Annotated in this window: 57 protein-coding genes, 1 tRNA gene, 1 other RNA gene, 2 pseudogenes and 1 riboswitch (2 of these 62 only partly in view); of the genes and pseudogenes, 25 read left to right on the top strand and 36 right to left on the bottom strand. The window is 65.9% G+C overall.

Going from position 1 to position 54,582, the window contains the following annotated elements; genetic code table 11:
* Positions 1-216: pseudogene (locus ACZ9BC_RS19370) on the bottom strand (M23 family metallopeptidase); its annotated part reaches 90 nt to the left of the window's first position; the annotation flags it as partial.
* A 573-nt stretch (positions 217-789) separates the two neighbouring features.
* Between ACZ9BC_RS19370 and ACZ9BC_RS19365 the strand changes: the two are divergent.
* On the top strand, positions 790-1,713 hold the full coding sequence (locus ACZ9BC_RS19365; RefSeq protein ID WP_476247351.1) for an oxygenase MpaB family protein: 924 nt from the start codon (positions 790-792) through the stop codon (positions 1,711-1,713).
* A gap of 97 nt (positions 1,714-1,810) precedes the next feature.
* Here ACZ9BC_RS19365 and ACZ9BC_RS19360 read toward each other — a convergent pair.
* Positions 1,811-1,895, bottom strand: a tRNA-Ser gene (locus tag ACZ9BC_RS19360).
* A 324-nt stretch (positions 1,896-2,219) separates the two neighbouring features.
* Here ACZ9BC_RS19360 and ACZ9BC_RS19355 point away from each other — a divergent pair.
* The 4 genes from ACZ9BC_RS19355 to recR all read left to right on the top strand — a co-directional run bounded on the left by ACZ9BC_RS19355 (position 2,220) and on the right by recR (position 6,933).
* Positions 2,220-2,543, top strand: coding sequence for a hypothetical protein (locus tag ACZ9BC_RS19355; protein ID WP_476247350.1), 324 nt, complete (start codon positions 2,220-2,222; stop codon positions 2,541-2,543).
* Between the two features lie 45 nt (positions 2,544-2,588).
* Positions 2,589-2,685, top strand: an RNA gene (gene ffs / locus ACZ9BC_RS19350) — signal recognition particle sRNA small type.
* Between the two features lie 21 nt (positions 2,686-2,706).
* Complete coding sequence (locus tag ACZ9BC_RS19345) at positions 2,707-6,246, top strand: DNA polymerase III subunit gamma and tau (RefSeq protein WP_476247349.1); 3,540 nt, start codon at positions 2,707-2,709, stop codon at positions 6,244-6,246.
* 87 nt (positions 6,247-6,333) lie between these two features.
* A complete protein-coding gene (gene recR / locus ACZ9BC_RS19340) occupies positions 6,334-6,933 on the top strand; it encodes a recombination mediator RecR (RefSeq protein ID WP_079598146.1) in 600 nt (199 codons plus the stop codon).
* 92 nt (positions 6,934-7,025) lie between these two features.
* Here the strand turns inward: recR and ACZ9BC_RS19335 are convergent, their stop codons facing one another.
* The 3 genes from ACZ9BC_RS19335 to ACZ9BC_RS19325 all read right to left on the bottom strand — a co-directional run bounded on the left by ACZ9BC_RS19335 (position 7,026) and on the right by ACZ9BC_RS19325 (position 10,348).
* Entirely contained in the window at positions 7,026-8,144 is a 1,119-nt protein-coding gene (locus ACZ9BC_RS19335; protein ID WP_476247348.1) for a hypothetical protein, read from the bottom strand.
* 123 nt (positions 8,145-8,267) lie between these two features.
* The gene (locus ACZ9BC_RS19330) at positions 8,268-9,395 is read right to left on the bottom strand and encodes an ABC transporter permease (protein ID WP_476247347.1); all 1,128 of its coding nucleotides are present in this window, start codon (positions 9,393-9,395) and stop codon (positions 8,268-8,270) included.
* Complete coding sequence (locus ACZ9BC_RS19325) at positions 9,392-10,348, bottom strand: ABC transporter ATP-binding protein (protein WP_476247455.1); 957 nt, start codon at positions 10,346-10,348, stop codon at positions 9,392-9,394. Before ACZ9BC_RS19325 ends, ACZ9BC_RS19330 begins: the two co-directional genes overlap by 4 nt.
* A gap of 220 nt (positions 10,349-10,568) precedes the next feature.
* Between ACZ9BC_RS19325 and ACZ9BC_RS19320 the strand changes: the two genes are divergently transcribed.
* Complete coding sequence (locus tag ACZ9BC_RS19320) at positions 10,569-11,927, top strand: aspartate kinase (protein ID WP_476247346.1); 1,359 nt, start codon at positions 10,569-10,571, stop codon at positions 11,925-11,927.
* 87 nt (positions 11,928-12,014) lie between these two features.
* Here ACZ9BC_RS19320 and ACZ9BC_RS19315 read toward each other — a convergent pair whose 3' ends face one another.
* The gene (locus ACZ9BC_RS19315; RefSeq protein WP_079598148.1) at positions 12,015-12,230 is read right to left on the bottom strand and encodes a hypothetical protein; all 216 of its coding nucleotides are present in this window, start codon (positions 12,228-12,230) and stop codon (positions 12,015-12,017) included.
* Positions 12,231-12,364: 134 nt separating this feature from the next.
* Complete coding sequence (locus tag ACZ9BC_RS19310; protein ID WP_476247345.1) at positions 12,365-12,625, bottom strand: hypothetical protein; 261 nt, start codon at positions 12,623-12,625, stop codon at positions 12,365-12,367.
* Positions 12,626-12,680: 55 nt separating this feature from the next.
* Between ACZ9BC_RS19310 and ACZ9BC_RS19305 the strand changes: the two genes are divergently transcribed.
* The 4 genes from ACZ9BC_RS19305 to ACZ9BC_RS19290 all read left to right on the top strand — a co-directional run bounded on the left by ACZ9BC_RS19305 (position 12,681) and on the right by ACZ9BC_RS19290 (position 15,053).
* Positions 12,681-13,148, top strand: coding sequence for a MarR family winged helix-turn-helix transcriptional regulator (locus ACZ9BC_RS19305; RefSeq protein ID WP_476247344.1), 468 nt, complete (start codon positions 12,681-12,683; stop codon positions 13,146-13,148).
* Between the two features lie 96 nt (positions 13,149-13,244).
* A complete protein-coding gene (locus ACZ9BC_RS19300; RefSeq protein WP_476247343.1) occupies positions 13,245-13,814 on the top strand; it encodes an SSI family serine proteinase inhibitor in 570 nt (189 codons plus the stop codon).
* On the top strand, positions 13,783-14,721 hold the full coding sequence (locus ACZ9BC_RS19295) for a 3-methyladenine DNA glycosylase (RefSeq protein ID WP_476247342.1): 939 nt from the start codon (positions 13,783-13,785) through the stop codon (positions 14,719-14,721). The genes ACZ9BC_RS19300 and ACZ9BC_RS19295 overlap by 32 nt, the downstream gene beginning before the upstream one ends.
* On the top strand, positions 14,718-15,053 hold the full coding sequence (locus ACZ9BC_RS19290) for a subtilase-type protease inhibitor (protein ID WP_476247341.1): 336 nt from the start codon (positions 14,718-14,720) through the stop codon (positions 15,051-15,053). The genes ACZ9BC_RS19295 and ACZ9BC_RS19290 overlap by 4 nt, the downstream gene beginning before the upstream one ends.
* 81 nt (positions 15,054-15,134) lie before the next feature.
* Here ACZ9BC_RS19290 and ACZ9BC_RS19285 read toward each other — a convergent pair whose 3' ends face one another.
* Entirely contained in the window at positions 15,135-18,266 is a 3,132-nt protein-coding gene (locus ACZ9BC_RS19285) for a S8 family serine peptidase (RefSeq protein ID WP_476247340.1), read from the bottom strand.
* 250 nt (positions 18,267-18,516) lie between these two features.
* Positions 18,517-18,702, bottom strand: coding sequence for a hypothetical protein (locus ACZ9BC_RS19280; protein ID WP_079598154.1), 186 nt, complete (start codon positions 18,700-18,702; stop codon positions 18,517-18,519).
* Positions 18,703-18,958: 256 nt separating this feature from the next.
* Between ACZ9BC_RS19280 and purS the strand changes: the two genes are divergently transcribed.
* From purS to purL, 3 genes are read left to right on the top strand one after another with little or no spacing between them, the layout of a single operon-like run.
* A complete protein-coding gene (purS, locus tag ACZ9BC_RS19275; RefSeq protein ID WP_003798434.1) occupies positions 18,959-19,210 on the top strand; it encodes a phosphoribosylformylglycinamidine synthase subunit PurS in 252 nt (83 codons plus the stop codon).
* Between the two features lies 1 nt (position 19,211).
* Positions 19,212-19,985 carry a phosphoribosylformylglycinamidine synthase subunit PurQ gene (gene purQ / locus ACZ9BC_RS19270; RefSeq protein WP_476247339.1) on the top strand — a complete coding sequence of 258 codons (774 nt, stop codon included), beginning with the start codon at positions 19,212-19,214 and terminating at the stop codon, positions 19,983-19,985.
* Positions 19,982-22,291, top strand: a complete 2,310-nt coding sequence (gene purL / locus ACZ9BC_RS19265) for a phosphoribosylformylglycinamidine synthase subunit PurL (RefSeq protein ID WP_476247338.1) — start codon at positions 19,982-19,984, stop codon at positions 22,289-22,291. Before purQ ends, purL begins: the two co-directional genes overlap by 4 nt.
* A 70-nt stretch (positions 22,292-22,361) precedes the next feature.
* Here the strand turns inward: purL and ACZ9BC_RS19260 are convergent, their stop codons facing one another.
* The 5 genes and pseudogenes from ACZ9BC_RS19260 to ACZ9BC_RS19240 all read right to left on the bottom strand — a co-directional run bounded on the left by ACZ9BC_RS19260 (position 22,362) and on the right by ACZ9BC_RS19240 (position 24,984).
* A complete protein-coding gene (locus tag ACZ9BC_RS19260; protein ID WP_476247337.1) occupies positions 22,362-23,030 on the bottom strand; it encodes a hypothetical protein in 669 nt (222 codons plus the stop codon).
* 389 nt (positions 23,031-23,419) lie between these two features.
* Positions 23,420-23,713: a DUF503 domain-containing protein gene (locus ACZ9BC_RS19255; RefSeq protein ID WP_476247336.1), complete on the bottom strand. Its 294-nt coding sequence runs from the start codon at positions 23,711-23,713 to the stop codon at positions 23,420-23,422.
* Positions 23,713-24,030 (bottom strand): putative quinol monooxygenase, encoded by a 318-nt coding sequence (locus ACZ9BC_RS19250; RefSeq protein WP_115526148.1) that lies wholly within the window; start codon positions 24,028-24,030, stop codon positions 23,713-23,715. The genes ACZ9BC_RS19255 and ACZ9BC_RS19250 overlap by 1 nt, the downstream gene beginning before the upstream one ends.
* Entirely contained in the window at positions 24,027-24,584 is a 558-nt protein-coding gene (locus ACZ9BC_RS19245; RefSeq protein ID WP_476247335.1) for a DUF1990 family protein, read from the bottom strand. Before ACZ9BC_RS19245 ends, ACZ9BC_RS19250 begins: the two co-directional genes overlap by 4 nt.
* Positions 24,577-24,984, bottom strand: a pseudogene (locus tag ACZ9BC_RS19240) (MmcQ/YjbR family DNA-binding protein). Before ACZ9BC_RS19240 ends, ACZ9BC_RS19245 begins: the two are co-directional and overlap by 8 nt.
* Before the next feature lie 45 nt (positions 24,985-25,029).
* Between ACZ9BC_RS19240 and ACZ9BC_RS19235 the strand changes: the two are divergent.
* Positions 25,030-26,058, top strand: a complete 1,029-nt coding sequence (locus ACZ9BC_RS19235; protein ID WP_476247334.1) for an isopenicillin N synthase family dioxygenase — start codon at positions 25,030-25,032, stop codon at positions 26,056-26,058.
* Positions 26,059-26,085: 27 nt separating this feature from the next.
* Here the strand turns inward: ACZ9BC_RS19235 and ACZ9BC_RS19230 are convergent, their stop codons facing one another.
* The 7 genes from ACZ9BC_RS19230 to ACZ9BC_RS19200 form a co-directional block, all read right to left on the bottom strand.
* Positions 26,086-26,511 (bottom strand): CoA-binding protein, encoded by a 426-nt coding sequence (locus ACZ9BC_RS19230; RefSeq protein ID WP_476247333.1) that lies wholly within the window; start codon positions 26,509-26,511, stop codon positions 26,086-26,088.
* A 58-nt stretch (positions 26,512-26,569) separates the two neighbouring features.
* Positions 26,570-27,454: a hypothetical protein gene (locus ACZ9BC_RS19225; RefSeq protein WP_476247332.1), complete on the bottom strand. Its 885-nt coding sequence runs from the start codon at positions 27,452-27,454 to the stop codon at positions 26,570-26,572.
* The gene (locus ACZ9BC_RS19220) at positions 27,451-28,002 is read right to left on the bottom strand and encodes an RNA polymerase sigma factor (RefSeq protein ID WP_476247454.1); all 552 of its coding nucleotides are present in this window, start codon (positions 28,000-28,002) and stop codon (positions 27,451-27,453) included. The genes ACZ9BC_RS19225 and ACZ9BC_RS19220 overlap by 4 nt, the downstream gene beginning before the upstream one ends.
* Positions 28,003-28,296: 294 nt before the next feature.
* On the bottom strand, positions 28,297-28,563 hold the full coding sequence (locus ACZ9BC_RS19215; RefSeq protein ID WP_476247331.1) for a hypothetical protein: 267 nt from the start codon (positions 28,561-28,563) through the stop codon (positions 28,297-28,299).
* A 5-nt stretch (positions 28,564-28,568) separates the two neighbouring features.
* The gene (locus ACZ9BC_RS19210; protein WP_476247330.1) at positions 28,569-28,901 is read right to left on the bottom strand and encodes a hypothetical protein; all 333 of its coding nucleotides are present in this window, start codon (positions 28,899-28,901) and stop codon (positions 28,569-28,571) included.
* A gap of 5 nt (positions 28,902-28,906) precedes the next feature.
* The gene (locus ACZ9BC_RS19205) at positions 28,907-30,196 is read right to left on the bottom strand and encodes an adenylosuccinate synthase (protein WP_476247329.1); all 1,290 of its coding nucleotides are present in this window, start codon (positions 30,194-30,196) and stop codon (positions 28,907-28,909) included.
* A 260-nt stretch (positions 30,197-30,456) separates the two neighbouring features.
* On the bottom strand, positions 30,457-31,506 hold the full coding sequence (locus tag ACZ9BC_RS19200; RefSeq protein WP_476247328.1) for a M14 family zinc carboxypeptidase: 1,050 nt from the start codon (positions 31,504-31,506) through the stop codon (positions 30,457-30,459).
* A gap of 226 nt (positions 31,507-31,732) precedes the next feature.
* A riboswitch (SAM riboswitch) is annotated at positions 31,733-31,839 on the top strand.
* Positions 31,840-31,851: 12 nt separating this feature from the next.
* Here ACZ9BC_RS19200 and ACZ9BC_RS19195 point away from each other — a divergent pair.
* Both ACZ9BC_RS19195 and ACZ9BC_RS19190 read left to right on the top strand, forming a co-directional pair.
* A complete protein-coding gene (locus ACZ9BC_RS19195) occupies positions 31,852-33,057 on the top strand; it encodes a cobalamin-independent methionine synthase II family protein (protein WP_476247327.1) in 1,206 nt (401 codons plus the stop codon).
* A 218-nt stretch (positions 33,058-33,275) separates the two neighbouring features.
* The gene (locus ACZ9BC_RS19190) at positions 33,276-33,917 is read left to right on the top strand and encodes a uracil-DNA glycosylase family protein (protein WP_476247326.1); all 642 of its coding nucleotides are present in this window, start codon (positions 33,276-33,278) and stop codon (positions 33,915-33,917) included.
* 189 nt (positions 33,918-34,106) lie between these two features.
* Here ACZ9BC_RS19190 and ACZ9BC_RS19185 read toward each other — a convergent pair whose 3' ends face one another.
* The 5 genes from ACZ9BC_RS19185 to ACZ9BC_RS19165 form a co-directional block, all read right to left on the bottom strand.
* Positions 34,107-34,529 carry a DUF3151 domain-containing protein gene (locus ACZ9BC_RS19185; RefSeq protein WP_476247325.1) on the bottom strand — a complete coding sequence of 141 codons (423 nt, stop codon included), beginning with the start codon at positions 34,527-34,529 and terminating at the stop codon, positions 34,107-34,109.
* A gap of 2 nt (positions 34,530-34,531) precedes the next feature.
* Entirely contained in the window at positions 34,532-35,551 is a 1,020-nt protein-coding gene (fbaA, locus tag ACZ9BC_RS19180) for a class II fructose-bisphosphate aldolase (protein ID WP_050056496.1), read from the bottom strand.
* 270 nt (positions 35,552-35,821) lie between these two features.
* Positions 35,822-36,655, bottom strand: coding sequence for an endonuclease domain-containing protein (locus ACZ9BC_RS19175; RefSeq protein ID WP_476247324.1), 834 nt, complete (start codon positions 36,653-36,655; stop codon positions 35,822-35,824).
* Positions 36,656-36,899: 244 nt separating this feature from the next.
* On the bottom strand, positions 36,900-37,589 hold the full coding sequence (locus tag ACZ9BC_RS19170; protein WP_476247323.1) for a TrmH family RNA methyltransferase: 690 nt from the start codon (positions 37,587-37,589) through the stop codon (positions 36,900-36,902).
* 20 nt (positions 37,590-37,609) lie between these two features.
* Positions 37,610-38,623 (bottom strand): hypothetical protein, encoded by a 1,014-nt coding sequence (locus ACZ9BC_RS19165; protein ID WP_476247322.1) that lies wholly within the window; start codon positions 38,621-38,623, stop codon positions 37,610-37,612.
* Positions 38,624-38,899: 276 nt separating this feature from the next.
* Between ACZ9BC_RS19165 and ACZ9BC_RS19160 the strand changes: the two genes are divergently transcribed.
* A complete protein-coding gene (locus tag ACZ9BC_RS19160) occupies positions 38,900-39,730 on the top strand; it encodes an HAD-IIA family hydrolase (RefSeq protein ID WP_476247321.1) in 831 nt (276 codons plus the stop codon).
* Here the strand turns inward: ACZ9BC_RS19160 and ACZ9BC_RS19155 are convergent.
* From ACZ9BC_RS19155 to pyrE, 4 genes are all read right to left on the bottom strand, one after another.
* On the bottom strand, positions 39,727-40,767 hold the full coding sequence (locus ACZ9BC_RS19155; protein WP_476247320.1) for an alpha/beta fold hydrolase: 1,041 nt from the start codon (positions 40,765-40,767) through the stop codon (positions 39,727-39,729). The genes ACZ9BC_RS19160 and ACZ9BC_RS19155 overlap by 4 nt on opposite strands.
* A gap of 69 nt (positions 40,768-40,836) precedes the next feature.
* On the bottom strand, positions 40,837-41,460 hold the full coding sequence (locus ACZ9BC_RS19150) for a hypothetical protein (RefSeq protein WP_476247319.1): 624 nt from the start codon (positions 41,458-41,460) through the stop codon (positions 40,837-40,839).
* An 84-nt stretch (positions 41,461-41,544) separates the two neighbouring features.
* The gene (locus ACZ9BC_RS19145; RefSeq protein ID WP_476247318.1) at positions 41,545-42,312 is read right to left on the bottom strand and encodes a GAF and ANTAR domain-containing protein; all 768 of its coding nucleotides are present in this window, start codon (positions 42,310-42,312) and stop codon (positions 41,545-41,547) included.
* 135 nt (positions 42,313-42,447) lie between these two features.
* Entirely contained in the window at positions 42,448-43,032 is a 585-nt protein-coding gene (pyrE, locus tag ACZ9BC_RS19140; RefSeq protein WP_476247317.1) for an orotate phosphoribosyltransferase, read from the bottom strand.
* 74 nt (positions 43,033-43,106) lie between these two features.
* Between pyrE and nadE the strand changes: the two genes are divergently transcribed.
* A complete protein-coding gene (gene nadE, locus ACZ9BC_RS19135; protein ID WP_079598440.1) occupies positions 43,107-43,961 on the top strand; it encodes an ammonia-dependent NAD(+) synthetase in 855 nt (284 codons plus the stop codon).
* 448 nt (positions 43,962-44,409) lie between these two features.
* Here the strand turns inward: nadE and ACZ9BC_RS19130 are convergent, their stop codons facing one another.
* Positions 44,410-45,129 (bottom strand): ankyrin repeat domain-containing protein, encoded by a 720-nt coding sequence (locus ACZ9BC_RS19130; protein WP_476247316.1) that lies wholly within the window; start codon positions 45,127-45,129, stop codon positions 44,410-44,412.
* Between the two features lie 9 nt (positions 45,130-45,138).
* A complete protein-coding gene (locus tag ACZ9BC_RS19125; protein WP_476247315.1) occupies positions 45,139-45,708 on the bottom strand; it encodes a GlcG/HbpS family heme-binding protein in 570 nt (189 codons plus the stop codon).
* 198 nt (positions 45,709-45,906) lie between these two features.
* Between ACZ9BC_RS19125 and ACZ9BC_RS19120 the strand changes: the two genes are divergently transcribed.
* From ACZ9BC_RS19120 to ACZ9BC_RS19100, 5 genes are all read left to right on the top strand, one after another.
* Positions 45,907-47,139 (top strand): sensor histidine kinase, encoded by a 1,233-nt coding sequence (locus tag ACZ9BC_RS19120; RefSeq protein WP_476247314.1) that lies wholly within the window; start codon positions 45,907-45,909, stop codon positions 47,137-47,139.
* Positions 47,136-47,762 (top strand): response regulator, encoded by a 627-nt coding sequence (locus ACZ9BC_RS19115; RefSeq protein ID WP_476247313.1) that lies wholly within the window; start codon positions 47,136-47,138, stop codon positions 47,760-47,762. Before ACZ9BC_RS19120 ends, ACZ9BC_RS19115 begins: the two co-directional genes overlap by 4 nt.
* Before the next feature lie 132 nt (positions 47,763-47,894).
* Positions 47,895-48,098, top strand: a complete 204-nt coding sequence (locus tag ACZ9BC_RS19110; protein ID WP_013599688.1) for a cold-shock protein — start codon at positions 47,895-47,897, stop codon at positions 48,096-48,098.
* Between the two features lie 133 nt (positions 48,099-48,231).
* Positions 48,232-48,582 carry a hypothetical protein gene (locus ACZ9BC_RS19105; protein ID WP_476247312.1) on the top strand — a complete coding sequence of 117 codons (351 nt, stop codon included), beginning with the start codon at positions 48,232-48,234 and terminating at the stop codon, positions 48,580-48,582.
* 83 nt (positions 48,583-48,665) lie between these two features.
* Positions 48,666-49,451 (top strand): MerR family transcriptional regulator, encoded by a 786-nt coding sequence (locus ACZ9BC_RS19100; RefSeq protein WP_476247311.1) that lies wholly within the window; start codon positions 48,666-48,668, stop codon positions 49,449-49,451.
* 57 nt (positions 49,452-49,508) lie between these two features.
* Here the strand turns inward: ACZ9BC_RS19100 and ACZ9BC_RS19095 are convergent, their stop codons facing one another.
* Both ACZ9BC_RS19095 and ACZ9BC_RS19090 read right to left on the bottom strand, forming a co-directional pair.
* Positions 49,509-50,498, bottom strand: coding sequence for an SDR family oxidoreductase (locus tag ACZ9BC_RS19095; protein ID WP_476247310.1), 990 nt, complete (start codon positions 50,496-50,498; stop codon positions 49,509-49,511).
* Positions 50,499-50,650: 152 nt separating this feature from the next.
* Complete coding sequence (locus ACZ9BC_RS19090; RefSeq protein WP_476247453.1) at positions 50,651-51,784, bottom strand: acyl-CoA dehydrogenase family protein; 1,134 nt, start codon at positions 51,782-51,784, stop codon at positions 50,651-50,653.
* Between the two features lie 125 nt (positions 51,785-51,909).
* On the opposite strand from ACZ9BC_RS19090, the gene ACZ9BC_RS19085 reads away from it, so the two are divergent.
* Entirely contained in the window at positions 51,910-52,416 is a 507-nt protein-coding gene (locus ACZ9BC_RS19085; protein ID WP_476247309.1) for a MarR family winged helix-turn-helix transcriptional regulator, read from the top strand.
* Between the two features lie 40 nt (positions 52,417-52,456).
* Here the strand turns inward: ACZ9BC_RS19085 and ACZ9BC_RS19080 are convergent, their stop codons facing one another.
* Both ACZ9BC_RS19080 and ACZ9BC_RS19075 read right to left on the bottom strand, forming a co-directional pair.
* Complete coding sequence (locus tag ACZ9BC_RS19080) at positions 52,457-53,110, bottom strand: DedA family protein (RefSeq protein WP_115526252.1); 654 nt, start codon at positions 53,108-53,110, stop codon at positions 52,457-52,459.
* Positions 53,111-53,207: 97 nt separating this feature from the next.
* Positions 53,208-53,792: a helix-turn-helix domain-containing protein gene (locus ACZ9BC_RS19075; protein ID WP_476247308.1), complete on the bottom strand. Its 585-nt coding sequence runs from the start codon at positions 53,790-53,792 to the stop codon at positions 53,208-53,210.
* 113 nt (positions 53,793-53,905) lie between these two features.
* On the opposite strand from ACZ9BC_RS19075, the gene ACZ9BC_RS19070 reads away from it, so the two are divergent.
* On the top strand, positions 53,906-54,582 hold the 5' portion of the coding sequence (locus ACZ9BC_RS19070; protein WP_476247307.1) for an NAD(P)/FAD-dependent oxidoreductase. It continues 268 nt past the right edge of the window; only the first 677 of its 945 coding nucleotides appear in the window; its start codon is at positions 53,906-53,908; its stop codon lies beyond the right edge, outside the window.

Here is a 54,582-nt window from a genome sequence, read left to right as displayed (position 1 = left end):
GATCAGGCCGTTGCCATGGTCAATTTCAACGCGGTTGCCACCGCCCCAAGGGTGCCACCCCGCGGCACGGACCACGCCGGAGTCAGCAGCGTAAACCCGCGTTCCGCAGGGGGCCGCGTAGTCCTGGCCCAGGTGGAAGTCTCCCGGTTCACCCGTCAGCGGGCTCACACGGAAGCCGTAGGGCGAGCTGGCGTTCAACAGCTCGAGGGGTGCCATCAGGAAGCCGGCCGGCGGCCTGCCAATCCCGTTCAGCCCAACTGACGCTGTTAAAGCCCATTCCGGACGGGAACTGCTGACGAGCGTCCGCGGAAAGGACACAGCAATGTGGGAGTCCGTGAGTATGGCGGGAGCCAGGGCGCCGGGCTTCGGGTTAAACGAAGATGGAAGGCCAACATCATAAGAGGGCCACTGCGGTCCGGCGCCTGAGGCCACCGCGTTGCCCGAGACACCGCCTGCCTGGGTGCTGGACGGCTCGAGCACCTGGGATTCCTGGGGACCGCCGGACACATTCAGTGCGCCGATGGATACCGCCAGCGCGCCGGTTACTGCCAGCGCCCGCGCTGCGGCAACACCGCGACGCCTGGCGCGCCTGTTCTTGGCCATTCCTGAATGCTTGCCCAATTTAACCCCAAAAATTTGGCCACCCGCACTCTGTCTTGACGGGTAAGTTCCATCTGAACATATGGGCGTAACCATGGGAAAACCCTTGGGCCAAAGTTTGTGGATATTTGGGGGACGCAACTGCCTGCGCACCGGCCTATGGGACAGGGGCATGGGCGACAATGGGCTATGCGCAGTTTCCTCCGGAAATGGCAGGACGAACTCAAGAAAACCTTTACGGGCAAGGCCGATGCGCCGCCGGACTGGGCGTTGCGGCTGGAAGAAGGGGATGACCCTGGCTACCACCTGCCCGGCTCTGCGGTCTGGGCCGTGCACGGTTCAATGTCCCCCATCGTGGCGGGAATCCGGACGCTGCTGATGCAGTCGCTCCATCCAGGCGCCCTGGCCGGAGTCCACGAACACTCGAATTTCCGCGAAGACCCGTTGGGCCGGCTGGCCAACACCATCCGCTGGATCTTCACCGTCACGTACGGCTCGAAAGAGGCGGCTGAGGAGGCCTCACGCATGGTCCGCCGGCTGCACGAGCCGGTCCAAGGAAATTACAGCGACAATCAGGGTGCGGTTCGCAGCTACAGCGCCAATGACCCCGAACTTGCCAGCTGGATCCACATTGCCTTTACGGACGCTTTCCTGACAGCCCACAAAATTTGGGGCGGTGCCATTCCCGGCGGACCGGACGCGTACGTCAGGGAGTGGGCGCAGGCGGGCAGGCTGATGGGCGTGCCCCAACCGCCGCTCACCGAGGCGGAGATGCGCGGGCAGCTGGACCGCTGGTATGAAAACGGTGACTTGCGCGTGGACGGGCGCGTGGCGGAGACCGTGGAGTTCATCCGCAACGCGCCCTTGCATCCCATGCTTCGGCCCGGCTACCGGATCCTTTTCGCGGGAGCCGTGTACAGCCTGGAGCCAAGGTACCGGCAGATGCTTGGGCTGGATGTTCCACGGTTGGGCCCGTTCCCGCTGCCGGTGAAGTTGGCCACAAAAGCCGTTCTCGGCGTCGTCCGCCTTGCCCTTGGCCCACGGGGACCCAGCGAACTGGCCGCCCGCGCCCGGCTGCGGCGCCTGGGCGTTCTTGTGGGAGACGAGGGATAGCCCTGCCCCAGGAACCGTGTAGTGATTTCCAGGATCCGGCAGCGGCTGTAAATGCAAGAACCCGGCCCCAACCATGTGGGACCGGGTTCTTAACCGGCGGAGAATGGGGGATTTGAACCCCCGAGGGCGTTAACCCAACACGCGTTCCAGGCGTGCGCCATAGGCCGCTAGGCGAATTCTCCAGCTGCTTCTGAATCAAAAGCAGATACTAGAGTACCTGATGTTTCGCGCATCGCCCAATCGGCCGTTTGCGCGCCGTTTTCGACTCCACGGGGCCAGGTTTCGCCGGGGGCCTTACTGCGGCTTAACGCCGAAATGGACGCCCCCAACGCGCCCATTCCATTGGCACACCGTTGAGCTGCCGGGTCCGGCCCCGTTCAGCCAGGCCACACAGCTCACAATCTGGAGATTGCCCCAATCGGTGTACATACCCATGATCGTGCGTGGCGAAGGGATTGGCAATGGAAATCAGTGGAATCCACTGAAGCGTCGGGCACGATTGAAGCATGACGGAGCTGCACGCCCTGGTGGCCTACACCCCTGCTACCCACACGGACCTGGTCCTGAAGGCCATCGGTGACGCAGGGGCAGGCAGGATTGGCAACTACTCCCACTGTTCCTTCGTCTCACCCGGCACGGGCTCCTTCACTCCACGGGATGGCGCCGACCCGTTTGTTGGGCAGGTGGGCAGGAACGAAAAGGTAGCGGAGGACCGGATTGAGTGCGTGGTCGAGGAGCCGCTTCTGGCCGGCGTCGTTGCCGCTTTGCGCGCCGCCCATCCTTACGAGGAGCCGGCTTTCATGAGCTGGCAGGTGCAGGGCTGGCGCTAACGGACAGCCGATTCGAGTCGGACCGGATGTTCGGGTAAAGTATCTGACGGCCCCTCATGTGGCGTCATCCTGTTGAACTCCCCCAGGACCGGAAGGTAGCAAGGGTAGGCGGGCTCTGGCGGGTGCATGGGGGGTCTTTACTATTCCCCCACAGGGCGGCAGGATGTCAGCCCGGATTGGTAGGGTTTTCTCTGTGACAGTTACTACCGCCCTCTACCGCAGATACCGTCCCGACTCGTTCGCAGACGTCATCGGGCAGGAGCACGTCACCGGGCCGCTGATGACGGCTTTGCGGAAAAACCGCGTCAACCACGCCTACCTCTTTTCCGGTCCCAGGGGCTGCGGTAAAACCACGTCGGCCCGCATCCTGGCACGCTGCCTGAACTGCGCCCAGGGCCCTACAGATACCCCTTGCGGCACCTGCCCGAGCTGCGTTGAGCTTGCCCGCGGCGGCTCCGGCTCCCTGGACGTTATCGAGATCGATGCCGCCAGCCACGGTGGCGTGGACGATGCCCGGGACCTCCGCGAGCGGGCCACTTACGCGCCGGTGCGGGACCGCTACAAGATCTTCATTATTGACGAGGCCCACATGGTCACCTCGGCCGGCTTCAACGCCCTGCTGAAGATCGTGGAAGAACCACCGGAACACATCAAGTTCATTTTCGCCACCACGGAACCGGACAAGGTGATCGGGACCATCCGCTCCCGCACCCACCACTACCCGTTCCGGCTGGTGCCGCCGGAGCCCCTGATGGCCTACCTTGAGCTTCTGTGCAACCAGGAGAACGTTCCTGTTGCCCCCGGCGTCCTGTCGCTAGTGATCCGCGCCGGCGGCGGCTCCGTCCGTGACTCGCTCTCGGTCCTGGACCAGTTGATGGCGGGCGCGGGGCCGAACGGCCTGGACTACGAACTTGCCGTGGCGCTGCTCGGATACACGCACGCTTCGCTCCTCGATGACGTCGTTGAGGCGGTGGCTGCTTCTGATGCCGCCACCGTTTTCCGGGCGGTGGACCGGGTCATTCAAACAGGCCATGACCCCCGCCGCTTTGTCGAGGACCTGCTGGAGCGGTTCCGCGACCTGATCATCGTCCAGGCGATGCCGGAAAGCGCCCAGACCATCCTTCGGGGAATGCCCGCGGACCAGATCGCCAGGCTTCAAAACCAGGCCCATAACCTGGGTGCCGCCGAGTTGTCGCGGGCGGCTGATGTCACCAACACGGCGCTGACCGAGATGACCGGTGCCACGTCCCCGCGGCTGCACCTCGAGCTGCTGTGCGCCCGCATCCTGCTGCCCAGCTCGGAGCAGAACGAGCGCGGCATGGCCGCAAGGATTGACCGGGTGGAACGGCGCCTCAACTACGCGGGGAACGACGTCGGTGCTCCCGCCGGCATGGGTGCGGCCGGCGCCGGAGCTGCTGCTCCGGTTACCGCTGCCCCCGCTCCCCAGCCGGCACGCGGAACTGCAGCCTCCCCCTCAGCCGCTCCGCACGTGCCGGCACACGATGGTCAGGCCGCTCACGCCGAGCCCGCTTCTCCTGCCGGAGTGCGCCCGGTTCATCCGGAATCCGCAGGGGTGCCTGCGGCCTCGCCACGGGTGGATTCGCGCCAACCTGTGACGCCGAAACCAGCAGCCGCTGAAGCCGGCCAGGGCGTTCCCGCCCCTGGCGGCAGTGCATCGTCGGATGCCCCCGCCCGGACACCCCTGACGGCTCCCCGGGTGAGCACCAATGACTGGCCCGTGGACGAAACCTCCGCTGTCCGCCCGTCACCTGTCCGCCCATCATCTGACGGCCCGGCACCTGCACGCCCGGCCCCAGAACGTTCCGTTCCTGCGGCGGTTGCTCCCCCGGCTCCTGCCGCCGGAGTAGAACGTGCCGCCAACGGTCCCGTCGCCGCCCGCCCTGCCGCCGCTGGCGCCCCCGGAGGTCCAGCCAACGGCCCCGGCAACGCGCATACCACCAGCCCCGCCCCGGCGGCTGCCCCCGCAGCAATGGGGGACGTCGAGGTTCTGCGCCGCGCCTGGCCGGATGTCCTGCAGACCCTGTCCAAGATCAAGCGCAGCACGTGGGCCCTCGTGGAACCCAACGCGCAGGTGAGCGCCTTCGACGGCGCGGTTCTCACCCTTTCGTTCACGACGTCCGGACTGGCGGGGGCCTTCGGCCGTGCCGACCATTCGGACAACCTGCGCCAGGCGATCCACAAGACGGTGGGCATCGACTGCCAGATCAACGGGGTGGCCGGCGGCGGCGTGCAAGCGAGCTCTGAGCCAAACCCAAAAGCGCCAGCCAGCCATTCAGCCCCGGCCACGTCAGCTGACGTCGCTTGGGGCTTGGTGCCCGCGCCAGCCACATCCGTGCCGGCGCCGAAATCTTCCAGTTCCCCCGCAGGCGCGGCCACACCGGCGCCAACACCTACGGTGTCCGGGCACACTCCCAACGTCGAAAGGCGCAGCGAAGGGCCCGGCCCTGACGGCAACCGCCAAGGTAGTGCATCCGGCAGCAGCGCGGTGTCAGGCATCGGAGGCGCAGGTATTGAAGGAGCAGAACCAGCTACGAGCCCCGCGCCTGCCCACCCCGAGGGCGCCAACCCTGCCCGCCCGTCCCAGGAAACAAGTGGGCGTCCGGCCGCAGGTACACCCTCCCGGCCCCAGGCTCTGGCCGCCGCATCAACCGGAACCAATTCTTACCCCCCACTGGCGGGGGACTACTCGTACTCGGATGACGACTGGGGCGCGCCCCGCGACGAAGACGCTCCACCGCTGGATGAGGAACCCCCTTTGGATTGGGTGCCGTCTTCCAACCGAGGGGTAAGCAGCCCCACTCCAGCCATGCCCGCACCGGCTCCCCGCAGCTCCGGAAGCCAGGACACGCAGGACAGGCAGGACCCAACCGCCGCGCCCGGAGATGCAGCGGCGCACCGTCCCGCCGCTGCCGATGCTGCCCACGATCCTTGGGCCCGTGCCATCGAACAGGCGCCGGGAGTGTGGGTTGTCGGGAACGAGAGCAACGTGGGCAGGACGCCTTCCCCCGCCACTTCCGGCACGGGGGCCGGGCAGGAAGCAGCGCCCCGTTACGAACCCGCCACAGCCCAGGTGCCGCCGTCCATCCCTGTCACCACGTCCGGGCTGCCCGCGGAACCGGACTGGGGTCTTGCCTCAGCCCCTGCCTCTCCCCTTGAGGATCGGGCACAGCCGGTGGCACCCGGACAATCTTTCCCAGGGCAGGCAACCCCGGTACAGGCGTCCCTCGGTTCGGCCTCCCCAGCGCCGTCTTCCCCGGTCCCGGCCACGCCCGAACCTGAGCGGGTTCGTGCCCCGGAGTACGCCATGGCGTCGGCTGCGCCCGCTGCCATTCCCGTCACGGCCGCTCCGCCCCGACCAGCCCCTTCCGGTTCACCTGTCACCGCGCCCTCCAGGGCAAGCGCGCCTTCTTCGGTCGCAACCCCTGCGGCCGGCGGCGGGGAAACCCGGCAAAGCCTTTACCAGCGGCTGTCCAATAGCCCTGAAGCCGAGGCTGGCCGTGCCAAGGCACCTGCGCGGGCGGTCGCGGCTGCCGCCAGCTATGTCCAGGACATCCCCAGCGCTGACGACGAGACCATCGAGGAGTCCGGTGTGTTCGGGCGCGCGGCGGTGGAGCGTATTCTGGGCGGAAAGCTGATTGAGGAGCGCTCCGCCGACGGAAGCCCGCTCCCGCCCCGGTACTGACGGTTACAGGCCGGCCATTGAACCGGCCGGCCTTGCTCCGGATGCCTTTGCTTTACCCGCTGTCCACACCAAGCTAAAGAGGAAAACGTGTACGAAGGTGCTGTCCAGGAGCTGATAGACGAGCTCGGACGCCTTCCGGGCGTGGGGCCCAAATCCGCACAGCGGCTGGCGTTCCACATCCTTGAAGCAGACCCCCAGGATATGAAACGGCTGGTGGACGCGATCACCACGGTCAAGGACCGGGTCAAATTCTGCACGGTCTGCGGCAACGTCACCGAGCAGGAGCTTTGCAACATCTGCCGTGACCCCCGCCGCGACCCCGCCGTCATCTGTGTGGTGGAGGAATCCAAGGATGTCCTGGCCGTAGAGCGTACGCGCTCGTTCCGCGGCCGGTACCACGTTTTGGGTGGAGCCATCAATCCGATCGCCGGCATTGGCCCCGAGCAGCTGCGAATCCGGGAATTGTTAACACGGCTCAATGACGGTGCCATCCAGGAGGTCATCATCGCCACCGATCCCAACCTTGAGGGCGAGGCGACGGCGACGTACCTGGCACGTATGCTCAAGACCATTGGCATCGCGGTCACCCGGCTCGCGTCAGGCCTCCCGGTAGGCGGAGACCTGGAGTACGCGGACGAAGTCACCCTGGGGCGCGCCTTCGAAGGCCGGCGGAACGCACTGACCTGACCGCCCCACCCCTGCGGGCGCCGGCAGGTAACCCGGCTGCGTGCAGGGGCGTACTTGCTGCGGAGTTCTGCCAGCCACGCAGCATGCACCCACTAGGCGGACCGGCGACGGCGGTCCGCTGCCGCGTGTGCACCTACCAGCAGCGCACCTGCCACTGCTGCCTGCAGGAGAAGCCCTACCGCGCCCAGCGGCATCCGCTGGGCATCCCTGCTCCGCGGTTCACCATTGACGCACAGCACCTGGGTTCCGTCTGCCGCTTCCTGGAATGCCGCTGACAGGGACCTGATGAGTCCGGCGCCGGTGCCGGCGTCTCCGGCCAACATCACAAACAGAACGCTGGGACTGGCAGCGGGGAGCCACATAACCCGCTCCGTCCGGTACACCTCCGCTATCCCCACCGAAACGGCTGAGCACTCGTAGGCGACGGCGGATCCATCCGGCGCCCGTTCGATGTTCAGAGCAACTGTGACCGGTTCCTCTGTCCGGACGGCGGGCACCAGGAAAGCAGCCGCTGCAACACTTCCTGCCACCAGGAACAATGCCAGAGCCCACCCGGCAACACGCGTCCGGCCAGCACGCCACCCCAGCGCGGCAACAGCCACCCCCATGCCTCCGAAGAGCGCGCCTTCAACCACTGCGACACCGGCCGAAATGGCCGCCGCAGTCCCGGGTTCACCGGCGGCCGCCGCTTCCAGCAGCAGGGTGGCGAGGATGAGCACCGCGAAGACCAGCCCACGCAACGCTGCAGTCAGCACGGCAGAAAAGATCCTGCGCTCCGGATCCCCGACAGCGGGCGGCGGCCCGGAACACGTCATGCCCCAGTGCATTGCCACCAAAGCGGCCGTAGCCGGCAACAGCGACGAAGCCATCACGTACGCAGCGACCGGTGCGGGCACCCACTCCGTGGAATCTCCGGCCGTTCCCGGCAGGAGCACCAAGGCGGCAACAACGGCCCACGTGGCGCAGAGGCCAGCCACGGCAACTGCCCAGAACCGAAGTGTCCGGACGGTTCCCAGCACGTCGGCCACGGCCGCCCGCCCGGCCGCACCAAAGCCAGCCGCGACGAAACGCCGGGCACCGCGGCCCGGCCGCCCGTCGTCGCCGTCGTCGTTGTCTTTGTCGTACGGCAGCGGCGGAAAGGCGCCGGGCCCGATCGGCTCGAAATAGGGATCGGCCATCGAATCAACGGATGACTTCGGGTCGTCGGCCACGGGGAGCCCACCTTTCCCTGGTCAGGCCCCAGCCCCGGCTGAAACCGGCAGGCACCCCGGCCGCACGAACTACATCACGTCCCATCGTGGTCCCCCGCCGCGGGCCTGTCCAGAGCTGCAGGCTCAGGCGATGCGCGTACCCCGGGCAAGGCGGCGGGCAGGCGTCCGGAGGGCACGCCAGCCCAGCCACATCAAGAGCCCTGCCAGCACCAGCTGAAGGCCGAGGCCGAGGGGCCACAGCGGTGTCTTTTGCCCCAGGTAGGCTGGCTGCACGATCCCGTTCGCACACGGGACGGTACCCTCCGGCCCCGCCATGGCCTGGCGCGCTGCCTGGCTGATGCCTTCAATCGCCCCCACGGACGGGAAACCCTGCTGGTTGGTGCGGTCCCGGTACGGAATCGCGTCCGCCACCACCACGAAGGGATTCATTCCCAGCGTCCACGCCACGCGCTCGGTGTGGAGTGCCGGCTGCTGGCGGAGGGGGCCGGAACAGGTGTACGTCGGTTCAAAAGGGCCCGACTGCAGCGGCGCATATTCGCGATACTGGGCGTTGTTGGCCATTACCGTTCCCTGTGTCAGCCCCGTGCCGAGGCCGAAGGAAATCAATGTTCCGAAAACCAGGCCGGCCACCGCAAGGTAGGTCACCACGATCGAAAACAGCGGCCGGCCGGCGAGCGCCGAAATGCCGACGCCCAGGGCGCACACGACGCCCACTTCCACGGCAAGCATCAGCAGTGACACCAGCACGTGGCCCGGGGTCAGCCCGCCAAGCGCCACGCCGATGACCAGGAACGGCGTGCTGGCAACGAGGAAGCCCAACGCCGCCAGCCAGGCGGCGAAGAACTTTCCCCACAGGATCTGGCCGGGTTCCAGCAGGGTTACCTGAAGGATGGCCAGTGTCCCGCCGGCCCGGTCGCCGTTCACCGCGTTGGCTGACAAGGCGGGCGCCACCAACAGGGCGAACAACAGGACGAAGGCCAGGACCACTTCGAAAATCATGGAGCCCGGCCCGCTGGACTCCGGCGGCATGCCGAATGCCCGCTGGGCGGCCTGCGAAGCGTTCCAGCTGGCCCACGTCAGCCACGTGACCAGCCCCGTCAGCAGGAACCAGATGGCCAGCATGATGTACCAGCCGCGCGACCGCAGCCGCTGTTTCAGTTCCAAAGCCACCACATGGCCGATGCCGGCCAGGTAGGCCCCTGCTACGCCTGAGCGGGAGGTGTCCTCCCGGTTGCCTGTCAGCTGGCTCATTGCCGCTCCCCCTCGAGGTTCATGTACGTCTCTTCCAGGGCTCCGGCAGCTGGAGCGAAGGAAGTAATTCCGACGCCGGCGAGCACCAGGTCGCGCAGGAGCCTCTCCGCGTCCCTTTCGCTGGGGAGGGTGAGGCTCACGCCCGGGCGGCGCCCCTCCTCAGCGCGGAACACCAGGCCAAGCTCCGTGAGTGTGGCGGCAAGCGCGGAGGTGTCCGATGCCGTAATGGCGTACCGCCGGCCACCGGCGGCGGCCTCCTCGGTGGTCTGCTGCCGGACGGTACGCCCCTTGTTCACAAACACGGCGACGTCAGCGATTTCATCAAGTTCGCTCAGGACGTGGGAGGACACCACCACTGCTTTGCCCTCAGCCGCAAGCTGCCGCAGCATGATCCGAAGCTCCACCCGCGAGCCCGGGTCCAGCCCCGACGCCGGCTCGTCAAGGAGCAGGACGGAGGGATCATGGATCAATGCACGGGCCAGGCTGAGCCGTTGCTGCTGTCCCCGGGACAGGACACGGGCGGGCTGGTCGGCGAGGTCGGCCAGCCGGACGCGTTGCAGCATCTCTGCAACCCTCTGCCCTATGCCGGCAGCGGGAAGCCGGTAGAAGCGGGCCATCTGGGTGAGGATCTCGCGAGCGGTCAGTGACTCCCAGACGCCCAGGGTGTCAGGCATCCAGCCGAGCCTGCTGCGGACCTCGGCCCGGTTCCGGCTTGGGTCAAGCCCGCCGACGCTGATGCTTCCCTCATCCGGTGCCAGCAGCGATGCCAGCATCAGCAGGAGTGTTGTCTTGCCTGCGCCGTTCGGCCCTATCAGGGCCGTGACTTTGCCGGCCGGGGCATGGAAGTCCATATGCTCGACGGCGTGCACCGCGCCGAAGCTGCGGCTGACCGCCCTGGCCGTAATACCGCCGTCGGGCGCCGGCCCGTCCGGTTCTTCCGATGTTTCCGACATCATTGCCATGTTCCACGCACCTGTCCCCCACAGTTTTATGCATCCGATCACTTGAGCGTACGCCCGCCGCCCTTCCCCGGCCCTCCTCCTGCGGGCGGAGATTCGGTCACAATTCAACGCCGCGTTGCGGGCAGCGATAAACTGTCGGAGGAAGTCGCGCCGTCCTGGCGTCAGGCTGCCTGACCTCCAGAACTCCAATTGATCCAGTGAAGGTACGCGCATGAGTACGCCCACTACCGAAGTGCACAACACAACGCAGCCCCAGGTGCTGCCCACCGGCCGTGCGGTGACCAAACAGCTCATCGTGCAGAAGTTCGGCGGATCCTCGGTGGCGGACGCCGACGGCATTAAGCGCGTTGCCAAGCGCGTGGTGGACGCCCAGGAGGCCGGCAACGAGGTAGTGGTTGTGGTGTCCGCCATGGGTGACACCACGGACGAGCTCCTGGACCTCGCCGCGCAGGTGACCGATTCCGCCCCCGCCCGTGAAATGGACATGCTGCTGTCCGCCGGCGAGCGCATCTCCATGGCGCTGCTGGCCATGGCCATCAACAAGCTCGGCGCCTCCGCCCAGTCCTTCACCGGTTCCCAGGCCGGCATGATCACTGACGGCATCCATGGCAAGGCCCGTATTATCGACGTCGATCCGCACCGGATCCGCACCGCGCTCGATAAGGGGAACATCGCCATCGTTGCCGGGTTCCAGGGCATGAGCCGGGCCACCAACGAAATCACCACCCTGGGGCGCGGCGGTTCAGATACCACCGCCGTGGCGCTTGCCGCCGCACTGGAAGCCGACGTCTGCGAGATCTACACCGACGTGGACGGCATCTACACGGCCGACCCCCGCGTTGTCCCCTCGGCACAGAAGATCGACACCATCTCCAGCGAGGAAATGCTCGAACTCGCAGCCTCCGGCGCCAAGATCCTGCACCTCCGGTGCGTCGAGTATGCCCGCAGGTTCGGCGTGCCGCTGCACGTCCGTTCATCATTCAGCCAGCATGAAGGCACCTGGGTCATTCCCAGCGCCGAAGACAAGATCACCACTCAAGAGGGAGTTGCCTTGGAGCAGCCAATCATCTCCGGCGTTGCACACGACCGTTCCGAAGCCAAGGTCACGGTGGTGGGCGTTCCGGACATCCCCGGCAAGGCAGCCGCAATCTTCCAGGTCATCGCCGACGCCCACTCCAACATCGACATGATCGTGCAGAACGTGTCCACGCACGGCACCGGGCGGACCGACATTTCGTTCACGCTGCCCATCATCGAGGGCGCCGACGCCCTCGCCGCCCTGCACGCAGCGCAGGACCAGATCGGTTTCGAGAGCATTGAATACAACGAGCAGATCGGCAAGCTTTCCCTGATCGGCGCCGGCATGCGCTCCCACCCCGGCGTTTCGGCGACATTCTTCAAGGCCCTGTCCGGCGCCGGCATCAACATCAACATGATCTCCACCTCCGAGATCCGCATCTCCGTGGTTACCCATGCTGACCTCCTCGACGAGGCAGTCCGCGTGATCCACAAGGCGTTTGAGCTGGACAGCGACAACGTAGCAACCGTTTACGGCGGCACGGGCCGCTAAGCCTGCCCACGCAAAAGCCGGGCCGCCTTCCAGACTTTCGGAGAGCGGCCCGGCTTTTTGTGGGCTGATGGATCCGCAGCCGGTGGCTCAGGCCTCCCGGTCCAGGTCTTCGCGGCGCACGGCGTAGTGGTGTCCGGTCGAGTCGGTTTCCACCACGAAGTGCGAGAGATCCTCCTCCGAGGCCTGCTCGAATTCGTCATGCTTGTGCACTACGGGCGTATCGGTGTCCAGCCGGGTGGCAGGCCCAAAAAAGAAGCGGAGCCTGTCTGTCGCGCTCATGAACCCGCTGAGTACATGTGGCATTGTTTTCCACCCCCTTCCCGGTATGCCGGGGCAAAGAGTTTTCTGGCATTTTCGGGTGCCAGTGCCCTTATTTTACGCCGCAGCCCGGGAAAAGGCTCCGCCGGGCGGGGTGCAGGCAGGCCACAGGCACCCGGTCAGCGCAGGGACTTGTCGTCGGGGTTCCTGGGAACAACGTAGGTGCTGCCGTCCGGCCGCGTGATGGTCTCCCATTGCTGGCTCTCGGCTTCCCGCTGTGCGAGCAGCCGCCGGTTCTCCTCGGTCATGTCGTGAACCAGGGAGGATCGGTTGGCTGGACCGAAGATGGCCCGCAGCTTGCCGGTGGCCCGCATGAACCGCTGCGAGGCGTTGCCTTGATACTCCGAGTTGCCCTTGCCCATGTCCGGCCCCTTTCCCATATTTCCTACCAAGAGTGTACGCTAATAATTAGTGCACTAACAATTGGAGGACGCCTTGAAGACCGCGGCAACGGCAGACACCGGACAGGACGACGACCTGCTCCTGGAGCATCAACTGTGCTTCGCCCTCACCGTCGCGGCACGGAGCGTTGTCGGGGCATACAAGCCCGTGCTGGAGAAACTCAACCTGACGCACCCGCAGTACCTCGTGATGCTGTCCCTTTGGGAAACCAGCCCCCGGACCGTGCGGAACATCAGCGAAGCGCTGGCGCAGGAACCGGCCACCATTTCACCGCTGCTCCGCCGGCTCGAGGCGGCCGGCCTCATTACGCGCGGCCGGGCAGACGGGAACGAGCGGGCGCTCGCCGTCGAACTGACCCCAAAAGGAGCAGCCCTGCGGCAGCAGGCCCTGCAGGTTCCCGGGACCATGATGGAACGGCTCGGGCTGACGCGGCAGCAGGTCGCCGAATTGCATGCGTCCATGATGGGCCTCATCGCCGCCACGGCCGAAGGCCGTCCCTAGAGGCGCGGGGGCAGGCAGGGGCGCAGGGGCTCCGGCGCGGCCCGGAACAGGCTCAGCACAGCAGCTAGAATTGAAGGATGAAAGAGGCATCGGGCCATGCATAAAATGCGGTTGCGCCTGGCAGCCCTGGCAATTGCCGCGCTTCTGATGCCGGCTTGCACCCCTACCCCGGACGGCGGATCACCGTCCCCATCGGCGACTCCTTCCTCCCCATCGGCAACGGCCTCCGGGACTTCCGCACCTTCACCCTCACCGGACGCTGAAACCTCGGTTCCGGCGCCGGCTCCAGCCCCTTCGCTGCCGCCCGCTGCGGGCCCGGGCCAAGGCAATGCCGAACTGGCCATCACTGTCATCCCTGCCGAAGGCGAGCCCGAGGTAAGCCATACGCTGGTGTGCGAGGCGGGTGTCCCTGCCGCCGAAAGCAGCCACCCCGACGCCGCGGCGGCGTGCGCAGCCCTGAAGGAAAACGCCGCCCTGTTGAACCCGCCAACTCCCGGCACCGCCCAGGCCTGCACCGAACAGTACGGCGGGCCGCAAAAAGCCACGGTCACCGGCGTGGTGGACGGGGTGCCCGTGGACACGGAGTTCGCCCGTACCAACGGCTGCGAAATCAGCGCATGGGATGGCGCGAAGGATGTTCTTGGTACCGCCGGTGGAGCAGCTTAGGCTCCTGGCGGCGGACGAGTGGCGGGCGCGGGAAGAAGCCCACCAGCAGCGCGTCGGCCGTTACGCTGATCCCTACCTGGCGCGCAGGTCCGCCGGGCAGAAACATCCCGTCGAGGACTTCCTCTTCACCTATTACACGCAAAAACCCGGCCAGTTGCGCCGCTGGCACCCCGGGGCAGGGGCTGTCCTTCCGGGAGAGGAAGCGGCCGTCCGCAGCGGCTGGAAACACTACCGGATGCTCGACGACGGCGAGCTTGCCTCCCTGGGGCTGCCGGCGGGAAGCGCCGCGGTCACCGTTGACCGGAGCGCCTTCCTTGCCGACCGAAGGGACGCGGTGGCTTTTGCCGGCATCATCCTGCGGGGTACAGCGGCACGGCCGGCACAGTTCGGCTGCTTCGGCCTGCACGAATGGGCCATGGTCTACCACCAGGACAGGTTCGACCTGCGCCACGAGTACCTCCAGTTGCGTCTGGGACCGGCGGGCACGGACAAGGTGGTGGAGGACAACCGGATCCGCTGCACGCACTTTGACGCGTTCCGCTTCTATACCCCTGATGCCACTCCCCTGAACGAGTTTGCACCCACCCGCGAAACCCAGCGGCAACTGGAGCAGCCGGGCTGCCTGCACGCCAACATGGACCTGTACAAGTGGGCGTACAAGCTGCTGCCCGTGCTTCCCAGCGAAATGGTGATGGACTGTTTCGAGTTGTCCTGGCGGATCCGCGCCATGGACATGCAGGCCTCCCCCTATGACCTGGCCGAATGGGGATACCCCGCCATCCCGATCGAGACGCCGCAGGGCAAGGCGGCCTACGTTGAGTACCAGCGGTCCTTTGCAGCGGAGGCGGCAGTACTGCGGGAGCGGCTTGCCCTGGCGCTGGCGGCCGTATCGGCAGGCGTTCAATGATCGATCTCATCATCAGGCTGCGGGAGGACCCCGCCGCCGTCGAATACGAATTCCGGCTGAAGGCCACTGACGGGACGCCGTCTGCGGACTCAACGGTGCCGGACCCGGCCGCTGCCCTCGCGGCCGTGGAGCGGTTCGGCGAGCAAATTTTCTTCCCGACGCCGGGACCGCCCAGGCTCTGCACCCAGCAGTATGGCGGGCCGCAGGTAGCCGTGGTCAGTGGAACTTTCCATGGGCGCCGTGTCGAAGCCGTATTCAGCAGGACAGACGGCTGCGAGATTTCGCGCTGGAACACCATGGCGCCGCTGCTTGGTGGCGGCACCGCCACCTAAGCATCTAAACCGGCCACGGAAATGACAAAGGTCCCGGACGGTGTTGCCGTCCGGGACCCTATGCCTGGTGCGCTGTAATTGTCAGGCTGCCGGTACCGCCTGCGCGAGGGCCAGGGGCGGAGCCGAGGCCGGGGCGGCGGAGGCCGCTGGACCCACCTGAACGTTTACCCAGGTCCGGATGCCGTTCCCGCCCAGGCTCAGGCGCGAGAGATAGGACCCTTCGGACAGGCCCGACCAGGACACCGTGGCCGAGGTGGCCGTGCCGTTCGGAGCGACAATGGGGTTTGGCTCCACCGTGAGGTTGCCGGCATCACCGGCAAACGTCACGGCCTGGACCGCCGCGCTCGCCTCCCCGTTGTCCGGGGTGGAGTACAGGTTGGCCACGACGTAGTACGTGCCCGCCCGCGGTGCCTCAAGTTCCAGGAACTCGCTGGCAGAGGCGGTGGCCACCTGGGTTGCCGTCAGTCCACCCGAGGCGTTCGGCGCGTATACCACCATGTCCCAGTCGACGTCGTCGGATTGGGCCTGGACGCCCAGGCGGGCAAAGGACGATCCCGCCGGAACATTCACCTGCATCAGGGCATTGTGCGCATCGTTGGTGGGCGCATACGCGCCGGGGGTCTTGGTGATGGCGGTCTGGCTCAGTGGGGCAAGCCCCTCAACGCCGACTGCAATCGGGGCGTCTGAGCCGGACACGAGCTCCATGGTGCCGCTGCCGCTGCCGGTGGCGGAGCTGAAGGAGAAGGAGGGAGCAATCTGTGCATCAACAGGCCGGATGGCGATAGGCGAGGTCACCGTGCGGGGACCCTTCCAGGCCAGGGTTCCGGTGCCGAACTTGCCGACGGCGGCACTGACGTTGCGGATGGTCAGTGTTACTTCGCGGCTCTGGCCTGCCTTGGAGAAGTTCAGTGACTGGGGTTCCACCTGGACGCTGAAGCCCGGCATGGTGACTTCCGCGCGGTACATGCCCGGGACCAGCGCCGTCAGCTGCCGCTTGACCTGGACTTCCCCCACAAGGCTGCCCAGCGCGATGGACGGCAGGTTGAGGTCGCGGGCGGCGATGGTGCCTGCCTGTGGTACCCCGGTGTCCACTCCTTGCCCGTTCAGGAAGCCCAGCCAGTCCTTGATGCCAGAGTTGTAGACCAGCCCGGGGTCAAGGACCCGGGTGGAATCAATGTGGCCGGCACCGCCCTGGAAGGGATCGGTGTTGGCGGAGCCGTCCGCGTTGACCAGCGGGTAGGCCGTGGTCATCATCGCGGACTTCACCATGGCGGGGCTCCACGCAGGCTGCCTGCTGAGGACCAGGGCACCAAAACCTGCAATGTGGGGTGCGGCCATGGACGTGCCGGACATGAACCCGAACTGTTCCCCGTGGTTTCCAATGGTGGAGACGCCGGCCAAAACATTGACTCCGGGTGCTGCGATGTCGGGCTTGAGCAGGTCACCGCCGGATGCCAGGGAGGGGCCGCGGGAGGAGAATCCGGCGATCTGCGGGACGGCGGCCGGCGGTTCACCGGTCAGGTCGCCCTTGACCAGGCTGACCGTCAGGGCGGGGTTAGCCTCCAGCTTGGACTTCAGTTCCAGGCTCTTCGGGGCGTTGACGTGCACGGTGGGGAGGACATGGTTGTCCGCGTCCTCGGAGCTGCTGGTGAGGTTCACCAGGATCATGCCCACGCCGCCCTTGGCCTGGACTTCCTGGCTCTTGGCCGTCCGGTCCACCACCCCGCGGTCGCACACCACCACTTTGCCGGCTACCTTGGCCGGGTCGAGGCTGCCGGGGCCGCAGAGGTTGGGGTTCGCAGCTCCCGCCGCGGCTGCCGCTGCAGCGACCACCACCTGTTTGTCCGCAACTTCCGTTTTCATGATTGACGCACCGCGGTACAGCGAGCCGTCGGAGACCTTCACGGTACCGAGCAGCTCGCTCGGGAAAGTGGACGCGGCAACGGTGGTCAGCCAGGGCGAGGCGTGGTTGACCGTGGAGGCGGCGGGACCGGAGTTGCCGGCGGAGGCGGAGACAAACACACCGGCCGCGGCAGCGTTCAGGAAGGCCAGTGCCACGGGATCGGTGGTGCTGTTGTTATTGCCCGATATCGAGTAGTTCAGGACATCCACGCCGTCCTTGATGGCGGCTTCCACTGCCTCTACCGAAGCGGAGGAGTAGCAGCCACCGGTGTCCGGGCTGGTGTCTTCCCAGCACACCTTGTAGACCGACACCTTCGCGGCGGGAGCAACGCCCGAGCTCCTGCCGAAGCCGGCACCGTCGATCACCTGGTCGACGTTCGCGTTCCCGGCGGCCGTCGTGGCGGTGTGGGTTCCGTGGCTTCCGACGTCGACGGGTGAAATGAGTTCCTGCGGTGCGCGGTTTTCAGGGGCCACGTACTGCAGGAAGGAGTCCGCGAAGTAGCGCGCACCGATAACTTTCGAGTTGCACAGTGAACCGTCGAAGGCCGCGCCGCTCCCTTCGCCCTTCTGGCATTCCCCGGTAAACGTGGTGCCGTCGGCCTTGAGCATGGCAATCTTGCCGTCAGCCGTGCGGTAGGGAACGCCCACCTGCGCTTGGCCCTGAAGCGGCTGCACCGGTTCACCCTGGAGGAAGGGGTTGTCCGGTGCGTAGCCGGAGTCGATGACGCCCACCACCACGCCTTTACCCGCGTTTGCTTCCCCGCCGAACTGCTTTGCCCAGACGCCGTCGGGGCCCGTGAGCTTGAGGAAGTCCGTGGTGGTGTAGTCGGGGGCGTTTTCCACATCCGGCGCCACCGCCAGGACGCGGTTGTCCTTTGACAGGGCGGAAGCCTGGGCCGCGGTCAGCTCGGCGCTGAAACCGTTGAGGGCCGCCGTGTACTGCCTGGCTGGCGTGACGCCCTGGGCTGCCGCTACGTCCCGCTGCTGCTTGCGGAGGTGCGCGTCGTACGCGTTGTAGTTCGAGCTGCCGGCGTCCAGCTTCCTGCCCTTCTGGGGTTTGGTTGCGGCCAGTCCGGGCGTTTCCCCCTCGTACGCTGCTGCCGCCGCCCCGGCCAGCACCACGATGTAGCGGCCGTCGTTGAACTGCGGTGCCCCGGACTGTGTTGTTGCTGATTGCCGGTCCTGGCTGGCCGGCACCGCGGTGGCGGGACTTATGGCCATCGACGTCAGGAGAAGCGGCAGGCCGACGGCGAGCGACGCCGCCTTCCGGAATCCCCCGCCCCTGACGGGGCTCTTTCCAGTTGATCTCACGTGCAACCCTTTCACGATGTACCGGCCCAGCTATGGTTGCGGGCCCGAAACGACAGGCCTGGCATATTGGTTTACAGGTCTTGTAATCAATGAGACAAGCCAGTTCAAACAGTACAGAGTGATAGCCGAATATGACATAGGACACAGGCTGCAAAATTGCCTTCCCCCCGGGCGCCCGCAGCATGATCCGGGCACGAAAAAAGGGCACCCCGAAGGGCGCCCTGATGGCGGCGCGGAGGAACTGGCCGGGCTACTGCCGCGGCGTGCGGACCACGTCGCTGATCCACTGCCGGGTCTTCTCATCGACCGGACCGGCCACGCGGTTTTCCCGCGCTAAGCGGTCAGCCTTGACTTTCTGCAGCACCATCCTGCCGAGTCCGGCGAATACCGCCGCAGCAACCATCGGCAACAGGACGGACTTCGATTTCTCTGCCATCCCGCAATCCTAGTGAAGCCGGTTCGGCAACTCCAGAACCTGGACAGACAAGGTCAGGAGGACCCGCCGAACACCGTGCCCGCAGGCCTGGACTGGCCGAATACAAGCAGGGGCGTCAAGGCCGGTAGAATGGGATGGCAAGCTCGCGGAGCGCCCGTCCTCACTGTCAACCACAACAGTTTCCCCAACCCGGTACGGCGTGAGACGGCACCACTCCGCTGCGCCCTTACCCAAGCTCACGCACAGGAGTTACCGGATGCCCCGGATCGTTGTTGACGTCATGCCCAAACCCGAGATTCTGGACCCGCAGGGGAAGGCGATCGTCGGCGCTCTCCCCCGGCTGGGCTTCACCAGCTTCAGCTCTGTCCGCCAGGGCAAGCGTTTTGAACTGACGGTCGACGGCGAGGTGACCGAGGACATCCTGGCCCAGGCCCGCGACGCCGCAGAGACCCTCCTCTCCAACCCCGTGATCGAGGACGTCGTCAACGTCGAGGTCGTCGAGGCCTGAAATGACTGAACTTCCCCTGATCGGCGAAGCTGTTGCAGTCGCGGCCGAGCCGCGCCTGGCCGGCGCCCGCATCGGCGTCGTCACCTTCCCCGGCACCCTCGACGACCGCGACGCCGCCCGGGCGGTCCGCCTCGCCGGCGGCACCGCCGTCGAACTCTGGCACGGCGACACCGAACTCGGTGACGTGGACGCCGTCGTCATCCCCGGCGGGTTCTCCTACGGCGACTACCTGCGGGCAGGCGCCATCGCGCGTTTCGCTCCGCTGATGTCGAAGATCATCGACGCCGCCAACAGCGACGCGAAGCTTCCTGTCCTTGGCATCTGCAATGGCTTCCAGATCCTTACGGAATCGCACCTGCTGCCGGGCTCGATGATCAAGAACGACCACCTGAAGTTCCTGTGCCGCGACCAGGTGCTGCGTGTCGAAAACAGCAACACCGCGTGGACGCTGGATTACCAGGCGGGCCAGGAAATCACCATCCCGCTGAAGAACCAGGACGGCCAGTACATCGCGGACGAGAAGACCCTGGATGCCCTCGAGGCCGAGGGACGCGTGGTGTTCCGCTACGTGGGCTTCAACCCGAACGGCTCCCGCCGCGACATCGCCGGCATCTCGAATGCCGCCGGCAACGTGGTGGGTCTCATGCCGCACCCGGAGCACGCCACGGAACAGGGCTTCGGGCCCGAGTCGCTGGACGGCATCGGCGGCTCCGACACCGACGGGCTGGGCTTCTTCACCTCCGTTTTGACCAAGATTGTGGGAGGCGACAAGTGAGCATCGACACCACCAAGAAGTTCAATATCGACACCGTCGAGAACGCCGCGAAGACTCCGGACACGGAACTGCCCTGGGCTGAACTGGGCCTGAAGCAGAACGAGTTCGACGAGATCGTCAAGGTCCTGGGCCGCCGCCCCACCGGCGCCGAGCTGGCCATGTACTCCGTCATGTGGAGCGAGCACTGCTCCTACAAGTCCTCCAAGAACCACCTGCGCCAGTTCGGCCAGAAGGTCACCGAGGAAATGAAGAAGGACATGCTGGTGGGCATCGGCGAAAACGCCGGTGTGACCAACCTGGGGGACGGCTGGGCCGTTACCTTCAAGATCGAATCGCACAACTCGCCGTCGTTCGTGGAGCCTTACCAGGGCGCCGCGACCGGCATCGGCGGCATTGTCCGCGACATCATCTCCATGGGCGCCCGCCCGGTGGCAGTCATGGACCCGCTGCGCTTTGGCGCCATCGACCACCCGGACACGGCCCGCGTTATGCACGGTGCCGTTGCCGGCATCGGCGGCTACGGCAACTCCCTGGGCCTGCCGAACATCGGCGGCGAAATGGTCTTCGACTCCGTCTACCAGGGCAACCCGCTGGTCAACGCGCTCGCCGTAGGCGTGATGCGCCACGAGGACATCCGCCTGGCCAACGCCTCGGGCAAGGGCAACAAGGTGGTCCTGTTCGGTGCGCGCACCGGCGGCGACGGCATCGGGGGTGCCTCGGTGCTGGCCTCCGAGTCCTTCGACGACACCAAGCCCTCCAAGCGCCCCGCCGTCCAGGTGGGCGACCCCTTCGCCGAGAAGGTCCTGATCGAGTGCTGCCTGGAACTGTTCAAGGGCTCGCTGGTTGAGGGCATCCAGGACCTGGGTGCAGCGGGCATCTCCTGCGCCACGTCGGAGCTCGCCTCCAACGGCGACGGCGGCATGCAGGTTGAACTGACCTCAGTCCTGCTGCGTGATCCCACCCTGACGCCGGGCGAAATCCTGATGTCCGAGTCGCAGGAACGCATGATGGCCGTGGTCACGCCGGAGAACGTGGAAGCGTTCGAAGCCGTCATGGACAAGTGGGCCGTGGAGTACTCCTGGCTCGGCGAAGTGACCGACACCGGCCGCCTTATCATCACCTGGGAAGGCGACGTGATCGTCGACGTCGATCCCCGCACCGTGGCGCACGACGGTCCGGTCTACGACCGTCCGTTTGCCCGTCCCTCCTGGCAGGACGACGTCCAGGCAGATTCCTTCACCGGTTCCGTGCAGGACGCGGGCCGCCCCTCCGCTCCGGCTGAGCTGGCCAAAGCGGTCACTGAGCTGGTGGCATCGCCGAACATGTGCTCCAAGTCCTGGATCACCGACCAGTACGACCGCTACGTGGGCGGCAACACCTCCATGGCGTTCCCGGATGACGCCGGCGTGGTTCGCGTTGACGAGGAAACCGGCCTGGGCGTTGCCCTGGCCACCGATGCCAACGGACGCTACACCTACCTGGACCCGTACCACGGTGCACAGCTTGCGCTGGCAGAGGCCTACCGGAACGTTGCCACCTCCGGTGCCGTTCCCATGGCCGTCAGCGACTGCCTGAACTTCGGCTCCCCCGAGGACCCGGATGTTATGTGGCAGCTGGCCGAGGCCATCCGCGGCCTGTCCGACGCCTGCATGGTGCTGGGCATCCCGGTCACGGGCGGCAACGTGTCCCTGTACAACCAGACGGGCACCACCCCCATCCACCCCTCCCCCGTGGTGGCGGTCCTGGGCAAGCTCGACGACGTCGCCCGCCGCACGCCGTCGGGCTGGCGTGAGGACGGCCAGGCCATTTACCTCTTGGGCACCACGGCGGCCGAGCTGGACGGTTCCGAATGGGCCAACATGCGCGGGCACCTGGGCGGACAGCCGCCGAAGGTGGACCTCGACGCCGAGCGTGCTTTGGGCGAGATCCTGATCAACGCGTCCCGTGACGGCATGATCGACTCGGCCCACGACCTCTCCGAGGGCGGCCTCGCCGCTGCCCTGGTGGAGTCCTCGCTGCGCTACGGCGTCGGCGCCAGGATTGCGCTGCAGGACGTCCTGGACCGGGACGGCGTGGACCTGTTCACGGCGCTGTTCTCCGAGTCGCAGGGCCGCGCAGTTGTGGGCGTGCCCCGTTCGGAGGAAGTCCGCTTCACCGACATGTGCACCGCCCGCGGTTTCGCCCACACCCGCATCGGTGTAGTGGATGCAGCCAGCGGCACACTTGACATCAACGGCGTGGAGAGCCTGTCCCTGGACGCCCTCCGCGAAGCCCACGAGGGGACGCTGCCGAAGTACTTCGGCTAATAGTCTCCATCGATTGCTCCGTACTTGTCGTTTTGACCTTTCAGAACGACAAGTGCGGAGCAATCGATTCTTAATCACTCCCACGCCAGCCTGCTTGGATCAGCGCCGTGCGGATCTTGGCCACCGCGGGTTTCGCGTCGTTGGGCATGTGGCGCTTCGAGATCCGAACTTCGGTCCACTCCAGGGCAGAGTACCGTTCTGACCGACTGATGTCCCGGACCACCTGGAGTTCCTCCCCGTGGTGCTCACCTTCGTACTCGATCCCGATCCGGTACTTCCGGTAGGAGAGGTCCGGTTCGTGGTGCCGTGTCCCATCCTCCGAAATAATGGGAACGTTCAGCTCGGGTTCGGGCAGTCCGGCCCGCACCACAGCCAGCCGAAGCAGTGTTTCCTGGGGTGAGTCGGAGCCAACGCGGACCATCTTGATGGCCTCTTTGGCTTTGCGCAGCCCACGCTTTCCCTTGTGCCTGTCGATCATCCGTTGAAGATCGGCGATGTTGCACAGCGGCATGTCCCGGCCATCAAACTGCGGACGGGGCACACGCACACAGCTGTCCCCAGCCGCTACAAGTTCATCCACGGTCAGCAATTCAGCGAGATCCAGCCACGTGCGTTCCGGCGTGGTGACAGGGATACCCTGATGGACCGTGACTTCGTCGTCGTAGAGCTTCATTCGGTGCACGATCACGTGCGGCCGGTTGAGATGTGCCGCACCTTCGGGACGGATGATGTGAAACAAATCGTTTGGCTCCTTTCGCTGTCGACGCGGCAGCGAAAGGAGCTCCGCCGCCGTCAGGTGGGACGCGGCGCACCGCTCATTCACTTCAATGAAAGGCCTCACCCTGGCATTCAAGGGGAGTTCCGCCGTCGCGCGTTCCATGCGAATACCCCTGCCATGGCGTTCCAACGACCGGTGCCGCCAGCGCCGCGGAGACACTCCAGTGAACGACGCGTCAGCAATGGTGAAGGGGCGCCCCCGGAGCTCCTCCGGCAGCGGACGTGGGGTCTTCATCGGTCCATGACACCAGAATCGGGCAAAGACCGCAGAAGTTATCCACACCTCTTATCGAATGCTCCGTACATGTCGTTTTCCCGTGCCAAAACGGCATCTACGGAGCAATCGATGGGTCAGTCCTCGCTGTGGATCTCCCGCTGCCGGGCGCTGAGCAGCTCGATCTCGGGCCTGCCCGCTACGAAACGTTCGACGGCGGCCAGCACCTCCACGAGGTGGGCGCGGTCTGCTGCCACCAGCCCGGTCCCCACCTGGGAGCGCCGGTACTGGTCGTGATCTCCCACCTCTGCCACGGAGACATCAAAGCGGCGCTTGAGCTCGGCCAGCAGGGGCCTGATGACGGAGCGCTTCTCCTTCAGACTCTGGACGTCGCCCAGGAGGATGTCGAATTCAATCCAGCCGACCCACATCAGATGGTCAGCTCCCCCATCCTGTCCCAGCCGTCGCCGTCGAGCTGGCGACTGATGATCCGGGGCGTTTCGGCGAGGGCCTGGGGCATGTCCGCCATGGCCTGCTTGAAATGGGCGCTGTTGACATGGTCGCCTGCGGCGTCGTCCTTGAAGGCCTCCACCAGGACGAACTCGTTCGGGTCCTCCACGCTGCGGGACCAGTCGAACCACAGGTTGCCGGGCTCCTCCCTGGTGGCCCGGGTGAAGTCAGCCACCAGATCCATCCAACGCTCGGACCACTCCGGCTTGACCTTGAATTTGACGACGATAAAAATCACGGGGATGTCCCTTCCGCGGCGAGTGTGCGTGCCCCTTTAATGTACCGGGAGGTGACGTAGCGCTGGGCGGCACGGGTTACCGGTCCGCCTGCGGCATAGAACCAGTTTGCCGGCCGGCTGAAAGCCCGGATCCGAAGGAACACGGCGCCCTTGCCGTCGATCTCCACTTCGAATGATTCCTCGCCGCGGGCCGGGTGCCCCGGGAGCGTCCCGTATCCGAACCCTGCCGATTGCGGCAAACCGTCCGGGGACGGCTGCCGCACCCAGACCACTTCACACGGCGCGTCCAGCCTGAAAGGCCCGACGCCGAACCCGCTCACCACCCGCGCTCCGGGCACCGCCATGGGCGAATCGGCACGGACACGCAGCCCGGCCCGCCGCTGCAGTTCCCAACCCAGGATGCCGCGTGCCACACGCTTGTAAACCGCAAGCCCGTTGCCAAGGTGGACCTCCTTCAGCACGCGGGAGAAGTCCGGGGGTGCGTTGCCCTGTTCGGTGCCCCCTATTCCGGGGTAATCGAGGGCCCCTTTCACGTGCCGCTTCCCGTCACGCATCCGGCGCTCCCAGTCGGGCCCATCCCAGCTGTGCCTGCTGCTTCCGGCTGAGGCCCGCCACCACCAGGTCGTAGGAGTCCTCCACCATGTCCCTGACCATGCTGTCCGGCAGCGCGCCGTCCAGCCGGACGCCGTTCCAGTGCGTCTTGTTCATATGCCAGGCACCTGTGATTTCGGGGTTGGCCGCACGGAGCTGCACCGCAAGGGACGGTTCACACTTGAGGTTGACATAGAAGTCGTGAGGGTCCATCGAGGACAGTGCAAAGAGCTTGGCCTGCTACCGGGCACCGGCGGCGGAGTGGGCGCGGACCTTGAACACCGCCGTCTCCGGCCCAAATGGATAATCCTCATAGCTGCCCGGGAATGACAGGCAGATTTTCCTCAATGCTTCGGGGTCCATCCCGCCAGCCTATAAAGCGGGCCACTGCGGTGCTAGTCTGCGAGGATGTCACACGATCAGGGCACCATTCCTGTTCTGGACCTGAGCACCGCACGGCAGCCCTACGGGTCTTTCAGTCCGGAATTCATCGAGCAACTGCGCTATGCCACGCACAACGTCGGCTTCTTCCAGATCACGGGCTACGGGGCCTCCCCCGGCCAGGCTGAACACCTCCTGGATGTCATCAGGCGCTTTTTCGACCTGCCCCTCGAGGAACGGATGAAGCTGGACAACCGGCTCTCACCCCATTTCCGGGGATATACCCGGATGGGCACCGAGGTGACGCAGGGCAGGGCCGACGCCCGTGAACAGATCGATTATTCGCCGGAACGGGAGCCCGTCAGCAGCTACTCGGCGGACGAGCCCTACTGGTTGCTCCAGGGGCCGAATCTCTGGCCGGACGAGTCCTTCCCCGAGCTCAAGCCCGCGGCGATGGCGTGGGCCGACCTGATGTCCGCGGTGGGAATGGAGCTCCTGAGGGCCATTGCGGTGTCCCTCCAACTGCCCGAGGACTACTTTGACGAACCGTTCCGTGATTCTCCTGCCTGGATGGGCAAACTGGTGCACTACGTCGGCGGCGTGGTGGAGGCAGCCGGAGACCAGGGCGTGGGCTCGCACGCGGACTACGGTTTCGTGACGCTCCTTCTGCAGGACGGCGTGGGCGGGCTGGAGGTTCAGCCCCCGGGGGCCACCGGCTGGCTGCCCGTGGAGCCGATCCCGGGCGCCCTGGTGGTGAACCTGGGCGAGATGCTCGAAGTGGCAACCGAGGGATATCTCGCTGCCACCATCCACCGCGTGCAGGCACCTCCGCCCGGCGTGGACAGGTATTCCGTCCCGTTCTTTTGGTCCCCGCGGCTGGACGCTGTGATCAAGCCGGTCCCCCTGCCGCCCGAACTGAAGGCGGCGGCGAGGGGCATCACGGATGACCCCGCGAACCCGTTGCTGGCCTCGTTCGGCCTCAACATGCTGAAGGGCCGGATGCGCGCCCATCCCGATGTCACAGAGCGGCACTATCCCCACCTGATGGCACGCTGAGGAGCCCGGCCGGGGCGGACGGCAGGATCAGGCGTTGAATGTCCAGGCCTGCTGGGCGGGGCAGGCGTTCATCACCACGTCCAGGCCGGCAGCCTTCGCTCGCGCTGCCGCATCCTCGTCGATCACTCCCAGCTGGAGCCAGACCGCTTTGGCGCCCACCGCAATGGCCTCATCCACCACCGCCCCCACCTTGTGGGAGTTTACAAAGCAGTCCACGACGTCGATGGGGTGCTTTTCAGGGGGGATGTCACCCAGGGTGCGGTACCCCTGTTCGCCGTGGACCGGATCACCGGGCAGGTTTACGGGGATGATCTCCATGCCCATCCGGTCCCTGATGAAGAGCGACGTGTCGTAGGCGGCGCGCCATTCGTTGGTGGTGAGGCCTACGATGGCCCACCGGCCTTGGGTCCGCATAAGGCGTTCAATGACAGCAGGATCGTTGGTGTGGCCCATGCGCTTAGCCTACCGGGCGGACTTTGCGTCCCGGCAATGCCCCGGCGCCCAGTCCGGGCTACCGGCTGAACTTCCGCAGCCACCTGTTCCCCGGCAAAGGTTCAGCCACTGCCGCGATGGCATCTTCAGCCTGCAGGACAACGTCCTCCAACGGCTCCACAACATCGCTTACGGGCGGCGGGACGGCCTCATCAGCAGGTTCTCCCTCCAGGCCGGATTCAGGGTTGCCCCCGCCCGGCTGCCGTTGCCGGCCTTCTCCTGGGGTGGCAGTCCCGGCGGCAGGGTTGCGCCGTCCGGGTCCCTGCCCGCCGGCAAGGGCACGTGGAGCTTTTCCTGCCTCACCGGAGGCCACGGCCGACGGGCGGGGTTCCGCTGCCTGCTGCGGCCCGGGTGCGGGGTCCTGCTGCAGAAGATGGGTGTCAGCAGGACCGGGTCTTGCTGACACCGGTTCCGCGGCAGGCTGCCCTGCGCCGGGACCGTCCATGCCATCCGGGTCATCGGGCTGCACCAGTCCGGCGGCGGCCTGTCCCTGGATGGTCCAGGACGGTGACCAGTTTTCCAGAAGCTGCTGAACTGAGTGGCTGCCTCCGCCCGGAGCCGGTGAACTGGCAGCGACTCCTCCTATCCCGGTGCCCATACCGGCAAGCAGGGCAAGGCCCAGGACAGTTGGCCGGTGCCGGCGCAACCGCCGCCGCGCCATCTCATCGCCGCCAGCATCCTGGTCATCCTTCAGCACGTCCAGGCCCGCTGTGGCACGTTCCGCCGTCTCCGTCGCGGAACCCGCCATCAACCGGGCAAGCTGGCCCGAGGGAGCGGGCACGGGAAGGGACGCCAAAGATCCGAGTGAAAGGAGGACGCTGCGGAGCTCAGAATCTCCGGCCTGGCCGGCGTCAATGAGCATGTCATCCACCAGGCGGTGCAGGCTGTCCAAGGAGCGCGTCATGGTGTGAGGTACTCCTTCACGCCGGACAGCTCCCGCAGCTTCAGCAGCGCGCGCCGCTGAAGCTGCTTCACGGCCCCCGCACTCTTGCCCATGGCCTCGGCCGCCTGGTCAACGGTGAGCCCGGCCACCAGGCGAAGCGACAGCACTTCCCGCTGGTCACCGGGAAGCCCGTCCAGCAGCCGAAGGACCTCCTGCGGGGAGATGCGCTCCAGCGCCATATCTTCGGCCGATGTGTCTTCCCGCTGGTCCAGTTCGGGCTCGAACGGCAGTTTTGCGGGGGTGCGGTTCTGCCGGCGATGGTCATCGACCATGCGGGCGTGGGCTACAGAGAAAACAAACGTGCGAAGTCCAGCGGCACCGCCGTGCACAGTGCCCAGCCGGGGCAGGACGGAGAGGAACACCTCCTGCATTGCCGCCTCCGGATCCTCGACTCCGCGGGCTGTGAGATAGCCCAGAACCTGTGATGCATACGTCCGGTAGACGAGGCTGAACACGTCAGCCTGGCGGGATTCGTCCCGCAAAGCCTCGTCAGTCAGTGCATCGGTCACGGACGTAGTGCTTTCAGTCAAAGAGGGGGTTGTTTGCTCGGGAAGGCCTTCCATAGGGTGGAACGCCTTTTCCCCGCATTACTTTACCCCCCGGTAACCACTGCACCGGGACCGCCACGGGCGCCACCGGTTCCGGCATGAGACAGCTGCCCCTGCCACCGGATCAATGAAAGAGCCGGTCTGGAACGTGATGGGGGACAAGTTCCAGACCGGCGCTACATAGGGGTAATCGCTGACGACGCCGAAAGGGTTACGCGTTCCTGAAAAAACTTTCCAAAACTTTTTGGAGGAGGTTCAGCGGGCCGCGGCCGGGATCCAGCGCGGTGCACTCCCCTGCCGGCGCGGTTCCTTGGCGATCGTAAAAGCGTGCACCCTGGCGGGGACGCGCTGGTCATCGCAGTCGGCCTGGGGCCTCATTGGAGCAACAGCGGGAGCCCCGGCGGCGGTCCTGGTTACTGCCCCGGCAGGGCAGAGATCGGTGACCAGACCGGTACCTGCGCATTCACGGACGGCGGCGATCCCGGCGGCGAGTGCGGACTTGTCCTCAAAAGGCCCGGACACCGCCATCACTGTGCCATCGGGGGCCAGAAGCCGGAACCTGAAAAACGAATCTGAATCGACAAAAGCTTCGAACTTTCCGGCCATAAGAAATCCTTCCGGTCTGCGGGATCTTGCCCGGCGACATCCTTGTCGCCAGCTGGTCCGTGCGCGGTGCTGCGCATATTCCCGCGGGTTTGGTCGAACGAATTGGTGATTGCATCACGTGGTGTTGATAAGTCTCTCGTCCAATGACGCAGCCTCACAAGACCAGCCGGGTTAACCCTATGTAAATTGCCATACTTTTGGGAAGACAAACGGCGGGCCACCCATTCGGGTGACCCGCCGTCGTCGTACTTCATGGGACTCAGTCGTTGATGAGGTCGTTCACCACGATGGTCTGGTCGCGGTCCGGGCCCACGCCGATGGCGGAGAAGCGCGTGCCGGACAGCTTTTCCAGGGCCAGCACGTAGTTGCGGGCGTTCTCGGGCAGGTCAGCAAGGGTGCGGGCGCGCGTGATGTCCTCGGTCCAGCCTTCGAAGTATTCGAAGATGGGCTTGGCGTGGTGGAACTCGGTCTGCGTCATGGGCATCTCGTCATGGCGCACGCCGTCCACGTCGTAGGCCACGCACACGGGGATCTGCTCGATGCCGGTGAGGACGTCCAACTTAGTGACGAAGTAGTCCGTGAAGCCGTTGACCCTGGATGCATGGCGGGCCAGGACGGCGTCGTACCAGCCGCAGCGGCGCGGGCGCCCGGTGTTGACGCCGAATTCCCCGCCGGTCTTCTGCAGGTACATGCCCATCTCGTCGAAAAGCTCGGTGGGGAACGGACCGGCGCCCACGCGGGTGGTGTATGCCTTGATGATGCCGATGGAGCGGGAAATGCGGGTTGGGCCGATGCCCGAACCCACCGAGGCGCCGCCGGCAGTGGGATTGGAGGAGGTCACGAACGGGTAGGTGCCGTGGTCCACGTCCAGGAACGTTGCCTGGCCGCCTTCCATCAGGACCACCTTGCCCTCATCCAGTGCCGTGTTGAGGACCAGGGTGCTGTCGATGACCAGCGGACGGAGCCGTTCGGCGAAGGAGAGGAAGTACTCCACGATTTCCTCCACCAGGACGCTGCGGCGGTTGTAGACCTTCACCAGCAGTTCGTTCTTCTGGCGCAGGGAGCCCTCCACCTTCTGGCGGAGGATGGACTCGTCAAAGACGTCCTGCACGCGGATGCCCAGCCGGGCCACTTTATCCATGTAGGCCGGGCCGATGCCGCGTCCGGTGGTTCCGATGGCGCGGCTTCCCAGGAACCGCTCGGTTACCTTGTCCAGGACCTGGTGGTACGGGGCCACGAGGTGGGCGTTCGCTGAAACCCGGAGCTTGGAGGTGTCTGCGCCGCGGGCCTGCAGGCCTTCGATCTCCTGGAAGAGTGCTTCGAGGTTCACCACGCAGCCGTTGCCGATAATGGGAACCGCGTTGGGGCTGAGAATGCCTGCCGGCAGCAGCTTGAGTTCGTACTTTTCACCGCCTACGACGACGGTGTGCCCGGCGTTGTTGCCGCCGTTGGGCTTGACGACGTAGTCAACGCGGCCGCCCAGAAGGTCAGTGGCCTTGCCTTTTCCTTCGTCGCCCCACTGGGCTCCTACGATCACAATTGCTGGCATGGGATCCTCCCCCATTCGTTCGGGCTACACGGGTCCGGCCATGGAGGTGGCTTGCCCGGTGCGGCGCCGTTCATGAGAATGCCCCGAATGGACCGGCCGTCGCTGGCCCGCGGGACGGGGCAGCGATGCAAGAGTTCCGGGGCTCTTACCACCCAAGTTTAGCCGATGAGCGACTTTGTCCACTCGTTGGGCCGCCGCGGTCCTTCTTGCAGGGTAAAGGACTCCTGCAGGCAAAGGACCGCGGCGGGTGGGCGGTGTGGTTACTCGCCGTCGGCTTCCTCGCCCGGCCGGGACGTCTGGTTGGCAAGGCTGTCCCAGAAGGAGGTGTCGGCGTCGGCGATGGATCCGTCAGCAATGGCTGCCGCGGTTGCAGTCAGCGTGGTCACGGTCTGCTGGATCAGGTAACCGTTGCTGCGCAGGCCCAGGGCGACGCCGTCCGCGTAGTGGTCGGACATGCCACGCATTTCGAAGAGCAGTGTTGCGATGCCGTACTCAACGGCAATCCCATTGCGGCTGATGGTTTCGGCGCTGCCACCCACATACTTGCCCAAGTGGCCCCAGCCGGTGGAGTCGACGTTGTTGAACACCACGGCGCCCAGCTGCTTGGACTTTTCCACCACTGCAGGATCGGCGTTGGGTGTGGTGGGGTACAGGATGGACCCCGAGACCAGCTTTCCGTCGCGTACGCTGCGTGTGCCCTGATGGTGCAGGTCGATCATGTAGTCCACTGTGTATTTGCGCATCACATTGTTGTGCAGCGCCTGAGTTTCCGGCTGGACCTTGTCCACGTGGTCGCGGTTGAGGTCCACCTCCTCGGCGTTGTATCGGGTCATGTTGCGGTCGCCCTTGGCCAGGTAGTCATCCAGCGGGAAGTTCACATCCCCCATGGCGCCGTCGGCGTTCAGCATGGGAACGATCAGGATGTTCACGCCGGCCAGGATGTCTGCGGACTTGCCCGTTCCGAGGTGCTTGACAAATTCCAGCGCACCTTCGGTGGTGAGCTGCTCATTGCCATGCTGCTGCGTGAGGTACAGGATGGTGGGTTTCGCCGGGTCCGAAATGTACTTGACCAGGTGGATGTCGCGTCCCTTGACGGTCTGCCCGATGACCTCAAGCTCCATGGCGGACTGGCGTGCATCCTGGTCCTTCAGGAAGGAAACCATCTGGTCATAGGTGGCCAGCTTCGAGGTGGTGATTTGGCCGTTACCGTCGTAGTTCGGACCTTCACCCACTGAATGGGCGAGCGGTGCCGGTCCTGCCACAACGGCAAGAGCAAGGGCTCCGGCGGCCAGGGTCCTGAAAGTTGCCACGGTTTTTCTCACGGTGCGTTACCTCTTTCGAGTGCATTAGGTGCGTCCAGCCCGCTAATGTCCCCCATTGCCGGCTGTGACATCAGCCAACCAAGCTGGACAAAAGCTGTCAATGGATATGACCGGTAACAGCACCCAGTTATTACGAATCGAAAGCTGTCAACATGGCGCGACATATAGCGAAGCGGATTTGCCCGCGCCTGTGATGGTGGATTTAAGTGAGAGTGAACCATCCGGAGCGGCCAAGAGACCTGGCTCAATGACGCCGCAGCAACCCGTCAGGGCAGGACACGTCCTGCCTGCAGAAGGTGCTACTGCCAGGACCGATGGAAAGGAAAATCCAGCATGTCCCTAAACACCGACCACATCCGCGTGACCCACGCAGGTTCGTTGCCGCGCACGCCCGAGCTTATCGCCGCAAACGCTGCGCGCGAGGAAAACCCGGCCGACGTGGAGGGATACAACGAACTCCTTACCGCTTCCGTTGTGGACTTGGTCCAGCGTCAGCAAAGCCTGGGCATTGATATCCCGAACGACGGCGAGTACGGCCACGCGATGTCCGCCGCTGTGGACTACGGCGCATGGTGGTCTTACTCCTTTGCCCGGATGGGCGGCCTGGAACTGGACAATGACGCCACATGGGCCGTTGAACCGAAGGAATCCACCCCCGGCAACGTCCAGCTGACGGGATTCATCCACCGCCGCGACCGTGTTCTTTTTGCCGAGGCCTACAACGATCCCACCAGCGGCATCTTCACCGGCGGCGCCAAGCCGTTCCCGAAGGTCACGGGACCGCTGGTGTACACGGGCCAGGACGCGGTGGCCTCGGACATCGCCAACCTCAAGGCCGGCCTTGCCGCAACCGGATTGAAGGAAGGATTCGTGGCGGCGCTCTCCCCCGGCAGCGCATCACGGATCACCAACGAGTACTACGCCACGGAGGAGGAGTACATCTACGCCTGCGCGGACGTCCTCCGCGAGGAGTACAAGGCCATTGTGGACGCCGGCCTCACATTGCAGATCGATGATCCGTCCATTGCGGAAAACTGGGACCAGATCAGCCCGGAACCCACGGTTGAGGACTACCTCAAGTTCACCCGGATCCGGGTGGAGGCGCTGAACTATGCCCTCCGCGGCCTTCCCGAGGAGCAGGTGCGTTTCCACCTCTGCTGGGGTTCCTGGCACGGTCCCCACACCACCGACCTCCCGTTCGCGGACCTGGTGGACACAATGCTGCAGATCAACGCCGGCGGATACTCCTTTGAAGCCGCAAACGTCCGCCACGAACACGAGTGGCGGGTGTGGGAGGACACCAAGCTTCCCGAGGGCAAGGTCATCATCCCGGGCATCGTCTCGCACGCCACCAACGTGGTGGAGCACCCGGACCTCGTGGCAGACCGCATCGTCCGTTTCGCCGAGGTAGTGGGCCGCGAGAACGTCATTGCCTCCACGGACTGCGGCCTGGGCGGGCGCGTCCACCCGCAGATCGCCGTCGCCAAGCTGGGAGCACTGGGAGAAGGCGCCCGCCGGGCAACCAAGAGGCTCTGGTAACAGACGCCTCTTCCCCTCCAGCCCAGGACCGCCGGTTCCCTGCTCCGCATTATTGGATGCAGGGGACCGGCGTTTCGTTTCCCCGGGCTTGCTAAACTGGAACAGGCCGACCCGGAATCGGTCCACCCCATCTCAACCGCCGCTGATGTGTGGCGCCTTCGTGCGCCCATATCCGCCGGCGGCAGCACCGCCAATCCCCGCAGGAGATCCAGCACTACATGACAGCCCTGGCCCCCGAATCTTTCCATGAGCAGCTCCTGAGCCGCCGCTACGAACCCAATGTTGCCGCCGTCAATGAACTGTGCGATTCCCTGCAGGAGACCCGGCCCGGCACGGTAGTGCCTTACGTCGACCCCATGCATGATGTGGACGAGTGCCGCATTATCAGCCTGTTTTCGAACATCGGCGGGGCCGACGAGTCCGGCTTCATCACCCCGGGAGACCAGGACGCAGCTACCCGGATGCTCGGCATCCAGTGGAAGCTGGGCCTTCGCCCCGAGTTCGTCATGCCCTGGAACGTGCACCCCTGGCACGTCCCGGGCGAGGTCAACGGCAAGTTCACCCCGGACCAGATCCAGGCCGGCCTCAAGCCGCTGCTGAAGTTCCTGGCGCTGGTCCCGCGCGCCTCGGTGATCGTGGCCCACGGCACCGAAGCCAACCGCCTGGCCAACCTGCTGCTGAAGACCGAGGTTCCGCTGCTCTGGCGCCGCGGGCTGAAGACCTACAAGGTGCGGTCCCTGAGCGGACGCGCTTTCGCCGGTTCCCCGGCCCGCCAGGAGGAGTACCTCGAGGACATGCGTGTGGCCTACGCCGACGCCATGGCCCGCACCGGCCTGCAGAAGTCCCCATCCGCACCCTAACCTCGCAAGCTCGGCCAGGGAACCCTGCGGACGTGGGCCCACGCCACAGGACTCACTGCTTACGACGGCGGGCGGTTGCCTTTCCTTGGAAAGGTAACCGCCCGCCGTCGTTCTTTAATGCAACGCGGGGTCACTTTCAGCCCAATCCGGCAGCCGGAGAGGGCGGAAACTGACCCCGCGTTGTTTCTGCTACTTGCCTTCGATCGCTGCCTTGGCGTTGGGGTCCGAGTCGTTCAGGAACTTCTCGATCCGCTCCGGCTCCTCGGCCTCGCCAATGGCCGCAGCTGCCCGGCCCAGCGAGTAGAGCGCGCGCAGGAAGCCGCGGTTGGGCCCGTGCTCCCACGGGATGGGCCCCACGCCGCGCCAGCCGTTGCGGCGCAGCGAGTCCAGGCCGCGGTGGTAGCCCACGCGCGAGTAGGCGTAGGAATCGATGGTGCGCCCCTCGGCCCAGGCCTCCTCGGCCAGCACGGCCCACAGCAGCGAGGAGGTGGGGTGCTTTTCCACGAGGTCCAGGGCTTCCTGGCCTGCTTCCAGCTGCTGGTAGACCTCGGTCTCGGCAGGCAGGAGCGTGGGCTCGGGGCCCATCAGGTTCTTGCGGAACTCGTCTGACATTCCTAGAAGGTCTTTCCGGCCGAGCCGAGCTGCTTGGTGGCTTCCACGACGCGGGCTGCGAGGCCGGCTTCTGCGGAGGCGCCCCAGACGCGGGGGTCGTAGGTCTTCTTGTTGCCCACTTCGCCGTCGACCTTCAGGACACCGTCGTAGTTGCGGAACATGTGGTCCGCCACGGGGCGGGTGTAGGCGTACTGGGTGTCGGTGTCGATGTTCATCTTGATGGTGCCGTAAGACACGGCGTCGGCGATTTCCTGGTCCGAGGAGCCGGAGCCGCCGTGGAACACCAAATCGAACGGGCTGTCCTTGCCGATCTTTGCGCCCACCTGGGCCTGGATGTCCTTGAGGATCTCCGGGCGGAGCTTCACCCCGCCGGGCTTGTACACGCCGTGGACGTTGCCGAAGGTCAGCGCGGTGATGTAGCGGCCGTTCTCCCCCGAGCCCAGGGCCTCAACGGTGGCCAGGGCGTCCTCAACGGTGGTGTACAGCTTTTCGTTGATCTCGTTCTCGACGCCGTCCTCTTCGCCGCCCACGGTGCCGATTTCAACCTCGAGGATCATCTTGGCGGCCGCGGTGCGCTCCAGCAGTTCGCGGGCGATGCGCAGGTTCTCCTGCAGGGTTTCGGCGGAGCCGTCCCACATGTGGGAGTTGAACAGCGGGTTCCGGCCGGCCTTGACCTCAGCCTCGGACGCGGCCAGCAGGGGCAGGACGAAACCGTCGAGCTTGTCCTTGGGGCAGTGGTCCGTGTGCAGGGCGATGTTGACGTTGTAGTTCTTGGCCACCTCGCGGGCGAACGCCGCGAAGCCCAGGGACCCGGCCACCATGTCCTTGGTGGAGGCGCCGGACCAGTACGCGGCACCGCCGGTGGAGACCTGGACGATGCCGTCGGACTCAGCCTCCGCGAAACCGCGCAGCGCGGCGTTCAGCGTCTGGGAGGACGTCACGTTCACGGCCGGGAACGCGAAGCCGCCTGCCTTCGCGCGGTCGATCATCTCGGAGTAGATCTCTGGGGTTGCAATGGGCATGCTGACTCCTATGCTGAGTTTTGTCTGTGGGGCTGGTAACCCGTAGACCGCTGTACGGCTAGGCACCATCCTAGTCATTACCGCACTGGGTGTGCTCCTGGTTACGTCCCACCCACAGCCGCACCCTCGCCTCGCAAGCTCGGCCAGGGAACCCTACGGGTGTGGGCCCACCGCCCGCACCCTCGCCTCGCAAGACCGTACCGGCTCCCGGCCGGGCGTGGGCTTACTCGAGATGGCAGTTCACGGCATTGACGGCGCTCGCGTCTGCCGTTAACTGTCATCTCGCGTCCAGCCCCGGCTTTGCAGTGCCCGCCGGACCCTGGGCACGACGGCGGGACGGTCACCTTCGAGATGGTGTTTGCCGATCCTGACCTCCAGCCAGCCGTGGATCTCGGTCCGGTCCTGCCGATCGATATCCCTCGAATGCTGTTCCGTACCGGCATGATGTCCGCCGTCGTACTGCAACGCGATACGCCAGCGCGGATAGGCCGCATCCGGCCACAGGACCGGGACGCCCCGGCTGTCAAACAACACATGGTTCAGGACGGGTTCGGGCAGGCCTGCATCAACGAGCGCGAGGCGCATCCTGGTCTCAGGGACCGAGTCGCTGCCCACGCGGACCAGCTCAACTGCCTCCCGTGCTGTCCGGACACCCCGCATGCCACGGTGCCGCCCGATAACGTCCCGCAAGTCATCGATACTGCATATAGCTGCCCTGGGCATCGGAAATGCAGGCCCGTGGCAGCAGACCAAATAGTCGCCAACGGCTACCAACTCCTCCACGGTCAGCAAACCAGCAAGGTCCAGCCACGTCCGCGCAGGCGACGTGAGCCGGACGCCGTCGTACTCCAGCACCTCGTCCGGGAAGAATGTCAGCACGTGTCCAACCACGTTGGCGCGGCGCGGGAAGCTGAAGCCCCGCCGCCGGGCAAGGTGGATCCGCCAGTCACCGCTGTGCGTGGCGGGCAGAGGTGCACCCCAGACGCGGGCGGCCGACAAAGACGTAAGGATGGAGGTGTCGTCCAGGTCCGTATAGGCACGCAAAGCTGCTGATCCCGTGGCGCCCGATTGCACCGGCACCCGGACACCCCGTGAAACCGTCACCAGGTCCTTTGCCGCCGTGCGGGTACGTGTGACTCCGGCCTTGTCCGAGGCCCGAAGGGAAAATGAACCTTTGTTCAAATGGTCGGGGAGGATGGCCCTGCGCATCCCTCATTCTGGCTCGTTCACGGAGCCCGATAGGGGTTATCCACAGCCTGGGTGCCCTTCTCCCGCGCGAGATGGCACTTAACGGCAGTTCCGGCCGCTTGGACTGCCGTTATGTGCCATCTCGCGGGAAGGGGCAGTACTAGGTGAGCTGGTTGAAGACGTGCCGCCGCACCCAGGCGTGCATGGCGATCGCCGCGGCGGACGCTGCATTGATGGACCGGGTGGAGCCGAACTGCTCGATGGACAGGGTGGCGACGGCCGCCTCATGGACCTCCGGCGTGAGCCCGGGACCTTCCTGGCCGAACACCAGCACACAGTCCTTCGGCAGCTCGTACGTCTCCAGCGGGACGGAGTCCGGGAAGATGTCGATCCCGATGATGGCCAGCCCTTCCCCCTGCGCCCACTCGACAAAGTCGGCAACGGTGGGGTGGTGCCGGACGTGCTGGTAGCGGTCGGTGACCATGGCCCCGCGGCGGTTCCACCGCCGTCGGCCGATGATGTGGACCTCCTTGGCGAGGAACGCGTTGGCGGTGCGCACCACCGTGCCGATGTTGAGGTCGTGCTGCCAGTTTTCGATGGCGACGTGGAAGTTGTGGCGCCGGGAGTCCAGCTCCGCCACGATAGCCTCGTGCTTCCAGTACCGGTACTTGTCCAGGACGTTGCGCCGGTCGCCGTCGGCCAGGAGGTCGGGATCCCAGTGATCGCCTTCCGGCAGTTCGCCTTCCCAGGGCCCGACGCCGACCTCCGCCTTGGGCGCGGAGTCCTCCCCTGGCGCTGCCTCGCCGGACGGCGGATCGGACGGCGGCGGAGTCTGGGGCTGGTCAATCACGCTTCAACTTTAGCCGCGGGTCAGCCGTCCAGTTTCCAGCGGTTGGCACGGTAGGAGTTGGAGATCTGTTCCAGCAGGTCCGGGTGTTCGTTCCAGTACGTCTCATGGCCGCTGACGCCCACCATCTGCGGAGTTCCCCACGGGGTGACGCTGAACAGGTTCACGGCCCGGATGGTTTCGCCGCGGGCGTTGGTGCAGGTGAAGCCGATAACGACGGCGGCCGTCCGGCGGAATTCGCGGGTCTCGGGGGTGGTGGTTTCGAAGTTGCCCGTGCATTTGTGGCCCACCAGGTGCTGCGGCAGGTCGGCTGCGGGCATGGCAGCGAACTTCGCCTGGATCTCCGCTATGGCCGCCTGCACCTTCCCGGGTTCCTTGCCGTATTTGCCTTCCTCGGCTTCAGCGAAGAACGCGTAGGCCAAGGCGATGCCGTCGCCGTCGCGCTCCTCCGTGCCCTGGGCTTTCTGCTGCATGGGCGTACCGGTGGTGGGATCCGTGGTGATCCCGAAGGTGTCATCGCCGGTCCAGGATTTGAGGTACTGGAAGGAGGACTCTCCTGTGACAAAGCGGCTGAACAGGGGGTCGCCCTCGGCGGGGATGTTGGCCGGCCCCTGCAGGTCCGCCCAGCCGGGGGGAAGGGGAACGGCCCCGGCCGGCACATCGTCCGCGGCCTGGCCGGATGGTGCAGCCGAGACTTCACCCGCTGCGCTTTCCTCCGGAGCCGGCGACGACGCCTCCGCGGAGGGGGAATCTGCGGCCCGCGGCGCGGTGAACACCGGAACTACCCACACAAAAACGGCGACGAGCGCGGCTATAACGGCTGCCGCAACTGCCCCCAGGACGATGAACAGCGTCTTGTTGTTGCGGGGCGGCTCGTGCTGCGGCTGCTGCGGGGCACCAGGTTGCGGGTACTGCTGCCCGGGGTACTGCGGGCCAGAATACTGCTGGTTGGGGTGCTGGCCGGGAAGCGGCGGCGGCGCGTAGGCCCCGGCGGCATCCCTGGGCGGTGGCGGGGCACTGTAGTTGCTGTTGCTCATGGCGGTCCCTTTCAGGTGCTGGTGGCAGCCTGCGGTTCCCGCACGGTGCCAGGTGGTCTCTGTTCGAAGGGACGTGCTGGCGCGTTCCGGCGCAACAAACACTGCGGACATCCCCGGATCCGCAGCCGCTGGCACCTTGGTGCCAGCTAAGAGCTTAGTGGACCGGGCAGACAGGCCGGCCGCCGCGGCCCTTCCCCGCCAGGGGTCCGGGTTGTTCGGGCAGAAGGATGAAAGACTGGGATCCGCAACCGGCAGATGAACCTGGAGGAGAAAAACATGGCAGAAGCGGACACGGTCAGAGGAAACCCGGCGGTCTACCGCAGCGGCCAGGACATCGAGTGCTGGCTGACGGACATGGACGGCGTGCTGGTCCACGAGAACCAGGCGGTGCCCGGGGCCGCAGAGCTCATCCAGCGGTGGGTAGACACGTCCAAGCGGTTCCTGGTGCTTACCAACAACTCCATCTTCACGCCGCGTGACCTTGCCGCCCGGCTCCGCGCTTCCGGACTGGAAGTACCTGAGGAGAACATCTGGACCTCCGCCCTGGCCACCGCCCAGTTCCTGAAGGACCAGGTGCAGGGTTCAGGATCGGGCAACCGCGCCTACACCATTGGCGAGGCAGGACTGACGACGGCGCTGCATGAGGCAGGCTTCATCCTCACCGACCAGGACCCGGACTTCGTGGTGCTCGGCGAAACGCGCACGTATTCCTTCGAGGCCATCACCACCGCCATCCGCCTCATCCTGGCCGGCGCCCGCTTCATTGCCACCAACCCGGATGCCACCGGCCCGTCGAAGGACGGCCCCCTGCCCGCCACCGGTGCCATCGCCGCACTGATCACCAAGGCCACGGACCGGGAGCCCTATGTGGTGGGCAAGCCCAACCCCATGATGTTCCGGTCCGCCATGAACCAGATTGACGCGCATTCCGAGACCACTGCCATGATCGGTGACCGGATGGACACGGACATCATCGCCGGCATGGAGGCCGGGCTGCATACGGTCCTGGTCCTGACCGGCATCACCCGGCGCGAGGACATCGGTGCCTACCCGTTCCGGCCCAACCAGGTCCTGAATTCCGTGGCGGACCTGAAGAACCAGATCTAGAACACGGTCACCCTGGACCCGCCTCGGGGCAGCGGGAAGAACCCGTCCAGGAGCTCGTCGAGGATGGGCCGGTAGATGTTGGGGTTCCAGCCCGGGCTCGCATGCGCCGGGGCGGCACCTGTGGTCTGCAGGTCTGTCGACACCATGTTGTCCTTGAATGCCACGGCCCAGGCTTCGGCTGCCGTCTGGTAGCGGACGGTCCGGTCCCGGGGATTGCCGACGTAGGCCATCTTGGCGGTGCCGATCTTGCCCGCGAGCCGGGCACCCTCAAAGTGGTAGATGTACGCAGACTCCGTCTGGACGAGCACGCTGGACGGCGCGATCGGGGACAGCTGTTCCATCGTCTGGTCCAGGATCTGGCGCCAGCTGCGTTCATCCTTGTGGATGACCCGTTCGCCCAGCTCGTAGCCGCCACGGAGGGTGGACGGGAACCGGAATCCGCGCTCGTAAAGGAACACCACGCCGTCGAACCAGCTTTGGTCCAGGACATCGTGCTTGCTGTAGGGGCTGGAGTCGAGCACGATGAACTCCACCTCCACGCCGTGGATCTCCAGCAGCCGGGCGGCTACCTGGGTTGCGACCATCCCACCGAAACTGTGCCCGTAGAAGAACAGCTTGGTGATTTTCTGGGCCCGGACGTGCTCGATGAGGGCGATCACGATGCTGTCGATGTCCAGCCCCTGGTTGGAGTAGCCGACGGCGGCAAGCCTCGCCCGCTTATTCAGGGACCCGCGCAGTGAGTTGAGGATCCATTGCGCCTCTTCCCAGCTGGTCTTGTATCCGGGGAACAGGAACCAGCTGGCGTCCGGGTAGTAGAGGTCCGCGAAACCGTCCGAAACGGTAAGGATCCTGTCGGTCCGGCGCTGCGACTGGACCTGCCGGGTGAGCAGCATGTCCGCGGCCAGCAGCCCGGAGGCGCCGGCTCCGGTGAGGAAACCGCGCCGCGAGAACTGTTTCAGGGCAGCAGCTTCCGCCAGCAACCGGGCAGCGGAACTCCCGCGCCGGTCCTGCGGATTTACCTCCCCCTCATACGGCACGCCTCTACCGTAGGCACAACCGAAGACACCGCCGCAAGAAGCGGGGTGTAACCATTCAGTGACGCCGCGTCAGCTGGCTGCCTGGCCTTCCGCTGCCGGGAATGGTGTTTCGGATTCCTGCCGGCGCCTCGAAAGTTCCTGGCCTATGTCGTTGTAGCGGCCCAGCAAATCGGGGCCGGCGAAGGCTTTGGGATTGTCCAGCATGGCGAACAGGGAGTCGCTGGCCGCGAGGAGTTCCTCGTCCGTGTACTCCGCCAGCGGCCGGCCGAACAGCTCTTCCAACGGTTCAGCCGGCGCGGCGGGGAGCGCATCGTGCCCGGCCCCCGGGAGGGCAACGTCGTCCTCAACGATGACGAGGGGCTGCACACGGGTGTCGCTCGTGTCTAGGGGGGACGTCCAGCTGTCAGTGGCGGGGGTGAGGTGAAGGGACACGCCGGCACCGTGCAGGGCCGGCAGCGCGCTTGAGTCCATGGCGTTGAGGTCCGCCCGCAGCCCGGCAAGGGCAGAGGACTCCACCAGCACGGCGTTGGAGAGGTCCACCCTGACGTGGGAACGGATACCCATGCGCCTGACCCGGCGGATGATATGCATAAGGTCGGGGCGCGATTCGTGGTTCAGGCTCCCCCGGACGTCGATCCAGACGGTATCGGCGGGGACATCGAGGTTAACGATGGCATTCAGTGCGCGGTCCATAGGTACTCCAAAAAAGGGTGTCTATGGCCGACGGCTCAACCTCGGTAAGCGTATCCTCCAGCGGGAGCGGGCACAACCCGTCCGTCAGGCCGTCTGGCCCGAATGCCTATGGCCCGGTTCCTGGTAGTGAGTACGCGTGCCCGTGCCGCCCACGGAATCCACCAGCGATTTGGCGATGTCCCGCAGCTTGGTGTTGCTGTTGCTGGACGCCTCGGTGAGGATGTTCACCGCGGACTCCTGGCTGCACCGGTTCTGGGCCATCACGATGCCCACGGCAATATCGATGGTGGTCCGGGATTCGAGGGTTGCGCGCAGGTTCGCGGCACTGTCCGTGTGCAGCGAGAACCGCACCGCCAGCCGCAGTGCCTGCGAAATTTCCCGGGTGTAGCCACGGGCCCTCGCGGTGGCACGATCGTCGAATTTGCGCGGGACGTCCGAGTACAGGTTCAGTGCCGCTTTGGCTTCGCCCTGGAGGTTGAAGGGCAGGGAAAGCACCGACCGGAGGCCGTGCGAGGCCACCGCCTTCGCATAATCGGGGCCCCAGCGGTTTTCCTCGAAAAGGTCCGGAACGTGGACTTCTCGTTCCTCCTTGGCCGCCGTCAGGCACGGTCCTTGGGACAGGGAGTACTGGATCTCGTCCACTTCCCGGGCGGAGTCGCTGCTCCAGCCGATGGTCGCGGCTTTGCGGTCGCGGAGCAGCGTGATGCCGCAGAGTGCATCTTCTCCGTCACCTGCCATCTGGTGTGCCGAGAAGCGCGCCAGCTCGTTGAGGAAGTCCTCGAAATCGGCGCTGTCCAGGATGAGGTTCTGGACCTGGTCCGTGGTGCTCAGAGGTTTTTCGGGGGTGAGCATGGGCAGGTTCTCCAACGGGTACTAAAGGGGGTTAACGCAAATAATAGGCCACCCTCAAGTTCGGATCCAATAAAGTCCGGCCCTTGGCCCCCGCAACCGGACCGGCAAGGATCCGGCTGCGGCGGAGAAATAAGACTACGAAAGGCCCAGTTCATCCTTGCCAAAGGCGAACAGGTAGGGCACACCGGTTTCAGCTTCGATCTTTTCCTTGGCTCCCGTATCGCGATCCACGATCACGGCGACAGCCACCACATTGCCGCCGGCTTTGCGGACGCCTTCCACGGCGGTGAGGGCGGAGCCTCCGGTAGTGGAGGTATCCTCCAGGACCAGCACCTTGCGGCCCTCCACGGAGGGGCCTTCCACCTGGCGCCCCATGCCGTAGGACTTCTGGGCCTTCCGGACTACGAAGGCGTCAACGGTACGCCCGGCATCAGCGGCGGCGTGCATGACGGCAGTTCCAACGGGATCCGCGCCCATGGTGAGGCCTCCGGCGCACTCAAAGTCGATCCCGGCCTGGTCCGCGAGCGCGAGCATTACCTGTCCCACCAGCTTGGATGCTTCGTGGTGCAGCGTGATCCTGCGGAGGTCGATGTAGTAGTCCGCCTCTGCTCCGCTGGAGAGGATCACCTTGCCGCGGACCACGGCGAGTTCCTTGATCAGTTCGAGCAGGCGGGCGCGGGCGGCTGCAAAGTCTACTGCAGTCTCACTGTGGGAAGTCATGCGTTCCAGTTTAGTGGCGGCCGGACAGTGTGGATGCTTGAGCGCCGTTGACACGGCTGGCTAGTGTGGACCTCATGCGCGAACTCCAGGCCACCATCATCGAAGAAATGGGCGTGCAGCCCCGGATCGATCCCGCAGGGGAGGTGCGCAAACGTGTCGGATTCCTCAAGGACTATCTCAAGGCCACACAGACCAAGGGCTTTGTCCTGGGCATTTCCGGCGGATTGGATTCGTCCCTTGCCGGAAAGCTTGCCCAGCTGGCGGTCGAGGAGCTTGAAGCCGAGGGCGTTGAGGCCAACTTCGTTGCTGTCCGCTTGCCGTACGGGGTGCAGCATGACGAGGAGGACGCCCAGGCCGCGCTCGACTTCATCCAGCCCAAGACCGAGTGGACGTTCAACATCTCCGCCGCCGTGGACGGTTTCGAGGATGAGTTCGAGAAGACCGTGGGAAGCGAAATTTCGGACTTTCATAAGGGCAACACCAAGGCCCGCACCCGGATGATTGCCCAGTATGCCCTTGCCGGCGAGCATAACTACCTGGTGATCGGCACGGACCATGGAGCGGAATCCGTCACCGGCTTCTTCACCAAGTACGGCGACGGCGGCGCGGACATCCTTCCGCTGTTCGGCCTCAACAAGCGGCAGAACCGGGCACTGCTGGCAGAACTGGGTGCCCCTGCACGCGTCTGGGAAAAGGTGCCCACCGCGGACCTGCTCGATGACCGGCCCGGCCGGACGGACGAAGACGAACTCGGGCTGACGTACGACCAGATCGACGACTACCTGGAGGGCCGCGAGGTTCCGGATGACGTTGCCGAACTGATCGAACAGAAGTACCTGCGCACCCGGCACAAGCGCACCGTTCCCGTCAGCATTTTCGACACCTGGTGGAAGCACGAGGGCCCGGAGGAGCCGCGCGCCGGGCTGTAGGAATCCAGCTGGAAGGTCGCTGAAATTCCCCACCTTTTGGGGACGAACGACGGCGCGCCGCACCGAAAAGGTGGGCGCGCCGTCGTCGTTCCCTGGCAAACGCGGGGAGATTCAGCGGGGCCGCGGTCCCCTTTCCTTCCCCGCCCAGCTGCTGGGTAACCCGGTGGGCCTCCGCCATCAGCAGGCCGCCCAGGCCGCAATGCAGCTCACCGGCACCGCAGGCGACATGCAGCTTGCCAGCCCCGCCGGGCCGCCGTCCAGAACATGGGCGGCGTGGGCGTCGCCGACTACGTCAGCATCCTCGTAGCCGTGTAAGGACGCATTCCCGGACGGGCGCCGCCGTCATGGGCCACTTTGGAGCCGCTGTCTTCATCGAAGGGTCAATTCGACGGCGTGTCCGCGCCAATGTGCCCCGGGACGGTCAGGACGGGAGCCCTGCAGCGCTCAGCTACCGGCTGCGGATCAGCGCCGCGATCTCGCCAAAACTGAGCCGCTCGGCGTTCTGAAGGGCGGTCCGCCCTTCGGGATCGCGGATGTCCGGGTCCGCCCCCGCTTCAAGGAGAAGGCGCACCACCTCCTGCTGCCGCGGGCCGCCGTCGTTCAGGAGGATGGCCTCCTGCAGGGCGGTCCAGCCGAGGTTGTTGACGTGGTTGACCGGAACTCCCGCGGCGATCAGGATGCGGACTGTTTCCACGTGGCCGTGTTCGCTGGCTGGAATCAGGGCAGTGCCGCCGTAGCGGTTGATGCTGGCCACGTCCGCACCCGCAGCCAGCGTCAGCTGCAGCACCTCGTTGAATCCTTCAGCGCCGGCATAGAGGAACGCGGAATCCTGGATTGAATCCTTCGCATTGACGTTACCGCCACGGCTGATCAGTTCCTTCACAAGAGGCGCGTTGTTGGCCTTCGCGGCGGCAATCAGCTCCTGGTCCAGCTGCGCCTGTTCTTCTGCGGACAGGGCCGGCGGGGACACTGTGGCGGGCACCGGCGCTGATGGCGTGGGGTCCGGGACGGGTGTCCGGCTGGGAGGGGCCTGGCTGGTGGATGCCGTGTTCGGTGCACCTGCCGTGGACGGCACATCCTGCGGACCGCCCTGCGGTGCCTGGCACGCTGCGAGGAACACCGCAAACCCGCAGGCGACCACCACAGCCGGACCCCTCAAGCTCCTCATACGGGAAGCCTACTTGGCAGTCCCGGCGCCGGGGATCGCGTTCGCTCCGGCCATGGCACAGGCTTCGTCGAGGGCGCCGTCGGGAGCCCCGCCAACGCCGATGCCGGCCACGGACACGCCGTTGACCTTCAGCGGAACACCGCCGGCCAGGAAGAGCGTGCCCGGAAGGTCGGCGATCGAGGGGCCGGTTCCGTTGATCCGCTTGGCGAGTTCGCTGGTGGGGGTACCGAATGCGGCAGCCGTGTACGCCTTCTGCTTGGCGGCCTCGATGGTGTGTTCTGCTGCGTTGTCACCCCGGAGCAGGGCCTGGACAGTGCCGAACCGGTCCACCAGGGCCACCGTGACAAAGGGAAGCTTGTCCGCCTGGCACTTTGCCAGAGCGGCGCTGACAGCAGTAGCCGAGGCCCCCACGCTGATGCGGTTCTGCTGGACCACCGTCTCCGGCGCGGGCGCGATGTCCACGGCAGGGACAGCCACGGGCGCAGAGCCGGTTCCGGCATTGGCGGCCGCAGTGGCCCCGGCGGTGAGGACGAGTGCGCCGGCGGCTGCTGCGGCAAATGCTTTGTGGGACTTCTTCATGGTGTCTCCTCGGATCGGCAAACTTTCAGGGCGGATACGGATCAATCCTTCCGGCCGTACCGGCGCCTGCCATCGGGCCTTCGTCTGGACACTGCTCCAACCAAAGGCCAGGCGTATCAGCCAAATGGCTGAGAGCCCTGCAACGGCGGGGGCAATAGCATGGAAGGGAGCGTTCCCCACCACAGAACGGGACATCCCATGCCCACCCGAGTTCACGGCGCTGCGCCGGCCGCTGCTGCCGCGTCTGCAGACCCGGTCCCCCGGAACCCAGGCCGCCCCGGGCTGGGCAGCATCGACACCGCGGTGCATCTCGGTTTCGCGGTGCTCCTGGTGGCATCCGTGGTCCGTTACGTCATGCGGCACAGCCCCGCAGACAATCTCCTGATCCTGGGCCTGGCTGCGGCAGCCTCCCTGTTGTACGCGGCCGTGGCCGTGCTCGCCGGCCGCGGCAGGCCCGGGATGGCGTGGATGTTCGCCCTGGTGGCCGTCTGGGCGGTCCTGGTGATCGCGGCGCCGAGCTTTGCCTGGTGCTCGTTCGCACTCTTTTTCCTTTGCCGCAGCGCGCTGGCCGGGACCGCCGCGTACGTCGCGGCGGGAACCACGGCGGCCGCCACTGCCGCCGGGCTGTTCAAAATGAGCAACGGCACCGACCTTGCCATGCTTCTGGGGCCGCTGGCCGTTGGCCTCATGCTGACCCTGGTGTATGACCGCATCCAGCACGACGCCGAGGCACAGCGCCGCCTGCACGCGGAGGTTTCGCGCGCCCAGGGGCAGCTGGCCGCCAGCGAGCGCCGGGCCGGCACCATCGCCGAACGCGAACGGGTTTCCCGGGAAATCCACGACACCGTCACGCAGGGACTGGCGAGCAGCCTGCTCCTGCTTGAGGCTGCGGGACGGGCCTGGCCAAGCGCCGCCGCCCAGGCTGACCTCCGGCAGGCCACCACATTGTTGCGGGGGAACCTGTCCGAAACCCGGAGTCTGGTCCACGAGCTTGCCTCCCCCGGCCTGGACTCCTCGCCCCTGCCGGAGGCGCTTCTCCTCGCCGCCAGGCAGTATGTTCCGGACGTCCGGCTCCTGGTCACTGGCGAACCGCGGCCCGTTTCCGCCGACGTCCGCCACGCGCTGCTGCGGGTGGTCCAGAGCGCGGCCTCCAATGTCAGGCTGCACGCCTCCGCCGGTGCCGCCACCGTGACCCTCGGCTTCCTCCCCGAGGCCGTCACGCTGGACATTTACGACGACGGCGCCGGCTTTGATCCGGCGGCGGCAGCACCGCCGTCGGACGCCGGAGGCTACGGACTGCGGGCGATGCGGCAGCGGGTGGAGCAACTGGGCGGCGTCTTCTCGGTGGAAAGCGCCCCGGGCGAAGGCACCATCGTGGCGGCCCAGCTCCCCGCACCGGCCGCCCGGCAGGATACGGAGGACAGCGCATGAACGCCATCACTGTACTGCTGGTGGATGACCACCTGGTGGTGCGCACCGGCCTCCGTGCCCTGCTGGGGACCCAGCCGGATATCGACGTGGTGGCGGAGGCCTCCTCCGGCGAGGAAGCCCTCGAACGGGTCCAGGAGCATTCGTCCGCCGTTGTGGTCATGGACCTGGCCATGGGCCCGGGAATGGACGGCATCGAGGCGATCCGCCGCATCCGGGAACGCAACAGCCGGCAGGCGATCCTGGTCTTCACCACCTACGACTCGGATGCGGACATTGTGCGGGCAGTGGATGCCGGGGCCATGGGGTACCTGCTGAAGGATGCCGCTCCGGAAGAAATCTTCGCAGCCATCCGCGGCGCCGTCCAGGGCAAAAGCGTGATGAGTCCGCCGGTGGCGTCCCGGCTGTTCCAGCAGTTGCGCAACCCGGACGAGATCCTGACGCCCCGGGAAGCCGAACTGCTCAGCCTCCTCACCGAAGGCCTCAGCAACCGCGAACTGGGCCAGCGCCTTTTCATCTCCGAAGCCACCGTCAAAACCCATCTCGCGCACATCTACGCCAAGCTCGGAGTGGAAACCAGGGCGGCCGCAATTGCGACGGCAATACGCCGCGAAGGCATGCGCTGACCAGGTGAAACCGTGTTTACCCTTGCAAGCAGGCCGCCAGCCCCGTACGTTGGGGACAGCGGGGGACGTTCTCCGCACACTCCGGGGTGAAAACCCGGAGAGAGAATCAGAGTCACATGAAGGAATGCAGCCATGGCAACAGGCACAGTTAAATGGTTCAACGCCGAAAAGGGTTTTGGCTTCATTGCCCCCGATGACGGGTCCGCTGACGTTTTCGCCCACTACTCGGCAATCGCCAGCAGCGGCTACCGCTCACTGGACGAAAACCAGAAGGTCGAATTCGATGTGACCCAGGGCCCCAAGGGCCCGCAGGCAGAGAACATCCGCCCGCTCTAAGACTTGGAAACTCCGGCGGCTGCCGGAGCCAACCATCCAGCGGCTTCTCCAGCACATGTTGGAGGGGCCGCTGTTTTGCGTCCCGGGGTTTCGCTGCCGCCCACGCTGGACGCCTTTTTGGGATAATTGAGGCATGACCGGACAAGGCCAGGACAAGGATCCATGGGAAGAGTTCGATTCCCTTGGGCCCGCCGCGCCGGACCGGGTTCCCGGGCACCCGGGCGGTGAACCCCAGGGTTTTGGCTTCCGCACGGGCGTACGCAGCGCCCGGGTTGCCGTCGGTTTCGCCACCTACACCCTTGCACTGGGCACAGTCCTGGCGTTGACCGGCTGCATTGTCTTCATCTCCGAGGAACAGTGGCTGCTGGTGGGCCTGATGCTCCTGATCGAAGCGGTTTTCATCCTGGCGTTCAGCCGGCTGGTGGCCCAGGCCCGGAACCGCCGGCCCCGGAGGGGTACGCCGCGGAACCGCCCGGCCGGCTGACATTCCCCGGCTGACAGGGCCCGCCGCCCCTCTCCGCTGGCACCCCTTGACCTTGACGCTGCGTCAACCCGTACGCTCGGATCATGGAAGAAACCGGGACCGGAACAGGAAAAGACTGGTCCATCCAGGACGTGGCCAGGATGGCCGGCACCACCAGCCGGACCCTCCGCCACTACCACGACATCGGGTTGCTGAAGCCGAGCCGGGTGGGCAGCAACGGCTACCGCTACTACGACGGCAGTGCCCTGGTGCAGTTGCAGCGGATCCTGCTCCTCCGTGAGCTGGGCCTGGGGCTGCCCGCCATCGCGGAGGTCTTCCACCAGCAGGCGGATGCCGTGAAGGCGCTGACCCGCCACCTGGAATGGTTGCGGCAGGAGCAGGACAGGCTGTCCCGGCAAATCCTGTCCGTCCGGCAAACAATCGAAACAGCAGAAGGAGGAGGCGAACTCATGGCCGAAAAAATGTTCGACGGCTTCGACCACACGCAGTACAAGGACGAGGTGGAGGAACGCTGGGGCAAGGAAGCCTATGCGAAGAGTGATTCCTGGTGGCGGGGAATGGGCGAGGCAGAGAAGCGCGAGTGGAAGGCCCGCTCCGAACAGCTGGGGAAGGACTGGCTGGCCGCCGCCGGTTCGGGCGCAGCCCCGGAGAGCCCCGAAGCCCAGGACCTCGCCCGGCGCCACGTTGCGTGGTTGGAATCCATCCCCGGCACTCCTGCCGCGGAGAACGGCGGGGACACCAAGGGCTACGTCACCGGACTCGCGGACATGTACGTTGCCGACTCCCGTTTTGCCGCCAATTACGGGGGTGAGGAGGGTGCGGGCTTTGTACGGGATGCCCTGCGCATCTTCGCTGAGAGGAACCTGTAGGAGGCGGGGAGGAACCAGTAGGAGCGGGCTGAAGGCACGGTCCAGGCCGGCGTTTCCCTACCGCGACGGCCTGGCCAGCCGGTTGCCGGCCACTGCGACGGCGCCGGCAAGAGCCGCCGCGACCATGGCCCTGCGCCCGGCAGTCCGCCATCCGCCGCCCCAGCTTCCACGGACGGTTCCCTTCCGAAGTGCTTCCGACGCCTGGTGCAGGTTTCCGGCAGTGACCGGGGCGTGCCGCCGCCGGGAAAGCTGGCTCGTGTCCACTTGGCGGGCAGTGGCGGCTTCGACCGCAGCAGGAGTGACCCTGTGCTGCAGGACGAGCAGCCGTCCGGTCAGTCCTCCCACGACGGTCTCGCGGCGCGGGTGGGTTACCACCTTGACCACGGCCTTCGCCACCCGCTCCGGGGTATACACGGGAGGCATCGCCACCGCCCGGCGGCCGGTGTAGTTTGCTGCATGCTGGTAGAAGGGGGTGTCAATGGTGGCCGGAAGGACGCTGCACACCTTCACCCCGGACACTCCGTCGCGCGCCAGCTCCGAACGCAGGCTGACGCTGAGGGCACGGTTTGCGGCCTTGGAGATGGAATACGCGGCGGAGTAGGGCAACGGAATTTCCCCCACGATCGAGGCGACATTGACCAGGACGCCCGAACCCTGGGCCGCCTGGCGGGCCAGGGCCGCGCGTGCACCGTTGACATAGCCGGAAATATTGACGTCCAGGACGCGCTGAAACTCTTTTGGAGGCACCTCGGACAACCGGCCAAAAGCCCCCACGGCGGCGTTGTTGACCCAAACATCCAGCCGGCCGAATTCCCGGACGGCCCGCGCCGCCAGCTCCTCCACCGCGTCAGGATCAGTGACATCGATGGGAACCGCAATGGCCTTGGCGCCGCGCTTCCTGCACTCCCTGGCCACCGTTTCGAGGGCTTTCGCACCGCGGGCAGCCAGCACCAGCCGCGCACCCTTGCCCGCGAAGCGAAGTGCGGCGGCCCGGCCGATCCCGCTTGAAGCGCCGGTAATAACCACCACAGAATCCTTGACCCGCATCATGCTTCCTTCCCGCACCCCCACCGAAGTGGAGCCAGAAAACTAAGTAGGCTTACCTCTTCGATGCTAGCGAGGCACGGCCTGCGGGACAACGTTCCGCCGGCGGCGGAACGTCGCCGCGAGAACGCAGGCTGTCAGGTGAACGCAGCCTGTCAGGTGAACGCAGAGATGCCGGTGACCGCCCGCCCAACCAGAAGCGAGTTGATCTCGTAGCTGCCTTCGTAGGTGTAGAGGATTTCGGCGTCCCCGAACAGCTTGGCCATTTCGTAGTCGCTGCTGATGCCGTTGCCACCCAGCAGCGAGCGGCCCATCGCCACGGAGGAACGGGCGAGGCGGGTGGTGGTGGCTTTTGCCATGGCGGCCTGCGCCATCTCCAGCGTGCCATCAGCCTGGATCCGTGCCAGCTGCACCATAAGCGAGAGCGATGCCGAGGCGTTGCCCAGGATGTCCGCAAGCTGCTGCTGGACCAGCTGGAATCCCGCCAGTGGCTTGCCGAACTGACGGCGCTCCAGCGCATACTCCCGGGCAACATCGAAGGCCGCCAGCTGGATCCCCGCCGCCTGCCACCCCACCCAGGCACGCGAATCCCGCAGCAGCCCGTTGGCCGAAGCAAAGTCGGCAGCTCCCGGGAGCAGGTTGGCAGCCGGAATCCGGACATCCTCCAGCACGATGTCGGCGTTTTGCATGATGCGCAGCCCGATTTTGTTGGAGATCTTGGTGGCCAAGTAGCCGGGACGGTCGGTCTCCACGATGAAGCCCTTGATGGCCTGGTCTGCCTCGTCCCGGGCCCACACCAGCGCGAAGTCGGCGATGGTTCCGGCACCGATCCAGCGTTTTTCCCCGTTCAGGATCCATTCGGACCCTGCCCGCCGGGCGGAAGCCTCCAGCCCCCTGGAGATGTCCGAGCCGTGGCCGGGCTCCGTCAGGGCGAAGGCCCCCAGCTGGGCGAAGCTCCTGAGGCCGGGCAGCCAGCGGCGCCTCTGCTCGTCGGATCCCAGCTGGCTGACCATGCCGACAATCAGCTCGTTATGGATGCCGGCCAGGGCCGAGAGGGATACATCAGCGCGGGCCAGCTCCACGTACATCAGCCCTTTGAACAGGGCCGAACTGCCGTCCACCTGCAGGGCGCCCAGCCCATGCCTGCCCATGTCCGCCAGCAGGCCGAAGGGAAATTCCTCGCGGTTCCAGTATTCGATGGATGCCTGGCGGACGGACCCCTGGAGGAACTCCCGGATGCGGGCATACCGTTCCCGCTCCGCAGGCGGCAGGAGCTCCACGACGTGCATCAGGTCCGCATCGGGAAACGGCGGCTCGCCGCCGCGTCTTTGGGGCTGCACGGGCTAGGATCCCTTCCCTCGCCGAACCGTTGGATGTCCTAGTATATTCACAGGCTTTTCGGAAAGGGGCTGGCATGGGTACTCCGTTGTCCCGCGATCCCATTGCTGACGCCAGGCGCAACTGGGAAGAGCATGGCTGGCCGGAAGTTGCCGCGCCCATGGCCGCCATTACTGCGGTGATGCGCACCCAGCAGATCCTCCTGGCCAGGATCGAAGCAACACTCAAACCGTTCGGCCTCACGTTTGCCCGCTACGAACTCCTGGCGCTGCTGAGCTTCGCGCGGAAGGGCTCGCTGCCCATGAAGAAGGCCAGCGCCCTGCTCCAGGTCCACCCCACCTCCATCACCAACGCCGTGGACCGGCTTGAACGGGCCGGCCTGGTGGCCCGCTCACCACATCCCACGGACGGCCGCACCACTCTCATCGAGCTCACCGGCGAGGGGCGCAGCCTGGCGAAGCGTTCGACGGCGGCCCTGAACAGTGAGGTGTTCAGCGATTCAGGGTTCAGTCCCCGCGATGTTGACCAGTTGATCCGGATCCTCGGGGATTTCCGCCGGAACGCGGGCGACTTCGCCGATTGACGGGAGCCTTTCCACGGTCAGAGTCCTGGTCGAACAAAGGTCAACGCCGGGCCTTCGCCCGCTTGACCCGCCTGGCAACGAGCAGGACCACGGTGACCACCAGGGCGGCATACACCGCGTAGTTGAGGAACCGGGAGTATTGTTCGATCAGCCGGTACTGGGTACCCAGCAAATACCCCAGGCCAATCAGGGCGCCGTTCCACAGCCCGCTGCCGGCCAGGGTGTACAGGCTGAATGTCCCCAGCGGCATCGACGCGGCCCCGGCAGGGAGGGAGATCAGGCTGCGCACCCCAGGAAGCAGCCGGCCGAAGAAAATGGAGGACCTGCCGTGGCGGCGGAACCACCCGGCCGCATGCTCGAAGTCCTCACGGTCCACCAGGGGCAGTTTGGACAGGCCGCGGATGGACCGCTCCAGCCCCAGCTTCGCTCCCAGCCAGTAGAGCAAGAGCGCCCCCAGGTAGGCGCCAAGGGTGCTGGTGACAAAAACGAGGAACAGGTTCAGGGACCCCTGCTTGGCAAGGTACCCGGCGAGCGGCAGGATCACCTCGCTGGGGATGGGCGGCACCACGGTTTCAGCGAGGGTGAACGCGCCTACGCCCCATTCGCCGAGGCTGTCGATGGCCCGCGCGGCAACGCCCACCAGTCCGCCCAGCCCGTCCGTCGGGCTTGCGGCCCCCGTCGCTGTAACCAACATCAACTCTCCCCCGATTCCCGCCGCAGCGCCTACGCGACTCCTGCCGGTCTTTTCTACCTTACGGTCCTGAACACAAGCTGGCAGCCCGGAAGGCCCCCTACTGTTTCGGGGCCGGCTTGGCCCGCACGTGCATGCGCTCCCCCTGCGTCCCGAACAGGCTCAGGAACTCCACGGCCTTTCCGTCGGCCCTGCCGAACCAATGCGGTATCCGGGTGTCGAACTCGGCGGCTTCCCCCGCGCCGAGGACCAGGTCCTGGGTTCCCAGCACCATGCGCAGCTTTCCATTGAGCACATACAGCCACTCGTAGCCCTCATGCACCTGCGGGTTGGGCTCCTCCAGCGGGCCGGCCGGCAGGATGTGCTTGTAGGCCTGGATGCCGCCAGGCTTCCGGGTCAGCGGAACGATGGTCATGCCCCTCGCCACGATGGGCCGCAGGTGCACGCGGGGGTCGCCCGTGTCCGGCGCGCCCACCAGCTCATCCAGGGGGACCTGGTGCGCCTTTGCCAGCGGCAGGAGCAATTCGAGGTTGGGCCGGCGCTGGCCGGCTTCGAGCCGGGACAGTGTGCTCACCGAAATTCCGGTTTCCTGTGCCAGCGCGGTCAGCGTGACATCGCGGCTGAGGCGGAGGGCCCGCAGCCGCGGACCAACAGCCGCCAGCACGTCGTCGAGGTTTTCATCCATCCCCGGATTTTGCCATACCAGCAAATTACTTTGCCAATACTTCAGCAACGGACACATCATGAATCCATGACTAAAAAGGGAATATCAAGAGTGCCGATTCCATCTATGACGTAGTGATAGTGGGCGGCGGTGCTGCCGGCTTGAGCGCAGCCCAGATGCTGGGCCGTACCCGACGTTCAGTGGCGGTGGTGGACGGCGGCCAGCCTCGGAACGCCCCGGCCGAGGGTGTGCATGGCTTCCTGTCCCGGGACGGAATCGACCCGGCAGAGCTGTTGGCCATCGGGCGTACCGAGGCGGAGCACTACGGTGCCGTGATGGTGCGGGGTGAGGTAGCGGCCGCCAGCGGCGACGTGCGCCGGGGCTTCGAGGTGACGTTCGACGACGGGAGGCGGCTTCGTGGCCGGCGCCTCCTGCTCGCCACTGGACTGGTGGATGAGCTGCCGGACATTCCGGGGCTTCAGGAGCGGTGGGGCAAGGACGTGCTGCACTGCCCCTTCTGCCATGGCTGGGAGGTGCAGGACCAGGCCATCGGCATCCTCGGCAACGGCCCCTGGTCGGTGCACCAGGCCCTGCTGTTCCGGCAGTGGAGCAGCAACATCACCCTGTTCCTCAATGACAGGACGGTTCCCTCTGACGGGGAGCTCGAACAGCTGGCCGCCCGCGGGGTGAAGGTGGTTGCCGGCGCCGTGGAAGCCGTGAGGGTGGAAAACGATGCCCCGCGCGGAGTGGCGTTGGCGGGCGGACCGGAGGTGGCGGTGGACGCCGTGGTTGTGGGAGCACGGGTCCATTC

The sequence above is a fragment of the Pseudarthrobacter sp. TE3704 genome (genome assembly GCF_056279405.1).
Note: the sequence above shows the minus strand (reverse complement) of the source record. Positions and strands in the feature narration are given on the sequence as shown.

Coding starts and splice junctions, on each gene's coding strand:
- ACZ9BC_RS19245 (WP_476247335.1), bottom strand. CDS start 24,584: ATGCGTGACGGGAAGCGGCACGTGAAAGGGGCCCTCGATTACCCCGGA.
- ACZ9BC_RS19195 (WP_476247327.1), top strand. CDS start 31,852: ATGTCCCTAAACACCGACCACATCCGCGTGACCCACGCAGGTTCGTTG.
- ACZ9BC_RS19320 (WP_476247346.1), top strand. CDS start 10,569: ATGAGTACGCCCACTACCGAAGTGCACAACACAACGCAGCCCCAGGTG.
- ACZ9BC_RS19075 (WP_476247308.1), bottom strand. CDS start 53,792: ATGGATGAAAACCTCGACGACGTGCTGGCGGCTGTTGGTCCGCGGCTG.
- ACZ9BC_RS19310 (WP_476247345.1), bottom strand. CDS start 12,625: ATGGGAAAGGGGCCGGACATGGGCAAGGGCAACTCGGAGTATCAAGGC.
- ACZ9BC_RS19145 (WP_476247318.1), bottom strand. CDS start 42,312: ATGCTCACCCCCGAAAAACCTCTGAGCACCACGGACCAGGTCCAGAAC.
- ACZ9BC_RS19160 (WP_476247321.1), top strand. CDS start 38,900: ATGGCAGAAGCGGACACGGTCAGAGGAAACCCGGCGGTCTACCGCAGC.
- purQ (WP_476247339.1), top strand. CDS start 19,212: ATGACTGAACTTCCCCTGATCGGCGAAGCTGTTGCAGTCGCGGCCGAG.
- ACZ9BC_RS19150 (WP_476247319.1), bottom strand. CDS start 41,460: ATGGACCGCGCACTGAATGCCATCGTTAACCTCGATGTCCCCGCCGAT.
- ACZ9BC_RS19115 (WP_476247313.1), top strand. CDS start 47,136: ATGAACGCCATCACTGTACTGCTGGTGGATGACCACCTGGTGGTGCGC.
- ACZ9BC_RS19290 (WP_476247341.1), top strand. CDS start 14,718: ATGATCGATCTCATCATCAGGCTGCGGGAGGACCCCGCCGCCGTCGAA.
- fbaA (WP_050056496.1), bottom strand. CDS start 35,551: ATGCCCATTGCAACCCCAGAGATCTACTCCGAGATGATCGACCGCGCG.
- ACZ9BC_RS19230 (WP_476247333.1), bottom strand. CDS start 26,511: ATGGGCCACACCAACGATCCTGCTGTCATTGAACGCCTTATGCGGACC.
- ACZ9BC_RS19210 (WP_476247330.1), bottom strand. CDS start 28,901: ATGAAGTACGACGACGGCGGGTCACCCGAATGGGTGGCCCGCCGTTTG.
- ACZ9BC_RS19090 (WP_476247453.1), bottom strand. CDS start 51,784: ATGCACGTCGTGGAGCTCCTGCCGCCTGCGGAGCGGGAACGGTATGCC.
- nadE (WP_079598440.1), top strand. CDS start 43,107: ATGCGCGAACTCCAGGCCACCATCATCGAAGAAATGGGCGTGCAGCCC.
- ACZ9BC_RS19235 (WP_476247334.1), top strand. CDS start 25,030: ATGTCACACGATCAGGGCACCATTCCTGTTCTGGACCTGAGCACCGCA.
- ACZ9BC_RS19110 (WP_013599688.1), top strand. CDS start 47,895: ATGGCAACAGGCACAGTTAAATGGTTCAACGCCGAAAAGGGTTTTGGC.
- ACZ9BC_RS19120 (WP_476247314.1), top strand. CDS start 45,907: ATGCCCACCCGAGTTCACGGCGCTGCGCCGGCCGCTGCTGCCGCGTCT.
- ACZ9BC_RS19080 (WP_115526252.1), bottom strand. CDS start 53,110: ATGTTGGTTACAGCGACGGGGGCCGCAAGCCCGACGGACGGGCTGGGC.
- ACZ9BC_RS19255 (WP_476247336.1), bottom strand. CDS start 23,713: ATGTGGGTCGGCTGGATTGAATTCGACATCCTCCTGGGCGACGTCCAG.
- pyrE (WP_476247317.1), bottom strand. CDS start 43,032: ATGACTTCCCACAGTGAGACTGCAGTAGACTTTGCAGCCGCCCGCGCC.
- ACZ9BC_RS19130 (WP_476247316.1), bottom strand. CDS start 45,129: ATGAGGAGCTTGAGGGGTCCGGCTGTGGTGGTCGCCTGCGGGTTTGCG.
- ACZ9BC_RS19190 (WP_476247326.1), top strand. CDS start 33,276: ATGACAGCCCTGGCCCCCGAATCTTTCCATGAGCAGCTCCTGAGCCGC.
- ACZ9BC_RS19100 (WP_476247311.1), top strand. CDS start 48,666: ATGGAAGAAACCGGGACCGGAACAGGAAAAGACTGGTCCATCCAGGAC.
- ACZ9BC_RS19355 (WP_476247350.1), top strand. CDS start 2,220: ATGACGGAGCTGCACGCCCTGGTGGCCTACACCCCTGCTACCCACACG.
- ACZ9BC_RS19185 (WP_476247325.1), bottom strand. CDS start 34,529: ATGTCAGACGAGTTCCGCAAGAACCTGATGGGCCCCGAGCCCACGCTC.
- ACZ9BC_RS19125 (WP_476247315.1), bottom strand. CDS start 45,708: ATGAAGAAGTCCCACAAAGCATTTGCCGCAGCAGCCGCCGGCGCACTC.
- ACZ9BC_RS19315 (WP_079598148.1), bottom strand. CDS start 12,230: ATGCCACATGTACTCAGCGGGTTCATGAGCGCGACAGACAGGCTCCGC.
- ACZ9BC_RS19345 (WP_476247349.1), top strand. CDS start 2,707: ATGTCAGCCCGGATTGGTAGGGTTTTCTCTGTGACAGTTACTACCGCC.
- ACZ9BC_RS19330 (WP_476247347.1), bottom strand. CDS start 9,395: ATGAGCCAGCTGACAGGCAACCGGGAGGACACCTCCCGCTCAGGCGTA.
- ACZ9BC_RS19205 (WP_476247329.1), bottom strand. CDS start 30,196: ATGCCAGCAATTGTGATCGTAGGAGCCCAGTGGGGCGACGAAGGAAAA.
- ACZ9BC_RS19300 (WP_476247343.1), top strand. CDS start 13,245: ATGCATAAAATGCGGTTGCGCCTGGCAGCCCTGGCAATTGCCGCGCTT.
- ACZ9BC_RS19085 (WP_476247309.1), top strand. CDS start 51,910: ATGGGTACTCCGTTGTCCCGCGATCCCATTGCTGACGCCAGGCGCAAC.
- ACZ9BC_RS19280 (WP_079598154.1), bottom strand. CDS start 18,702: ATGGCAGAGAAATCGAAGTCCGTCCTGTTGCCGATGGTTGCTGCGGCG.
- ACZ9BC_RS19095 (WP_476247310.1), bottom strand. CDS start 50,498: ATGCGGGTCAAGGATTCTGTGGTGGTTATTACCGGCGCTTCAAGCGGG.
- ACZ9BC_RS19295 (WP_476247342.1), top strand. CDS start 13,783: ATGTTCTTGGTACCGCCGGTGGAGCAGCTTAGGCTCCTGGCGGCGGAC.
- ACZ9BC_RS19165 (WP_476247322.1), bottom strand. CDS start 38,623: ATGAGCAACAGCAACTACAGTGCCCCGCCACCGCCCAGGGATGCCGCC.
- ACZ9BC_RS19105 (WP_476247312.1), top strand. CDS start 48,232: ATGACCGGACAAGGCCAGGACAAGGATCCATGGGAAGAGTTCGATTCC.
- ACZ9BC_RS19225 (WP_476247332.1), bottom strand. CDS start 27,454: ATGACGCGCTCCTTGGACAGCCTGCACCGCCTGGTGGATGACATGCTC.
- purS (WP_003798434.1), top strand. CDS start 18,959: ATGCCCCGGATCGTTGTTGACGTCATGCCCAAACCCGAGATTCTGGAC.
- ACZ9BC_RS19365 (WP_476247351.1), top strand. CDS start 790: ATGCGCAGTTTCCTCCGGAAATGGCAGGACGAACTCAAGAAAACCTTT.
- ACZ9BC_RS19325 (WP_476247455.1), bottom strand. CDS start 10,348: ATGTCGGAAACATCGGAAGAACCGGACGGGCCGGCGCCCGACGGCGGT.